Genomic DNA, 57,671 nt, shown 5'->3' with positions numbered 1-57,671 from the left:
TATTTCCCTTGATACCTCAATGAGCTTTTCGGTTGGTTTTCGCGCTAATTCAGCGGTAAGCGTACTTAGCGCTTTTGCTGATCATTTAATCGATAATGAAAAAGGCAATAAGTTATTAACGGATGCTAATAGACAGGTTGTTAGCCACAGCGGTGAAGTGACTAATGAGGATTACGCCAGTATTAAAAACCAAATTCAGCGCTTACTTGATGATGAGGCGAGCTTTAAAACCTTTACCGGTCAGTTTTTAACGGCGGCAAAACATGATCTTGATACTTTATTGCCTGATGAACCGTTTGAGCTAACTGAAGTCAGTAACTTGCTAAACAGTCATGCGATTAAACGTTTAGGTGGTTTACGAGCCTTCTATTTTGAAGATACCATTGAACAAGGTCTGTGTTATATCAATGGCACGGAGTTGGCTTTTTCAAACGATATCGCTAATGGGGTAAAATTACTTTGTGACAAAGTGATGTTAAAACCTGACGATCTTAGCGCGTGGAGCCATAATGCCGCCTTTGTTGAATTAGCAACTGAGCTATTAAATCAAGGTTATTGGTATTTAGCTGAAGCCGAGTAACTAATAGTAACTAATAGCAACTAAGCTAGCTTGCTTATTCGGCCTAGTTAACTATCACTGCGGTTATTGTTGCTAAAAGTGAGCATCGACATAGTCACTTTTAGCGCTTTATTGTATACGAATAATACTTTACAGTTATTGGTCATAGTAAAGTTAAAGGTGATTTTTCTTGTTTGATTAAAACAAAATGAGATTAGTTATTGCTTGTTGATTAACAATGCGGATAATGACGCTTTTCTTCTTTCTTAAAATAATCTCACTGGTATTATGCGCCTAGATAAATTCATTTGTAAAAGTACAGAGCTGACCCGAACCGAAGCCAAGAAGGTACTAAAAAGCGGGGAAGTGCGGGTTAATGGTGAAGTAGCTAAAAATGCTGCTATGCAAGTTCATGAAAATAATACTATAACCATTGATGGCCAAGTGCTTATCGCGCGTGGCTCACGCTATTATATTTTACATAAAGTCGTTGATAGCATTTGCTCAAATATTGATGAAGTGTATCCCTCGGTCCTTAACTTCATTGAAGTCGACAAAGCCTTTGACCTACATATTGCCGGACGGTTAGATGCTGATACCACAGGTTTAGTGCTTATTACTGATGATGGTCGTTGGTCGCATAATGTCATATCACCTAAAAAGCAGTGTCAGAAAACTTATCGGGTATGGCTACGTAATGAAATTAACGATGAAAAATTGGCAGACTTAGTTACTAAATTTGAACACGGTCTTCAGCTTCAAGGTGAAGATTCACTCACTAGGCCGGCAATATTAATGCGGGTAGAAAAAGAAGACCTGGTTGATGAAATGTCATACAGAAGCGAAGTATTATTAACGATTACCGAAGGTAAATATCATCAAGTAAAACGTATGTTTGCGGCGGTAGGAAATAGGGTAGTGGCATTACACAGAGAACAGATAGGGCGCATAACGCTTGGTGATTTAGCGCCAGGTGAGTGGCGAGCATTAACTGCTGTGGAAATCGCTCAATTTTTATAGTTGAATATAGCTACAGATATTGATCTTTATTCTTGTGAAAATGTAATGAGTAAAGTTTGTTACTTTACTCATTAGCAAAACAATAATTCATTACTATTTTTTATTTAACGCATTAAACTTAGCCATCTGCTCTTCGGTAGCAGGTAATTGATGTTTCTCTTTCCATTCACTGTAAGGCATACCATACACTTGTTCACGCGCGGTATCGATATCCACGTCAACAGCTAATTTTTCAGCTTCCTGCACTGTCCATTTGCTAAAACAATTACGGCAGAAGCCTGCTAGATTCATTAACTCAATATTTTGCACGTCTTTACGTGAGTCTAAGTGTGCAAGTAAACGGCGAAATACTGCCGCTTGAATTTCTATTTCTTTATCCATGTTATTAACCTTCTTACAGTAATGTATGTTTTGGCTTATACCTCGCTATTATCACGGCTATAGGTATCTATTTTTTCGATTGACTAACGGCCTCATCGGCGGGTTTAGTGGGATCAAAACGTCTGATTTGTACAACCATGCCTATATATGGATGATCAAAATAATGAATCTCACCAGTGATCACTCGTCGATTTTGTTTAAAGGATATCACCTGATTTTTATTTAACGACATCTCAGTGCTAGTTTTATCTTTAGTTAATCGCGATGATTTATTCGTTGGCTCGACCATGTTTAACTCAGTATTGATATAAAGATAATGATCTAAATGTACCTTGAAAAGCCCATCTATCGACCAAGGCTGTAGTGGCGCTTTGATGACAGCTTGTTTCTCGGCTGAGTTATTCATAGTTAATAGCGTTTCTTGAACGTTAATATCCGCGGATAGCTGGGCAACAATTTTTTTAATTTCTTCTTGGTTATATTTTAACTCATTAGTGTCATTAGCACTTGTATTAGTATCACTTACCTTAGTATCGTTACTTTCAGCTTTATCAAAGAGGGCGAACTGCTGGAAAATACTTTCAAGCTGTCGCTGTTTGGCTTGCAGGCGTAGCTGCTCAATTATTGGTAGTTCAGTTGTGGATAATTCACTGCTTACTTGTGTATTTTTAATAGCCAAACCAGAGGATGCATGCTGACTATTGGTTTCCATGGCATCATCTATAGCTGCATTTTCGGCGACTGGAGAGGCTTGATTAATCACTACCCCAGTTTGGCTGATAAGCGCTTCTGCTTGTTGCCTTTGTGCTAAAATAGCCTGTATTTCAAGAGCCTGCTGCTCAGCGTCTTGTTTGGTTAGTGCCTGTTTATACTTTAGTGCTAAGTTATCTCCGGCATATAATTGCATCGCTTTAGCTTTTCTTCTCGTTTCGCCAATTTGTCGCCAACCTAAATGTAATACTGGTGAATAATTACGTGAGCGTTTAATGCGATTAGCGATAGACTTTAAGCGTAATGAATTTTGGCTAATTAAATAAGGCTGTTCACTTGCCCACGTTATATCACCATTTTCATCGGCGCTCCATTGCTCAATGCCATTGACTCGATTTGCTAATTTATCGACAGCAAAGCCATCAATATTGAACTGTGCAAGTTGTTGAGCTGTTAAGTGTTGCTGGAAAAAATCAGCCGGAATGACACACAATGCGGCTTGTTTTTTACTGGGGTATTGGTCATACACAGGCAGTTCAATATCGGCATATTGCACCTGATAACTTGGTTGTGTGAGGCCTTGCTCAGATAAATCTGTATCTGTTGCTAATTCAGTGACAGATAAATTCGCTGACGAGCTAGCTATTTCGTGGCTGTCGTTATCTGTCTTAACTGCTTGAATATCATTAATTTCACTTTCTTCAATATTACCTTCATCAACACTAATATAAGTATTAATATCAGTTATTTCCTCTGGCCACAGGCTGTAGACAGCATAAGAAATATCATAAATTGGTTTCAACTCGGGTTGCTGACAGTTGGGCAGTAATTGTTTTAATGAGCTTATATCAGGTTGCAAGTAAGGCGTTAATAAATCAAAAGCACGGCGCTTTTTAGCACTCAGTTCTCTTGAGGCAAATTGCTCGGAATTCTCTGATTTTTTTGAAAGATGTTTGAAAAGGATAATTTCAATTTCAAACCAACGGGCTGGCTCTTCTGTTGGCGTACTAGTGCTATGCGCAGCAATAGAATGGTGACTTGTTAATAAGCATAATGAAGTTAATGCAGAGGTAATAAAAAAAGGGTATTTCATTAAAAGTCCATGTTTTAAGGCAATATGATATCTGTTATAAATTGTCTTTTAAGCCAATGTTTTGTATTTCAGCAGGTAATAATACTGACTTGAGCAAAGAACGTTTAGCTAAAACGCCACTTGCTCAAGTTTACCATCATAAGTATTTATTTGGCTAAGTCATTTAATATATTCGCAATTAAGGTAAAACGTTTTTGCGTATCGTCATTGGCTTTAACAAATTTCAACTTACTGGCGCCAGCCATACTGTATACCGCGGGATTTTTTTGAATTAAGCCAATAATTAACATAGGGTCAACACTGGTATTATTACTAAACTCGATTGAGCCACCCGTGGCACTTGCCTCAATGCGAGATATACCAATGGTTTGCGCTTTAAGGCGAAGTTTGGCTATCTGAACTAAATTTTTGCTCTGTTGTGGTAATAAACCGAATCTATCGATTAATTCTACTTGTATATCATCGAGTTCCCTTTTGTTTTTACAACTAGCAATGCGTTTATACAAACTTAATCGAAGGCTTACGTCAAAAATATAATCATCGGGAAGTAATGCTGGTATGCGTAGTTCTATTTCAGTTTGCGCTGACATTACTTGATCTAATGAAAGTTGCTTACCGTCTTTAAGTGCGGCAACGGCTTGATCAAGCATTTCCATATACAAACTAAAACCAACCTGGCTCATTGAGCCACTTTGATCTTCCCCGAGTAACTCACCCGCGCCACGAATTTCTAGATCATGGGTTGCTAAGGTAAAACCAGCGCCTAAATCTTCAAGAGAGGCAATCGCTTCTAAACGTTTTTTAGCATCTTTAGTAATACGCTTTTCATGAGGCGTTAACAAATACGCATACGCTTGATGATGTGAGCGACCAACACGGCCACGCAGTTGATGTAATTGCGCTAAACCAAGATGGTCAGCTCTGTCCATAATGATCGTATTGGCGCTGGGTACATCGATACCTGTTTCAATAATAGTGGTACAAACAATTACGTTAAATCGTTGATGATAAAAGTCGCTCATGATGCGTTCAAGCTCACGTTCACGCATTTGTCCATGAGCAGTAACCACTCTCGCTTCAGGCACTAAAGCTTGAATGTCAGCAGCGGTTTTATCAATGGTATCGACATGGTTATGTAAGAAGTACACCTGACCACCACGTAGGGTTTCACGCAAAACAGCTTCTCTTATTAAAGCTTCATCATACTCACGGACAAAAGTTTTTACCGCAAGGCGTTTGGCTGGTGGTGTAGCAATAATAGATAAATCACGCATACCGCCCATGGCCATATTTAGGGTACGAGGAATAGGGGTTGCCGTTAGTGTTAAAATATCAACGTTACTGCGTAGCTGCTTAATCTTTTCTTTTTGTTTAACACCAAATCGATGTTCTTCATCAACAACAAGTAGACCTAAATCTTTATACTTTATACTATTTTGCAGTAGTTTATGGGTGCCGATAAGGATATCTATTTGGCCTGATTCAACTCTGGCGATAACCTCTTTTTGCTCTTTAGCTGTTTTAAAGCGTGATAAAACCTCAGTTACCACCGGCCAGTTGGCAAATCTGTCTCTAAAGTTTTCATAATGTTGTTGGGCTAATAATGTTGTTGGAACAAGTATGGCGACTTGCTTACCATCGTTTACGGCGACAAAAGCGGCCCGCATAGCCACTTCGGTTTTACCAAAACCAACATCACCACAAACAAGCCTATCCATGGTCTTAGGTGACATCATATCGCTAACTACGGCATTAATCGTTTGTTTTTGGTCGAAGGTTTCTTCGAAGCCAAAGCTATCACTAAAAGCTTGGTAGTCTTGCTTATCTCTTTTGAAACTATAACCGTGATTACTGGCGCGTTTGGCGTAAATATCGAGTAATTCGGCAGCGACATCACGGACTTTTTCCGCCGCTTTTTGCTTAGCTTTACTCCAAGTATCATTGCCTAACTTATGTAACGGAGCATGATCACTATCCGCGCCTGAATAGCGACCAATTAAGTGTAAAGAACTTACCGGAACATAAAGTTTGGCATCATTAGCATAACTAAGCACGAGAAATTCGGTGACTATACCACTGTTTTCAATGGTTTGAAGACCTAAATATCGACCAATTCCATGCTCAATATGAACAACGGGTTGACCTATGGTTAGCTCTGCAAGGTTTTTAAATAAGGCATCGGCTTGTAAGTCTTGTGCTTTTGTACGTCGACGAGCTTGTGATACGTGATCGCCTAGTAATTCTGCTTCAGTAACCAAGGCAATAGCATTTTTGCTACTTACTCCTTTTGCTTGAAAGGCAAAACCTTGGGTTAAGCTATTTACCGTGATACCAATAGTGTCCGTTGCGTTGATAAAATCATCGATACTGTTAAATTGAGCCGGTTTGATATTGTCACGTTCAAGTAGCTCAAGCACACTTTCACGACGACCTTGGCTCTGGGCAATAAACAGTACTTTGCTTGGCGTGTCTTTACTGCCAATAAATTGATTTATTAATTCAAAAGGCTGTTTTAACTTATGATTAATCGTTAAATCGGGCAGGGGTTTAACATCAAAGTGTATTTCACTGCTTTTACTTTTAGTTTCAACGCTCTTTATCTCGTCATTAGCTTCGTTCTCACTTTCAGTCTTGCTTGTAGCTACTAAGGCTGGTTTGGCGATAGTGATACGATCAAAAGGTTTGAGCGCGCTGTAAAGTTGAGCTTCAGTTAAAAATAATTGCTCAGGAGGCAATAAAGGGCGAGTAGGGTCGTAACGCCTGTTTTCATAACGATAATCAATATCAAGCCAGTACTGAGTTAAAGAGTGCTCAATATCCCCACTAATAACAACGAGCGTATTTTCAGTTAAATAGTCACAAAGCGTATTGCTTAACGTGCTAATTTCTTTATTGAGGTTTTGTTTATTATCAAAGAAAAGGGGTAGGTAATATTCAATACCAGGCGGCAAAATACCATTACTGACTTGATGATAAACAGACTCTTTATGAATATTGCCGGTAAACTGTTCACGAAATTGACTACGAAATAAATTGATTCCTGCTTCATCAATGGGAAATTCGTGCGCAGGCAGTAAGTTTATTGCTTCAATCTTTTCTTTTGAACGTTGGCTTTCGGGATCAAAAAGTCTGATTTCGTCAATTTCATCATCAAAGAAATCTAAACGAAAGGGTTTGTTACTACCCATAGGAAAAAGATCTAAAATAGCACCACGTGCTGAAAATTCGCCATGCTCTAATACTTGGTCAACATTACGATAACCACTCGCTTCTAGCGCTTGTCGCATTTCATGTAAATCTTTTTTATCACCTTTTTTTATTATTAAACTGTTTGCTTCAATGTACTGTTTTGGCGCTAGTTTCTGTACTAGCGTGGTTACCGGCACAATGATAATACCAGACTCCATACGAGATAATTGGTACAAGGTAGATAGACGCTGAGAAATAATGTCTTGATGAGGAGAAAAATTATCATAAGGTAGCGTTTCCCAATCGGGAAATAAGCAAATGCTGACTTTATTCAGCTTATCATTTTTGGCTAAACTGAGTAACTCTTGTTCAATTTTTAGTGCCTGAGGTGTATTACTAGTTATCAGTAGTATAGGAGTTAGTGCCGTTTTTGCCGCTTGATATAAGGCAAAACTACTACTGCTACCATGTAAATTATGCCAGCTTTTTTTATCGGGGTTTTTACCACGGCGCTTTGCCAATACTGGGGTTAATAGGTTAGTTGCTTTGCTCATGATTTCCTTACACTAATAACTGGCGATATTCATTACCGCAAATTTAATACCGCTATTCTAATTAAGCGTTGGCTAAAGCGCTAGTAGATAAATGTTTTAGTTGTATTTATTGCCAACATTAATAGCGGTTTTTCATTTTTCTATGAATCATTACTAAATTGTTTAAGCTATAAAACTACTGTATGATAATGCGAATCATTATCAATAGGGTTTTATTGTGAGTTTTAACTACTTCACTATTCAAACAACTGCGATTAACAGTATTCGACATAAGGTACGTTATGCCGAAGATGAGGATAATCCACAATTACTTTCATTTTGGTTGATGGCAGAGCAAACATTGCTTACTGGTAGCGATATCAATATTGATGAGGATGCGAGATGGCAAATGTACCAAGGTCAATTTCGGTTACTGCTTGATGTTATTTGCGATAACTTAATACCAGAGCATTGGCGTCAACTCTGTTTAGATAACATTTATAGGCCATTAACGGATTTAAACCGTATTAGCCAATGTGAGATAAGCAAAAAACGTTTACGGCATTTATGGCTAGAATTGAATATTACTAGCCAATACTTTCACTGCTAACACGGGAATATATCATTTTTCTAAGGATTATTTTATGAATACACGTATTGAAAAAGACAGTATGGGTGAATTATCTGTACCTGCAGAGGCTTTTTACGCTGCACAAACACAAAGAGCAATTAATAACTTTCCCATCAGTGGTCAAACAATGCCAGAGGAGTTTATTCGGGCATTGTTAATGGTCAAAGCATCAGCGGCTGCGGCTAATATTAAGTTGGGTTTGATTTCAAAAGAACTTGGCCAAGCCATCATTGCCTCGGTGCATGACCTACTTAATTCAGTTAACTTATTGCAGCACTTTCCCGTGGATGTTTATCAAACGGGCTCTGGTACTAGTTCGAATATGAATGCTAATGAAGTTATTGCTCATTTAGCCAGTCTAAAGTTAGCAGAGCCAGTGAGTGCCAATGATCATGTTAACTGTGGGCAAAGCAGTAATGATGTTATTCCAACTACGATTCATACCAGCGCAGCCATTGCTGTAAAGCGTGACTTATTACCCGCTTTAGAAGGGTTAAAACAAACCATTGAGGTAAAAGCACAAGATCTTGATAGTTATGTTAAAACTGGCCGTACTCACCTAATGGATGCCATGCCAGTACGCTTTAGTCAGAGCTTAATGAGTTGGGCTAGTCAAATTGAGCAGAATATCGATTTATTGCGCACTATCCAACCGAAGTTACAATCACTGGCACAAGGTGGTACTGCCGTGGGTACTGGCATTAATGCCCATGTCGATTTTGCTGATGAATTTGCTCGCCAACTCAGCTCAACCACAGGCATAACCTTTAAGGCGGGTGATAACTTCTTTTCTTTGATTGGCACTCAAGATACCGCTGTCGCTTTATCTGGTCAGCTAAAAACGCTGGCTGTATCTATTATGAAAATTGCTAATGATTTACGCTGGATGAACTCTGGCCCGTTAGCCGGTTTGGGTGAAATCGAACTAGAGGCATTACAACCAGGCTCGTCCATTATGCCGGGTAAGGTTAACCCTGTCATTCCAGAGGCTGCCGCTATGGTTGCTGCGCAAGTGATAGGAAATGATGCAGCTATTACCATTGGTGGTCAATCGGGTAACTTTGAATTGAACGTTATGCTACCTATGGTGGCGTTTAATTTACTGAATAGCATTAAGTTACTCAGTAATGTCAGCGAGTTGTTGGCAGATAAAGCCATTGCCAGCTTTACTGTACGAGTCGACAATATAAATACCGCTTTAGCGCGTAACCCCATTTTAGTAACCGCGCTTAATCCGCGAATTGGTTATGCTAAGGCCGCTGAAATAGCAAAATTAGCATATAAAGAAAACCGTCCTATTATTGAGGTTGCCCAAGAAAACACCGAGCTTTCTCGCACCGAATTAGAACAGTTACTGGACCCGACTAAACTAACTTATGGTGGTTTATAAGTTAACCAGCAGTTGCGGATAAATGAAAGAGAGCGCTTCAGCGCTCTTTTTTATAGGAGCACTAAAACTGAGGACAATCAGTTAATATAGACCGTGATGTTGAGGGCTTATTCGGCTGAAAACATGTCAGTAAAATATTGTAATTTAAGTTATCACCGGGGTGGTTTTGTTGTATTATTTTGTCAGGAAAGCAACTGATTTAATAATAAGAATTGATAAAATAGGGATTTTAAATGTTAAAAAACACCATGATTAAGACAATAAGTAATAGTAAAAATAACACTATAAAACTAAGCCTACTAACGTGTTTATGGTTAGCCGTTTCGGCGTGTCAAACGCCAGGCGTTTTGGTGAGTGCTGAGCCAGCGCAATACCCTGAATATATTACTCGTGGTGATATATTACCTATTAATACCATTACCACCATTGATGGTGTGGAAATGAATCTACACCGTAGCGATAAGAAAAAATTAGTGGTGCTTTTTGCGACTTGGTGTTCGGACTCTAATCGTTTAATTACAGCATTAAATAACTCGCCATTACTTAAAGATGAAAACATTGATATCATCGCCATTGCCAGAGAAGAAGACACAGCCACTGTTAAAGCGTGGCGAGATAAACGTGGTATTAAAGTTGCGCTGGCTGTTGATGAAGACCGCAGCATTTATAAAAAATTTGCTGCCGGCGGAATCCCTCGAATTATTAGTGTTGATGAAGACAATGTTGTCATTAAAATGAATTTAGCTGAAGGGCAAGAGCAACTCAGCAATATCATTTGGCAGTAATCGCTCAGTTAATTACTCAGTTAAGTGATAATAACAGTTAAAATAAGCATGTTATGCATCAGCGGATACTGTTGAGCTGATGCTGGTATTGCTATACGGGTTTTCTCGCTTCTTCATCAGAATATTACTTTTTATCTGTTGGTAACTAAATACCAGGATAAAAAGTAATGACATCAACAGTATAATGGTCGGTGCTGGCGCACTATCAATAAAGAAACTCAGGTAAACACCAGTGATTGAGCACAGCACTGAAATAATCACCGCTAAACACAGCATATGGTTAAATTTATTGCTCAGTAAAAAGGCAATAGCCCCTGGCGCTATCAATAATGAAATCACCAATATCATGCCAACAACTTTTAAAGACGCTACAATAGTCAAAGATAAAGTAACCAGTAAACTATAGTGTAAAAATTTGACGGATAAACCGATGGCTTTTGCATGTTGGTGATCAAATATATAAACCACAAGGTCTTTACCTTTAAACGTAATAAAGCAGATAATCGCTATTGAGATGACCGCTGATTCGACAATGTTAGACCAGCTTAACCCCAGCATATCGCCAAATAAAATATGATCAAGATGAACGCCAGTTTCAATTTTACTCATCATCACTAAACCTAAGGCGAACAAACTAGAAAAAACCACGCCCATAACTGTATCTTCTTTGAGACGAGTGTGCTCTTTGATATATCCGGTAGCTAGGGCGCAAAATATTCCTGCAATAAAGGCTCCCACGGCATAAGGGATGGCCATAATATAAGCGATAACAACCCCAGGTAAGATTGAATGTGAAATGGCATCGCCCATTAATGACCAACCTTTAAGTACCAAAAAACATGATAGCAGCGCAGTTGGTATCGCTATCAGTATTACTAATGCGAAAGCTTGCTGCATAAAAGTAAATTGCAAAGGCTCTAATAATAACCCTAACCAAGCACTGGTGAAAAGCGAATCAAACCAAGACATTATTAACCTCTTTGTTATTATTATTGTTTATAATGTTCAGTTCATTCAGTTTAAGTGGATTTAATTTATTTTTGTTAAGGTTATCAATGGCTTTTTTCTTGCTGGCGAGCAAACCATGCTTAGGAGCAAAAAGGAATGCTAAAAAGAAAATAACGGCTTGTAATAACACAATAACGCCACCCGTTGCGCCATCAATAAAGTAACTCAAATATGCACCAAAAAATGCACTGCATGTACCAATAGCAACACTAATCTTAATAACCATTGAAAACCTATCACTAAGTAAATACGCAGTTGCGCCAGGGGTAACTACCATGGCTATTACTAGAAAAGCGCCAACGGTTTGCAAGGCGGCAACGGTCGAGGCACTCAGTAAAGTAAAAAATAGTATTTTAAGAGCTACTGGGTTTAAACCAATGCTACGGGCATGATGCTCGTCAAAAAAAACTACCATCAGGTCTTTCCATTTCAATAATAAAGTCGCCAAAGAAATTCCACCGATTAATACTAATTGCAAGGTATCTTGGGGGGTAATGGCTAAGATGTTACCGAGAACAATAGTTTGAATATTGACAGAGCTTGGTGATATAGACACCATAAATAGCCCTAGGCCAAAAAAGGAAGTAAAGATCAAACCAATAATAGCGTCAACTTTTAGCTTCGATTTTTGATGGAGAAATAACATGGTGGTTGCCGCCAAACCACCGGAAAAAAATGCACCAAGGGCAAAGGGCAGCCCTAACATATAAGCACCAGCAACACCGGGTACGATAGAGTGAGAAAGGGCATCGCCTATTAATGACCAGCCTTTTAACATTAAATACACGGATAAAAAGGCGCAAACCCCGCCAATAAGTGCGCTGACCAACATAGCATTAACCATGTAGTCATAACTAAAAGGGCTTAATAGTTCAGCAATCATTGCTTAACCTCTGCACTGACAGGGTCTACTTGGTTCGTATCTGGGTTAGTTAACTGGCTTCCTAGTTGACTACTTAATTCACTATTATCTTGTTCACCATAAAGCACTACTGGTCGTTCATCATCCGATAAAATAGTTACTTGCCTCGCATCATCATCTTTATGAAGGGTTTCACCAGCTAAGACGAAATGGCGTAAAACTCCGCCAAAAGCTTTTTGTAGATTTTCTTGGGTAAATACTTGCTTGGTTAGACCTTGTGCTAAAATGGTCTGTTTGATTAACACTGTTCGGTCACAAAATTCCGGCACACTACCTAAATTATGTGTCGATACTAAAATGATCTTTCCTTCAGCGCGTAGGCCCCTCAGTAGAGCCATTATTTGCTCTTCCGTTTGTACGTCGATGCCAGTAAAGGGCTCATCAAGTAAGATAACCTGACTTTCTTGTGCTAATGCTCTGGCAAGGAATACCCGCTTTTTTTGACCACCGGAGAGTTCGTTGATTTGACGGTGACGATACTTACTCATATTCACGCGGGCTAATGCTTGCTCTACTTGTTGGTAGTCATTTTCTTTTGCTTGTCTGAACATATTCATATGACCATAGCGACCCATCATAACGACGTCTTCAACTAAAATAGGGAAGTGCCAATCAATTTCTTCACTTTGCGGTACATAAGCCACTAAATTTTTTTTTAATGCCTGCTTAACTGATTGCCCCAATATTTCGACACTGCCCTGACTTAGGGAAACAAAGCCCATAATGGCTTTAAACATGGTTGATTTTCCGCTGCCATTAATACCTACTAACGCGGTAATTGAGCCGATGGGCAAGAAGAAGCTAGCATTTGATAATGCGCAATGACCATTGTTATAACTGACACTAATATTGTTAACCTCTAAACCGTTCATTATTGTTGTAATCCTTGACTGATAGTGGTTAAAGTCACTTTAAGTAAGGCTATGTAATTGGGAACAGGACCTTGTTGATTGCTTAATGAGTCGACATAAAGCACGCCGCCATAATGTATGTTAGTCGCCCTAGCAACTTGTTGAGCTGGTTTAGCAGAAACGGTACTTTCACTGAAAATAGTAGTTATGTTGTGCGCCTTTATCTTATCTATTACTTGTCTTATTTGTTGAGGTGTACCTTGAGCATCGGCATTAATGGGCCATAAATACAGCTCTTTTAATTGATAGTCTCTCGCGAGGTAACTAAAGGCGCCTTCGCTAGTTACTAACCAACGTTTATCGTGTGGAATTAAGCTGATTTGCTGTTTTAATGGCGCCAGTGCCGCTTGTAACTTTGCGGTATATCTTTTGGCGTTGTTATTATAAGTCTCAGTATTTTCTGGATCGTGTTTAACTAAGGCTGCGCGGATATTGTCAATATAAATGTTAGCATTATCAGCCGACATCCAAGCGTGGGGATTAGGTTTGCCTTTGTATGGACCAAGACCAATGCCTAAAGGGGTGATGTTATTGCTGACGACTTCTCTTGGAATGCCATTTAGGTTATTAAAAAACTTCTCAAACCAGCGTTCTAAATTTAAGCCATTGTATAAAATTAAATCAGCATCGTGAGCTCGACGGATATCACTGGGAGTTACTTGATAATTATGAATTTCAGCATTGGCCTTTGTCATCGACTCAACCTGAGCTGCCTCACCGGCAATATTTTTTGCTATATCGGCAATAATGGTAAAACTGGTGAGAACTTTAAATTTTTTTGCCGGCTGTGCCATTGTCATATTGCTACTTGTTAGTAACACAAATAACAGAAACGGATAAAAAATGCGCGCCATACATCTTCCTTTAAGATGAGTAGAGAAGGAAATTCATGTTAACAGCTAATTATAAAACCATCAATGCAAATAGTAATCATTTTCATTTATGGTTGTGTTTGATGATCTTTTAATTTCGATTTTTGAATTATAAATACATAAACTTAATCGTAGGAATATTTTGACACTAGAATATATTTTTTGACTTTACAAAGCCTGACAACTAAACCTAATAAGTAGTTAGTTGAGTAAGCTAACTAGGTAAGTAAAGTGTTAAATTTTAAATGGCATTTAGCTATATCAACCAAATCAAGGAAGAAAAATATGAAGAATCAGTTAAAGGTACTTTCTAAAGCGTTATTTACTGCATCGTTAGCAATACTTTTGTCTATAAGTACAGTTGTAACTCATGCTAAAGACATCTCAGCAACACAGGCTGTTCAAACGGCTGCTGTCGAGCAACAAGCAATTGTCAATATTAATAAGTCAACATTTGAGCAATTAGTTACTTTAAAGGGCATAGGAGAAACAAAAGCTCAGGCTATTATTGTATATCGTCAACAAATTGGTGCTTTTAAATCAATAAGTGATCTCACTAAGGTCAGCGGCATTGGTGAAAAAGTTATTGATCAAAATAAGACAAGATTAAGTATTTGAAAAAAATATTAAATTTATCTGTCACAAGCCAGCTTCTGCTGGTTTTTTTATGACCCCTTTACGGCGTGGAGAAGCCGGTACCATTGCGATATAAAGTATTTTAGTGACTATTGAGTTATAAAAGCCTGATGCCTTTATTACTTTTGGTTATATCGAATACGTTTCTTATATGGAAATTTAATCTCTTTATGGCATTATAAGCTTATTAATTTTTCATAAAGTTTGTATTAGCAATGAATTTAACCCATTTAAAAAAACTTGAAGCCGAGTCTATCCACATTTTTCGTGAGGTAGCGGCTGAATTTGATAACCCGGTAATGTTGTACTCTGTCGGTAAAGATTCGGCAGTATTATTACATTTGGCTCGTAAAGCCTTTGCCCCAGGTAAAATTCCTTTCCCGTTATTGCATGTTGATACCAACTGGAAGTTTAAAGAAATGATCGCCTTTCGCGATAAAATAGCGAAAGAGTATGGCTTTGAGTTGCTCGTACATCAAAACCCTGAAGGTATTGAGATGGGTATGGGTCCATTTACGCACGGTAGTGCGACTCACACCGATGTAATGAAAACTCAAGGTCTAAAACAAGCCCTTAATAAATACGGTTTTGATGCTGCCTTTGGTGGCGCTCGTCGTGATGAAGAAAAATCACGTGCAAAAGAGCGTGTTTATTCTTTTCGTGATGAAAATCACCGTTGGGATCCAAAAAATCAGCGCCCAGAATTGTGGAATATCTACAATGGTAAAGTACATAAAGGCGAAAGCATCCGTGTTTTCCCGTTATCAAACTGGACGGAGCTTGATATCTGGCAGTACATCTACTTAGAAAGTATTCCTATTGTGCCGCTTTATTTAGCCAAAAAACGTCCGGTAGTAGAGCGTGATGGCACTTTGATCATGGTTGATGATGATCGTATGCCTATTGGTGACGATGAAGAAATTCAAATGAAGAGTGTACGTTTTAGAACATTAGGTTGTTACCCGTTAACGGGCGCTGTTGAGTCAACAGCGGATACCTTACCTGAAATTATTCAAGAAATGTTATTAACCAAAACCTCTGAGCGGCAAGGACGAGTGATAGATCACGATAGCGCTGGCTCAATGGAGAAGAAGAAAATGGAAGGCTACTTTTAAGCCGAAAATTTACTTTATAACACTATTTTTTGACGTGAATTGATAAAAAATTTCCAAAGGACAACTTATGAGTCACCAATCAGACTTAATCGAAGAAGATATTCAAGCTTATTTAAAGCAACATGAAAATAAAGAGTTAGTACGTTTCTTAACGTGTGGCAGTGTCGATGATGGTAAAAGCACCTTAATCGGTCGTTTACTGCATGATTCAAAGATGATCTTTGAAGATCAGCTTGCTGCCATTGAAAAAGATTCAAAAAAATCCGGTACCACGGGTGAAGCTATCGATTTAGCGTTATTAGTGGACGGTTTACAGTCTGAGCGTGAGCAGGGCATTACCATTGATGTTGCTTATCGTTATTTCTCTACTGATAAACGTAAATTTATTATCGCCGACACGCCAGGTCATGAGCAATATACTCGTAATATGGCTACAGGTGCCTCAACCTGTGATATTGCCATTATCTTGATTGATGCCCGCTACGGCGTGCAGGTGCAAACCCGTCGTCACTCGTTTATTTGTTCATTGTTAGGCATTAAACATATTGTTGTTGCCGTTAATAAAATGGATTTAGTTGACTATTCTCAGGAACGCTACCAAGCCATTAAAAAAGAGTACCGTGAATTTACTGAGTCATTGGAGTTTTCTGACGTTCGCTTTATCCCTATGTCAGCATTAAATGGCGATAATGTGGTTGAAGAAAGTGAAAATATGCCTTGGTATCCAGGCGCTACTTTGATGAAATTGCTTAATACCATTGATGTTAAGGCAAAAGAAGAGTTCACTCAATTTCGTTTCCAAGTGCAACTTGTTAACCGTCCTAATCTCGACTTCCGTGGTTTTGCTGGTACTGTTGCTTCAGGTCATGTACTGGTTGGCGATACCATAGTGGCACTGCCATCAGGTAAAGAAAGTGTCGTTAAAGAAATTGTGACCTTTGATGGCAACTTAGATCGTGCGGATAAAGGTATGGCGGTAACGCTAACCCTTGAAGATGAAATTGATATCAGTCGCGGCGAAATCATTGTTAAAAAAGGCTGTTTACCTACTTCAGCAAAAGAGTTTAGTGCTACAGTCGTCTGGATGCATGAAAATGAACTCGAGCCGGGTCGAGAATACTATATCAAGCACGGCAGTAAAATGACTACTGGTCATGCGATAAGTATTGCGAGCAAATATGACGTTAATACCATGGATAAATTATCTAGCTCACAACTAGCGGTTAATGACATAGGTATCGTTGATTTTGTTGCCAGCGAAACTTTACATTTTGATGCTTATAAAGAGAATCGAGCTACCGGTGCTTTTATCATTATCGATAGATTAAGCAATGTTACTGTGGGTGCAGGCATGATTAATCATGCTATTGATGAGAAAACTCATGAATATTCAAGTTTTGAATTAGAGTTGAATGCACTAGTTCGCAAACAGTTCCCGCATTGGGGTGCACGCGATATCACTAAATAAGCTATTTAATAATAGTTACTAACCATTCTCCTTGTTGCTGTAGCGACCAATGTAAGCGTCAAAAGTACTTATTGACTCACGTCCATTCTGTGCTTTTTCTTTAACTTGAACACTGCAACTAAAGGGGAATGGTTAGTTTTTATAAGATATTTTATTTAAGTTTAATGGATAATATTTAGGATAAAAATGACAATAGAGCAGTGGTTGATGATTGGTGTGTTTATCATCACTTTTATCAGCTTAGTTAAATACAGCCAAGTACCTGAGAGAGTTTTTTCTGTGACGGTATTATTGTGTTTGGCATTTTCTTTTGTCAGCGTTGATGATGTGCTTACTAACGCGGTTAATCCAGGCTTAGTTACACTGGTTTTGTTAGTGTTGTGCTCCTTCGCCTTTGAACGTACTAGTATTCTAAGACGCTTATCTGCCGGCGTTTTTAACGGTTCAAGAGTAAAGTCTACCTTACGTTTATTACTCGGTACTGCCTTAGCGTCGGCTATCATGAGTAATACGGCTGTCGTGGCGACACTCATCAATACAGTGAAAAAAAACAAGCTGATCAATGCTGGCAAGTTATTATTACCACTTTCTTATGCTGCTATTTTAGGCGGCACACTCACCTTAGTAGGTACCTCTACCAATTTAATTGTAAATAGTTTATTGATTAAACAAGGCCATAATGGTTTTGGATTTTTTGATTTTACCTTAATTGGTTTATCGGCGTTTGTACTATGTCTGTTTGTTATTTTACTGCGCAGCCGCTCTTTACCTAATCTGATTGATGATGATTTAGCGACCAATGACTATTTACTCGAAGCCGAAGTAGCAAAGTCTTCAAGCTTAATTGGTAAAAGTATTGAAGAAAATGGCCTGAGAAATTTAGATTCTTTATTTTTAGTTGAAATAGTCCGTCAAGGACGCTTAATTTCCCCAGTCTGCCCGGAAGAATGTGTACAAGCGAGTGATAAACTTATTTTTAGTGGTGATATTTCAAAAGTACTGACCTTGCAACAGTTTGACGGTTTAAATCTGTATGCTGAGCAAGGTAATTTACTGCGAGATAATTTATTACGTGATAATTTAACTGAAGTTCTGGTTAAAGCAGATTCAACCATCGCCGGTAAAACCTTAAAAAAAGCCGGTTTTCGCGCTCGTTTTGATGCTGCCGTTGTTGCTGTTCGCCGAGAAGGGTGTGCATTATCAGGAAAGCTGGGTGATATAATACTGCAACCGGGAGATTTTCTGGTGTTAGCGGTAGGGCAAGACTTCGCCACCAGACCTAATTTATCAAAAAACTTTTATATATTATCAGGTCATCAAGCGGATAATATGCTTAGTGGTTGGCGTGATTACAGTACTGTTTGGGGGTTTATTGCTAGTATTTTAGTGTCCGTATTTACCCCATTACCATTGCTTAGTTGTTTATTTATTTATTTAGCTTTTTTAATTTTCAGTGGCTCACTATCAGTTAATGAAATAAAGCGTCGTTTTCCTTTAGAGATTTGGATGATAGTTTTAGGTGCTTTAACCTTGGCATCAGCGGTGGAAAATACCGGTATAGCTGCAATGTTTGCTCAAAATATTGAGAGTTTTCTCTTTGGTCAAAGTATCTATTTAGCTTTTATTATTATTTTTTTATTAACGCTAGTTATGACCGAGCTAATAACGAATAGCGCAGCAGCAGCGCTCGCTTTCCCTATTGCTTATAATATTGCTTTAGGACTTGGCGTTGACCCAACGCCGTTTGTCATGGCGGTTGCCTTTGCAGCCAGCGGTAGCTTTATTAGCCCTTATGGTTATCAAACCAACGTCATGGTCTATAATGCGGGTAACTACCAGTTAAGTGATTTTGTCCGCTTTGGATTACCTATTTCAATCATTTATAGTTTTACAGTGATCCTGGTGATCCCATTAGTATTTCCATTTTAAGTGATGTCAACGCCCATTGATATTGTGCTTAATGAATCAAGTTTCCTAACATGAGTATGATAATGAAAACAGCCAGTATGCAAACCCAGAACACCGTTTGGCATGATCAGCACGTCAGCAAATTACAACGAGCCAAGTTAAAAAAACAAAAACCAGCATTACTTTGGTATACCGGATTAAGTGGATCAGGTAAATCTACTGTAGCTAATGCGGTTGATGCTTTATTGTATAAACTTGGTTGTCATAGTTATTTACTTGATGGTGACAATGTTCGTCATGGTCTTAATGGCGACTTAGGTTTTAGTGATGAAGCACGTGTTGAGAATATTCGTAGAATCTCAGAAGTTGCTAAATTATTTCTCGATGCAGGGCTTATTGTTTCAACGGCTTTTATCTCTCCTTTTGCCAGTGATAGAGCGCTAGCTAAAGCTAAGCTTGAAGCCGGAGAATTTATTGAAGTTTATATTGATACACCAATAAGTATTTGTGAGCAACGTGACCCTAAAGGTTTATATAAAAAAGCACGAGCAGGTGAGATCAAAGACTTTACCGGCATCGACTCTACTTATGAGGTACCTGTTAGACCACAAATTCATGTTAAAACAGCTGAGCAATCTATTGAGCAATGTGCAGAGCAAATTGTAGGTTACTTAATTGAACATGCTTTTATTAACGCAAATAACTTTAGTTAATTTACGTTCAGTTCAGTTAACTAATTGAAGTTCCACTCGTAGTTTTTAATCAAATAAGCCCTATCAAAATTTATCCAAGGTTAGGTTCGAACCATGCATTATAATGTTTTCAATGGTGATGCCGATGGCATTATAGCTCTTTTGCAATTACGACTAGCGCAGAAAAGCGAAATACCGTGTCTGCTAATTACAGGGGTAAAGCGTGATATTAATTTACTGCAACAAGTGGATTGTTCAAAAGCTACCTCGGTAACTGTATTAGATATCTCTTTAGAGAAAAATAGCAAGGCTTTAGATGATCTGCTTTTGGCAAATATTCCGGTATTTTATGTAGACCATCATCGTACTGGTGATGTTCCGCAATCGCCATTATTTACCAGTTTACTTGATACTGATGCTAATACCTGTACCAGTTTATTAATTAATGAACATTTACAAGGTCAGTATGTACACTGGGCAATAGCAGCAGCTTATGGTGATAACATGCACTCTAGTGCCAGTATTTTAGCAAAAAAAATTGGGTTGTCGGAGTTTCAGCAAGGGCAATTAAATGAGTTAGGCACTTATATTAATTATAACGGCTATGGGCAGGAAATCAGTGATTTACATTTTCATCCGGCAGATTTGTATACAGTATTACTTGACTACCCAAACCCTTTTACTTTAATTGAGCAAGAGGGTTCTGTTTTTAGCAAATTAAAAATAGCCTATTTAGACGATATGGAAAAAGCTAAAGCGGCGAAAGTACTTAGCGATAATGCATTAGTTAAAACTATTCTACTTAATGATGAGCCTTGGGCTAGGCGGGTGAGTGGTGTTTTTGGTAATGAACTCGCCAATCAATCGCCTGATAAAGCTCATATTGTCGTTACGCTTAATCAGGTTAACTCCCACGCTGAAAGCAATACAGAATCAGAGCAAAGTTATACGGTAAGTTTACGGGCACCGTTAAACAATAAACAAGGCGCTGGTGATATATGTGCGTTATTCCCAACAGGTGGTGGCAGAGCTGCAGCTGCGGGCGTGAATCAATTACCAAGTGCAATGCTTAATAACTTTATTGATGCTGTGGCAAAGTATTATCAATAAGTAGGTAATAAACTTAAAATCTACAGTTAAAAGCTTCATTATTTAACCCTTAAGCTATTATTTTTAATAAATAAGTTGGCGCAAAGTCAACTTAGTGCATAAACTTATTTTATGCACTAATCAGCTTAACTGTTTAATTTCAATCCTATCTAAAATTGAAAAGGAGTTTCGATGATTTCCCTCTTGTTATACCGTTTTTATTTAAGGTTTTATAAACAATGAATGATCGGATCTTACTGGTTGATGACGAAATTAATATTCTGAATTCGTATCGACGAAACTTAAGGAATAAGTTCAATTTTGAGGTAGCACAAAGTGGGGCAGAGGCCATATCGTTAATCGCTAAGAATAAATATGCGGTAATAATAACTGATATGCAAATGCCATTAATGGATGGTATCGAGTTATTAAAACTAATCAAAGTTAAATCTCCCAATACTGTGCGCATGATGTTAACAGGTAACTCTGATCAGAAGACGGCAATTGATGCGCTAAATATTGGTGATATATTCCGATTCATCAATAAACCATGTGAACATCAAGATTTATGTACACTAATTGAAGCAGGAATAGGGCAATACAATTTAATCATTGCTGAGAAAATATTACTAAGTAAAACATTAAAAGGAACAATTAACGTTTTAGCCGAGGTACTTACTATCGTAAACCCTCAAATTTTTGCTCATACAATTCAAATTAAAAAATATATGCTGGCTTTAGCTAAAACATTAAAGATGCCGGTAACTTGGAGTTTTGAACCAATGATTCAATTATCTCAATTAGGCTGTGTTATGTTGCCTGATTCGGGGTTAGGTGAAAATAAAGATTCATTTTCATTAGAGCAACGCAAAATGAAAGAGCGTCACCCATGTTTAGCTGCTGACTTAATTAGAAAAATACCAAGAATGAATAAGATTGCTCATGCAATTTTGTATCAGGCAAAGTGCTTCAATGGTGAAGGAGTGCCTTATGATGATATCAAGGGAGAAGAAATCCCTTATGGCGCTAGAATGTTAAAAGTAGTCATTGATTTTCTACGCTTCAAAAGTGATGGCTCAACGGTTAACCAAGCTAGCATACAACTTAGCGAGCAAAGCCAGTTTTATGATCCTAATATATTGACGGCTTTTAAAGAAACGATCGGCGCTAACTTTGAACCATCCCAACAGTTGGTTAATGTGGCTGAGCTAACAAATGATATGACTGTGCAAGAAGATATATGTACTGAAAGTGGTTTGTTAGTTGCTTCTAAAGGCCAAGAAATATCAGAGCCTTTACGAAGAATAATTTCTCATTGTGTTGAAAATGGAGCCTTAAAAGACAACGTAACTATAACCGTGAGTAAATTGCCCTCTTAATAGTCGGTAGCTTTATCTTTCCATAGCTCTACCTTGTCGGCAATATCAAAATGCTCGATAAAGGTTTGATCTACTTTTTGTTTGCGTAATAACCTGCTTGCAATGTAAACCGCAGCGCCGGAACCAAAATCCCCCTGGGATAGTTTTAGTGGTTGATGATGCAAAACTATATTTTCAATCAGCTTATACGAGAAATTCCATAAATGTAATAAATAGCCAGCAAGCTGGGTATGATCTGCATCGAATAACTGTTGTTCTAACTCAATATTGTCAGCACCAACTATACGTTTCTCAATGTAAACTGACATAGCTTGAGGAGATACCTCATATAAAATAAATTTACCGATATTATGTAATAGCCCAACGAGAATAGTTTCTCGCCTCAATGATGGTTCAACCATTGAAGCAGCTAAGCGCGCCGTTGATAAACAGTGGTTTTGCTCTTCTTCAATAGAATAGCCCGGTATATCATCAATTTTTGCATAGGTTTCTGCTGCAATAACTATACAACAGACCAAATCAATACCTAAGCGAGTAATTGCTTCTGTGAGACTTTCAACCTGCTTGCCATTAGAGAAAAAAGAAGTATTTGTTAACTGTAAAATTTTAGCTACTAGCGCGGGTTGCTCAGCAATGATGCGGGCAATTTTTTGCATGTCGACAGTCTCGTCATTAAGCGAAGCATTTAAGCTCATATACACTTTTGGTGGAGATGGCAGTGTTTTTATTTTACCAACGACTTGTTGTACGTTGGGATTTGGTAATGAACGTCTAATTAAGTAAATATGGTTCAAAACCTGTTCTAATATTTCGGGTTGGCATGGTTTGTTAAACCATTGATGTGCGACAAAACTTGCTTTTTTTGCTGCCTCTTCATCTGAATGTCCTGATAGAATGATTCTGACAATGTGAGGGTGTAATATCGCAACTTCCTCTAAAAGCTCAGCACCATTCATGCCGGGCATTCGCATATCTGAAATAATAAAGTCTACAGGTTCTTGTGCTAAAATTTTTAATGCTTTATCTGCACTATCAGCAAATAACATTTGCCATTTATTTCTAAAAAATGCCCGTTTTAGCCCTTTAAGTATCATGATTTCGTCATCAACAAACATAACTTTCATATGAAATCCTTTTCTAATGTTAGTGATACATCTTCTAGATTTAAATCATTATCAATCGGTAAAGAAATAGTAAAAGTAGTTCCTTCACCTAAAATAGAGTGTGCTTCAATTTTACCTTTATGACGATCGACAATGACGGAATAGGCCAAGCTAAGTCCTTGCCCCGTACCTTTACCAACATCCTTTGTAGTATAAAAAGGGTCAAAAATTCGTTCCTGAGTTTCAGCAGTCATACCCGCGCCATTATCTACTACCTTAATAATAATATTCTCTCCTTGTCTGGTGGCTAAAATTTTTATTTTGCCATCAATTTGACCAGACTTAGTTGAGTTTTCCTCTATCGCATGTGTTGCATTTACAATGATATTAAGAAAGACTTGATTCAGTTCATCCCTGATACACATTATTTTCGGAAGATCATCATCAAACTGTGTTACTAATTCAGCGATATAACGCCATTCATTACGTGCCACAGTAATTGTTGTTTCAATTGCTTCACTAATACTGGTAAGTTGCATCTCGCCTTTGCTTGGATGAGAGAAAGATTTCATCGCTTTTACTATAGTTGAAATCCGATGTAAGCCTTCCAGTGATTGTGTGATGGCTGAGGGTACTTCCTCCAATATAAATTCGATATCTGAATCAGATAAAAGTCCCTTCATTTTATTTATATCTTCTTTGTTGATATCTTCAGTTGGTTTACTGCTGATGTTTTGACAAAATTTAATGACATCAATACAACTTGCAAAAGCACCTTTTAAAAATGATGTGTTATCAGTAACATATTGAGTTGGGGTGTTAATTTCATGGGCAATGCCAGCAGCTAATTGCCCGATAGATTCTAATTTATTTGCTTGGTTTAGCTGGGCTTCAAGATTGACACGTTCGGTGATGTCTCGCATTACGCAGCTAAACATAATTTGATAATCGATAACCAATGTCATTTTTGAAAAATGCGCTTCAATAGGAAAGGTATCACCATTTTTCTTTCTGCCCTCAATCAAGATGGTCTGGCCTGAAAAGACATGGTCGAATAGAACAACATCATCGACTAATTTTGAATAAGTAATGGAAGGAATAAGCTGCTCAATCATTAATTTTGTTATCGCATCACAGGGTAAGTTGAACATATTTTGGGCTGCTGTATTTGAGGAGACAATTTTTCCCTTTGAATCAATAACAAGTAGGCCATCAGGTAAGTGCTCGACAATATCTTTTTCTCTAATTGCGCTTTCTCTCACTAAAAGCTCCGCGGCTTGCAAGCGCTTATCGATTAATGCACATAATATTGTTGTGACTACCAACACTGAGATTATTCCTGCAATTGCAACAGGGATGACTAAAGTGCCATGTGACATGTGTTCCAGTGCAATTTTAGTATTATCTGGTACGTAAAAAGAAACGGATATCATTGCGGTATAATGCATAGCCGTTACGGTGCCACCCATGACAATAGAGCAAAGAATACGGACAATAAATTGATAACGGTCAATTCTTGTTTCTAACACTGTAAGGTATAGCGTGATGGTTGCTAATAAATGTGCGACAAGAATAGAAGCAAGAAATAATGGCAAATTGTATACCATGACAGCTTCAGATTTCATTGCCTCCATCCCAATAAAGTGCATAGTGCCAATACCTAGAGCGAGGGATAAAGCCGATAATTGTATATTCCAAAAGTCAAATTTACTCTGAGATATTTTGCGTAAAGTAAAGTATGAGGCAATAAAAATAGGTAGTATCGATAAGGCCGTTATCAATAGGCTGAATGACATGGTCATTGGCATTTTAAATGCTAACATCCCTGTATAGTGCATAGCCCAAACGCCACTTCCCAGCACAAAACAGCCAAAAAACAGCCAGAAATTAATTATTTTTTGATTATCTGAAGCTCTGATACGATCGAGAATAACTAACGTTGAGTATGATGCAAATATGGCAACAACAATTGATAGGGCAACGAGTAGCCAGTCAAATTCAGATGATAATAATTTATAACTTCCTTGGTTGATAGATTGAAAGCGCCAAAAATCAAACATGATCAAATCCTTATGGTCTATTTTATATATATTTTAGAACAAAAATATAAAACTACTTGGTTAAATGCACAAATGAATAGAATATATAATTTATTTGCTTTCACTTATTGAAAATCAATTATAAAATAGAGCTATTGAATGACATTTTTAAGGTGATTTACTTTGCTGTAATTACCTCTATTAAATAGTATTACTTAAAGGAATAGATATGAGTTTATTAATCACGGGTGGTACCGGCTATATTGGTAGTCATACTGTTGTTGAATTACTGAAAAGTGCTAAAGATGAAGAGATAGTCATTGTTGATAATTTAACAAACTCGTCAACTAAAGTACTTGAACGTATTGAAAAAATAACAAATAAAACGGTAACTTTTATTAAAGCCGATATCTGTGATACTTCTGCACTTGAGAAAATTTTTAATCAACACAAAATAGAAGCAGTTATCCACTTTGCTGGTTTAAAAGCGGTGGGTGAATCTAATGAAATTCCACTGGCTTATTATCAAAATAACGTTTCCGGCACGTTAACCCTACTGGAAGTTATGGCTAGACATCAGGTGAAGAATTTAGTTTTTAGTTCATCAGCAACGGTTTATGGCAATAACATTTCACCATTAAATGAAACTATGGCAACTTCGGCGACTAATCCTTATGGCCAAACAAAATTGATGGTAGAAAATATCCTCTTTGATTTAGCTAAAAGTGATGAGGCTTGGTCTATTGCTTGTTTACGTTACTTTAATCCGATTGGCGCACATCAATCAGGCTTGATTGGTGAAAACCCGAACGGTATACCTAATAATTTGTTGCCTTATGTTGCACAAGTTGCCGTTGGCCGTTTAGCGCAATTGCAAGTTTTTGGTGACGATTATGATACCTCGGATGGTACTGGTGTTCGTGATTATATTCATGTGGTAGATTTAGCGCAGGGTCATGTAAAAGCTTTAGAGAGTTTAGCTCATGCTAAAGGCACAGTGAAAGGTTGTCAGGCGATTAATCTTGGCACAGGTAATGGTACGTCAGTATTAGAAATTGTGAATACCTTTAAAGAAATTAGTAAACAAGCTATTCCTTTTCAAGTTGTACCACGTAGAGCTGGAGATTTAGCAACTGTATATGCTGATGCCTCACTAGCAAAGGAACTATTAGGTTGGCAAGCTAAGCTCGGCTTAACGGCGATGATCCAAGATACTTGGCGTTGGCAGTCTGAAAATCCAAACGGCTTTTAATCGTTAGGATTTAGCCGATTCATCATTGAAATAAAAAGACCAAATGTTAATGCATTTGGTCTTTTTATTTGTCAGGTGTTATTTATCAGGTATCAGTTGTTTGCTTTCTCGGTGTGGTGTTTACTTTTTACGGTTAAATAAATAAATTAAGTAACAACAGCTAAATATTAGACCACCTATTGCTCCCCATAAATGTGCATCTATCGCGACGCTAGCATTAATTAGCGTCGACACTTGCTTACTTGCTCCATAAAACTGTTCATGGGCTATTTTTAGCCATACGCCGATAAATAACAAATAGCCGGTCTTATCTTGATGGCGAATATCCATGATAGCGCCAAAAACGAAAATCCCGTGTAAAACTCCAGAAAGGCCAACATATTGGCGAATGTCTGGCGACAAATAATACAGGCCGGCACTGCATATTAAGGCTGAAGTTATGAACAACAGGCTATAATTTTTTAAACTATAAAAATGACCATGTAATGCCCACAGCAGTATTAATGCCGCGAGGTTAAAGAGCAGATGAAAACCATTAGTATGAAAAAAATGTCCGGTGAAAGTTCGCCACAGCTCTCCTTGGCTAATTAATTGGTGTTGATAAACGAAAAGGTCGGCAATACTGCTATCAAATACAAAGGTTAGAATAGCGATAAAGGCTACGCTAGCTACAATCATGCAATGCTGTTTTTTCAAAGGAAGGTTTTTAAGTGTTAATGTCATGTTTTTAGCGTAATGGTTAATAGTAATAGGTAAAGATGGGTAGTTAAAGTTATCAGATTTTTACCGACTGCTTATCAGTAATTGATTGATAAAACATTTATATGATATCAATAAAGTATACAATGACTATTTTATTAATTGCGCTTTATTTTACTATTCTATGTCTCGAATTTTTTGCCCCAATTGTAACCGTCCCGAAAATGCTTGTATCTGTGCTTTTACTGCTGATATAGCAAATGATATCCATGTCGTTGTTTTACAGCACCCGAGTGAAGTGTCGCACACTAAAGGCACTGTTGCTTTATTAGCTAAATCATTGCGTAAGTGCCAAGTTATTGTTGGTGAGTCTTTCGATAGTGATAATTGCTTTTCAAAGGTTTTGACTAAATATCAGCCAGTCCTACTCTACCCAGGACAGCAAGCGAATATACTTAACAATAATTCATTAGCGACATTGATTAACCTTGAGTTTACTATTGACGAAGTTAATGAGAAATCTAAGCCACTTTGTCTTGTTATTCTTGATGGTACCTGGAAAAAAGCATACCGTATGTTTATGTTATCAACAAAATTACAGCAGTTATCACAAGTTTGTTTACCAGAGTATTTGGCGAATGCAGGACAATACCAAATTCGAAAAGTAGCTAAAAAAAATGCTTTATCTAGTTTGGAAGCAAGCTGTTATGCTTTAGCTTTGTTAGAACATAATGATTTATTAGCGCCGGATGGCTCAGCAGATTTTCATATTAACACGAACAAGGTTAGTCCTGAAAATGCGGGAAAGTATCAGCCGTTACTTGAAAAATTTAAACAATTTAACCAGTTCCAATTATCTTTTAGACCTGAGCATAAGACTCTTTGAGGAAACTTGATGTACCATAGTTCACTTTTATTACGACTTTCAACGCTAACATTAATTATTACTCAACTGCTATTAAGTCCTGTGGTAGAGGCTAAACGTGAAATACGTGAACCTGAAGCTGCAACGGGTTTTAATCAAAAGAAAGCCGTACATGCAAAACAGTATATGGTTGTTGCTGCTAACCCATACGCAAGTCAAGCCGGACTGGATATGCTGGATAAAGGCGGCAGTGCTGTTGATGCCGCTATTGCCGCACAGCTTGTACTGAGTTTAGTAGAGCCACAATCATCGGGTCTTGGTGGTGGTACTTTTATGCTGCATTGGCATAATAAAAAACAGCAATTAACTACATTTGACGGTAGAGAAACGGCGCCGCAATTGGCGACAAGTGAATTGTTTTTAAATGAACAGGGCAAACCGTTGCACTGGGCTGATGCCGTTATTGGCGGGAAGTCTGTTGGTGTTCCAGGTCTGCTTGCTGCGCTGAGTAAGTCTCACCAGCAATTTGGTATTTTACCTTGGCAGACATTATTTCAGCCAGCAATAAAACTGGCTGAGAACGGTTTTGTTGTTTCCCCGCGACTAGAGAAATTATTAGGCATGAACTTTAATCCAGGTATTCATATTTTACCTGAAATTAAAGAATATTTTTCACCCAATGGTATTGGTGTAAAAGCCGGTGATACCTTAAAGAATCCTAAACTTGCTATAGCCCTACGTAGTATCGCTAAAGAGGGGGTTGAAGTGTTTTATCAAGGCTGGATAGCGAAAAAAATTGTTGAAAAAGTGCAAAAATCACCTATTTCACCCGGTCTATTAAGCCTTGAAGACATGAAATCATATCAAGCAATAGAGCGACCATCAGTTTGTGGCCCGTATCATCAGTATAAAGTGTGTGGCATGGCGCCGCCAAGCTCTGGTGGTATCAGCGTTATCCAAATATTAGCGCAATTACAATCATTTGAACTAGCGCAATACGCACCTAACTCTTTACCTGCAGTACATCTATTTACTCAGAGCTCAAGGTTAGCTTTCGCCGATAGAAATAAATATATTGCCGATAGTGATTTTGTTAGCGTACCTATTGAAGGGTTATTGGCAGCTGATTATATAGCGAAACGCGCCGCGATTATTGATGATAAATTTGATATGGGGCAGGCCGTTGCCGGTAGTCCAAAAAATAGTTTAGTACTTGCTAATGATAACGCGATTGAAAGGCCATCTACTACGCATTTAGTCGTTGTTGATAAAAATGGTAATGCTATATCAATGACCAGCAGTATTGAAAATGGCTTTGGTTCAGCATTAATGGTGCAGGGCTTTATTTTGAATAATCAGTTAACTGATTTTTCTCTTACACCAAAGCGTAATGGAAAACTGGTTGCGAATCGGGTTCAACCGCTAAAAAGACCACGTAGCTCTATGGCGCCAATGATGGTGTTTAACGAAGATAATACCTTACGATTACTTGTGGGGGCACCTGGTGGTAGCCGCATAATTAATTATGTCGCGCAAACTATTGTTGGTATTTTAGATTGGCAGCTTAATGTACAACAAGCGATAAACTTACCTAAAGTGACCAACCGAAATCACGTTACCACGCTTGAAATAGGTACGGACATTGCCAAATTAAAACCAGCACTTGAAAAAAGAGGCCATCAAGTTAATGTGAGGGCATTAAACAGTGGTTTGCATGCCATTGAAATAAATAAAAATGGACTTGTTGGTGGCGCAGACCCTCGTCGGGAAGGTGTTGTCTTAGGGCGTTAAAGTGTTATTGTAATTGAGGTATTGATTTATAGTCATTGTGATTGATATTGTCATAGTCAATGAAATGACGGTGGTACTGGTGTGAAAATTGCTTAGTTGTATTTATTAGTAGTCCCACTAATACCGACTAAATACCAACAAATTGTTGGCAGGAGTATAAATAGTCATGGCGAAAAACCTTCAATATATTGCCCAAATGTTGGCTCTGGTAATGATAATGGTGTTTGGCAATGCTCACGCACTTGAAAGTTCAGTACAGCTACATAAAGTAGACCAAGACAAAAGCTTTGGATATAGCCTTTCAATAGGCGATGAATTTTTTAATCAAAAAGCATTTAATTGGCAAGTTAGTTACAACCGACTAGAGAATGTTGCCATTAGCGACTTGGATGAAACAAGTGATGCATGGGATAAAGCTGGTTTTGATTTTGCCATACAAACAATCGACTTATCTTTAGGATATCGCTATTACCCCAAGTCATACGATAAATTCATCAGTAGTCTTATGGTTGAATTTCAACTCGGTGCTGCTGTTAACATAAGTGAGCATAAATTAGTTTTTAGACCGGATTTTGACCGTGATGACATTTACTTTGCTGAGCAAGGAGATATTAATCCGGTAATATCTATTTCTCTGCAAAAAAGCTTTACTAAAAATTCTGCCATGCATATCGGTGTTAAACACTACCCTAGCTATTCAGACTTTGGCAGTATCAGCACCTTATTTATAGGCTTTAATTATCGATTTGGTCGCCAAGTGGGTTATTGAAAATCAACACAATAACCTGTTTAAAGATTTAAGTTTTAAATGAACTGGCCGTTATAACGATTATCTGTAAATGGAAAATTGCAGTTAAGTTACTTAAATATCCGCTGTGCCTTAAAGATTTACTAAAGCCTAGTTGACTAAACCTCTGGCAATAACTCCAGTTAACATCTTCTTTGGAGAACGTGTGTTGAAGTATAAAATACGTTGTTTTAAATTTTTAGCCATACTGACCCTAATCATCAGCAGCTCTGTTTTTGCTATTGATACCGATGGTGATGGTTATGATGATAGTGTCGATCTTTTTCCCGCTGATCCACTCGAATGGATTGATACCGATCTTGATGGTATCGGTAATAATAGCGATCCTGATGTTGATGGTGATGGTCTTCTTAACGGTGTTGACGGTGGTCCAGACAATAACGATGATGGCGATCTTGCTATTAACCTTTATGATCCCCTGCCTAAAGATCCCAGCGAGTGGCTTGACACTGATAACGATGGTCTAGGTAACAATACCGATACCGATGATGATAACGATGGTGTACCTGATCTGCTTGATGTTTTTCCGCTAAATCCGTTAGAAAGTTTAGATACTGATCTGGATGGTTTAGGTAATAATGCCGATAGTGATGATGATGGCGATGGTGTGCTCGATGTTTACGACCAATTTCCTCTCGATCCATTAGAAACCATAGATACCGATCTTGATGGTATTGGTAATAACGCTGACATTGATGATGATGGTGATGGCGTAAATGATGTCAATGATGCCTTTCCATTAGATTTTAATGTTAATGCCGATCTTGATGGTGATGGTGTAGGTAATGCGCAAGATGCTGATCTTGATGGTGATGGTATTGTAAATACCCTTGATGTTTTCCCTTATGATAATACTGAGTGGTATGACACCGACCTTGATGGCACCGGTAATAATACCGATACTGATGATGATGGCGATGGTACCTTGGATGTCAATGATGCTTTACCTCTCGATGCCTCTGAAACCGTCGATACTGATAATGATGGCATAGGCAACAATGCCGATAGCGATGATGATGGTGATGGTGTATCTGATGCTCTAGATAAATGCCCATTAGACTCCTTAGAGCGACTAGATACTGATAATGACGGTATTTGTGATGGTCCAGATCTTGATGCCGATGGTGATGGTGAGCCCGATGCAACGGATATTTTCCCCCTTGATCTAACTGAACAATTTGATTTAGATGGTGATGGTTTAGGTGATAACAGCGATGCCGATATTGATGGTGATGGTTTTGCAAATGCTGGTGATGCTTTCCCTTTAGATTTGAACGAATATATAGACACCGACGGTGATGGCACTGGTAATAATGCCGATCTCGATGATGATGGTGATACTGTGCTTGATAATCTAGATGCTTTCCCTCTAGATATTAACGAAAGCGTAGATACAGATGGTGATGGTATCGGTAATAATACTGATGCCGATGATGATGATGATGGTATTGCTGATGGCTCTGATGCGTTTCCACTAAATTTATTGGAAGACCGTGATACTGATGGTGATGGTACTGGCAATGTAGCAGATCCTGATGATGATAATGATGGCATCCTTGACGGCTCGGATGCCTTTCCTTTTGACCCGTTGGAATCAGTTGATACTGATGGCGATGGTATAGGAAATAATGCTGACTCCGATGATGATACTCATCAAGTGACATTAGCAGGGGATGGTTATCCTGATAGCGTTGATGATTTTCCTTTAAACCCTGCTGAATGGCTTGATACTGACTCTAATGGTATTGGTAATAATGCCGACACCGATGATGATGGTGACGGTGAACCAGATGCAACTGATCGCTACCCATTAAATGCTAATGAGCAAAAAGATAGCGATGGTGATGGTGTTGGTGACAATGCGGACAGTGATGATGATAACGATGGTTTCACCGATGTAATCGATGCTTTTGATAATGATCCACTAGAATGGTTTGATACCGATAATGACGGCATAGGTAATAATGCTGATATCGATGATGATGGCGATGGCCGTGCAGATAGCATCGATTTGTTCCCCCTTGATGCAAGCGAATGGCTTGATGCTGATAATGATGGTCTCGGCGATAATAGCGATAGTGATGATGATAATGACGGTATTAGAGATGTCGATGATGCTTTTCCTAATAACCCCATTGAAGGCTCTGATACCGATGGAGATGGCCTAGGTAATATATTTGATAACGATGATGATAATGATGGTTTCTTAGATTTTGAAGATCAGCTGCCTCTAGATGCTAGTGAACATATTGATACCGACGGTGATTTAGTGGGGAATAATGCCGATCTTGATGATGATGGCGATAATATGTCAGATGAATTTGAGTTATTGTATAACTTTGATCCGTTAAATGCTGATGATGCACTATTAGATACTGATTTTGATGGTATTACTAACGCCGGTGAAGCATTAGCAGGTAGCCATCCATTATTGGATGACTATGCGCCAATCATTAGCCCACCTCAGGCAGTACATATTAATGCAGAGCATACTTTTACTGCGTTGAATATAAACCGTTTAATTGATTTAACTAACGTTACTGTGCGCGATGGCCTTGATGGGGGAAACTGTTGTGGTTTAACTGCATTGGGTTTTGAAACAGGGGATAAAAATGTTAGCTCTGGTTTGGTCACGGTTCTTTGGCGTGCAGTAGATAATGCCGGTAATATCGCTACCGTACCGCAAGTATTAAATATTCACCCCTTAGTTAATTTTTCAGCTGCGCAAGTTGTTGCTGAAGGTGGCATTGCTCGAGTCGGAGTTGTTTTATCAGGGCCTGCACCTGCTTATCCGGTAACACTCCCGTTAACTATTTCCGGAAGTGTTGATGTAGCAGATTATAATCTTGCTGATACTAAAATAGTAATAGCGCAGGGTATAGCCGGCTTTATTGATATTAACCTTAATAATGATTTTCAAATTGAAGGTGATGAAGAGTTAATCGTCAGCTTTGAGCAAGGCGTAAATGCTGGCGTGCATGCCAAGCAAATTATTACGGTTACCGAAGGTAATGTTGCACCTAATATTAATTTAGCGGTTTGGCAAAAAGGTATACAAGTCGCGAGCATCGCTAAAAATGATGGTGAGGTTTCCGTTACTTTGGCCATTGAAGATTCAAATACTCAGGACAGCCACCAAATAGACTGGCAAATACCTGATTATTTAAATGCTACCTTATCTAGCGATAAATTACAGTTTGTCTTTCCTGCTGAAAGTGTGATCTTGCCAGACGAAAATAAAGGGTTAATAACCCTTAGTGTTACTGTGACTGATAGTGGTAATAGTACGAATAGTGGTAGTGAAGAGTTATCGCAAACTAAGCAGGTTTTTCTGCCCTTGCTTGCCACACAAAAAACCTTGCGTAACCTCGATAGTGACAGAGATGGTATAAGTGATATTGATGAAGGTTTTAGTGATGAAGACTTAGATGGCTTACCTGCTTATATGGATAATTCAACCATACCTTATTTACAACCATTACACGTTAATGCTGCTGTCGTTAAGTTGGCAGAAACCGAGCCAGGTTTACAATTAAAGCTGGGCAAGTTTGCTTTGCTGCAAAACTCCGACGGCCTATTACTTTCACAACAAGAGATACTAGCTACCGGATTAGTAGCACAAGATAGCCTGGTAAATACGTTAGGGTATTTTGATTTCGAAATTCATAATATCATGCCGTTTGGCCGTTCAGTGGCAATAGTTTTACCACTTGGCGATACCCTTGTTGAGTATTCTGTTTATCGAAAAATCAATGCTGAACAACAGTGGACAGATTTTGTTGAGGATAGTAACAATTTATTGGCTAGCAGTCAGGCCGTAAATGGTGTCTGTCCGCCTCCTCACAGTGAGCTTTATCAAGTAGGGCTAAATGTTGGTGATACCTGTTTAAAACTAGTTATTGAAGACGGTGGTGCAAATGATGCTGACGGACTAGCTAATGGTGTGATTGATGATCCAGGAGGTATTGCGGTAGTTGATAATAAAACTATTTCACTTGACGTAACACCGGAGAAATCAAGCAGCGGCAGTTTCTCTTGCTTGGCATTGTTATCACTTATGTTATTACTTGCCAAGCGTAGAGTTCGCTTTAGATAATTAGTTTAAAGTTTAAGTTAAACTAAAAATAAATATTATGTTTAAAGGCTCTCATGATGAGAGTCTTTTTTATTAACTTTATATTACTAACTAAATTATTCGGTAATCTAGTTAATGACCTTGCTATATAAGGCTGAAAATAAGCTAATCAGATAAATAGCTTAAACATAATTTTACTTAATTTAAGCCAGATTATCGATATATCATATTTTTGGTTGAATCCTTGGCATATTCTTGCTCAAATGGCGCCCCATAGTCATAAATAATTAACATAGGTAATGATCTCGACTGTTTTGTACAATTTACTGGCTAGATTGTCAGCAGCAGTGTAATTATTAACCAAGAAAATAAGCAACAGCCATCTAAATGAAATATTCCCGCGTATTTATCAATAGCTTAACCTATGAACTAGCCCCAGAAGTGGTGACTAGTGCAGAGCTTGAATCTCGTTTAACTCCTTTATATCAAAAGTTTCGTATTCCAATGGGGCAGCTTAATGCTTTAACCGGTATTGAAGAACGCCGTTGGTGGCCAAAAGGTCACGTACTTTCTGATGGCGCTATTGTCGCGGCCCAAAAAGTAATGGCTGAAACGGGCATTGCTGTAGCTGATATTGGCGCGGTTGTTTATACCGGTGTATGTCGTGATCAGCATGAGCCAGCGACAGCTTGTCGCATAGCAGCAAAACTTGGTGTATTAAAAGATACTGCCATTTACGATATTAGTAATGCTTGTTTAGGCGTGTTATCAGGTATTTTAGATATTGCTAACCGTATCGAACTGGGACAAATTAAAGCAGGTCTGGTGGTCTCATGTGAGTCTGCGCGCCATATCGTTGATGTTACTATCGAGGATATGCTGGCCGAGCCAACGATGCAAAATTATGCACGATCTTTAGCTACTTTAACCGGTGGCTCAGGCGCAGTTGCAGTATTATTAACTGATGGCAGTTTAAAGCTCGATACCGACCGTAATCATCAATTATTAGGGGCAAGCCATTTATCAGCACCCGAGCATAATAATTTATGTCAATGGGGTTTAAAAGAAGTGGGCCCACAACTATTTCGTGAATTTATGCGTACTGATGCAGTAAGTTTACTTAAAGAAGGCGTGTCTTTAGCGAAAGACACTTGGGAGCATTTTTTAGAGCAGCGTCAATGGCATGAAGAAAATGTTGATAAAGTTATTTGTCACCAAGTTGGCGCGGCTAATCAAAAGAAAGTCTTGGCCGCCTTAAATATTTCCCCAGTAAAAGAATTCCCGACCTTTAAATTGCTAGGTAATATGGGCACAGTTTCATTACCCGTTACAGCGGCTATGGCGCATGACCAAGGTTTCTTACAAAAAGGTGACAATGTCAGCTTTTTAGGCATAGGTAGTGGCTTAAATTGTATGATGTTAGGACTTAAGTGGTAACTATGTCAGACAGTAATTTAGAAAATATATTAACTAAACACCTTCCGTTCAAACGCAATTTCATCAATCGTAACGGCCAGCAATATCATTATGTTAATGAAGGGCAGGGTTCTCCTGTTGTTATGGTACATGGCAATCCAAGCTGGTCTTTTTATTATCGTAATCTAGTAAGCCAATTAAGTAAAAATCATCAATGCATAGTGCCAGATCATATTGGCTGTGGTTTATCGGATAAGCCAGGTGATGAGGCTTATGATTATACCTTAGCTAATCGCATAGATGATCTTGCCGCGTTATTAGAGCATTTAGACATAAAAGAAAATATCACTCTCGTTGTACACGACTGGGGCGGTATGATTGGAATGGGTTATGCTGCGCGCTACCCAGAGCGCATCAAACGTTTGGTAATTTTAAATACCGGCGCTTTTCATTTACCGAAAGAAAAAAAACTCCCTCCTGCATTATGGTTAGGCCGTAACTCTTTTGTAGGTACGCTGCTGGTACGCGGTTTTAATGCTTTTTCAAGTGTAGCTTCATATATTGGTGTAAAGCGAAAACCGATGGCAAAAGACATTCGCCAAGCTTATGTAGCGCCGTTTAATTCTTGGAATAATCGTATTTCAACCCTACGTTTTATTCAAGACATTCCATTGAAACCTAGCGATCGAAACTATTCGTTAGTCACTGAAATAAGTGACGCTTTAGTGCAGTTTAATAAACTACCGATGCTAATTTGTTGGGGTTTGAAAGACTTTGTTTTTGATAAGCACTTTTTAGCACAATGGCAACAGCGTTTTCCTGATGCACAAGTACACGCTTTTGATGATTGTGGTCACTATATTTTAGAAGATGCTAGTGATGAAGTTGTGCCGTTAATAAATGATTTCTTAAAAAATAGTGAAGCAGAGCTTACTTAATACGTTAATTGAAAAGGATTAATTCAATAGGGTTAATTCAGTATGATTAGTTCAAAAGGAAACAAAACATGACAGAGGTTATGGACAAGTTAAAGGCAACGCCCAACCAGGCTAACTTATGTCGTCACCTCGCACATGCGGCCATAACAACACCAACAGCATTAGCTGTTGCGGTACAAAAATATCGAGGTGGCAAACTTAATTATCAAGAAATTGATTTTGTTAGTCTACATCAACGTAGTGATGAAATTGCTCATGCTTTGAATGCCTACGGCCTAACATCGGGCATGAAAACAGTGTTGATGGTAACGCCTAGTATTGACTTTTTCGCCTTAACTTTTGCTTTATTTAAAGCTGGAATTGTTCCTATTCTCGTTGACCCAGGCATGGGTATTAAAAACCTTAAGCAGTGTTTTAATGAATCCCAACCTGATGCCTTTATTGGTATTCCTAAAGCCCATATTGCCAGAGTATTATTTGGTTGGGGAAAAGGCAGCGTTAAAAAGCTGTTAACGGTAACGGAGGGTGGCTCTGCCTCTAATGCAGGGGTAGCCGCAAACATATTTGCTTCTTTTATTGGCGGTATGAGTCTCAATAAGTTGCTAATTCGCTATCCTATGCAAAATAATGGCTTATCAAAGCCAGATACATCGTACAACATGGTGAAACTTAACGATGATGCAATGTCGGCAATTTTATTTACCAGTGGCAGTACCGGTACACCCAAAGGTGTAGTTTATAGTCATAAAATGTTTGAAGCACAAATCAGGGCATTAAAAGAAGATTATGCCATTAAACCTGGTGAACGTGATTTAGCAACCTTTCCATTATTTTCATTATTCGGCCCAGCATTGGGCATGGCGTCTATTGTTCCAGATATGGACGCAAGTAAACCGATTAAAGCTAACCCTGATTTTATTTTTGCCGCGATCGAAAAATATCAATGCAGCAATTTATTTGCCAATCCAGCACTTATTGAAGTATTAGGGCTGGCAGGGACTAGTCTTACGCCTGCGATAAAGCTTAATAGCTTAAAGCGGGTTATCTCGGCAGGTGCACCGGCAACGCTGCCATCAATTGAACGCTTTACTCATTTACTTAGCGCAGAGACACCGATATTAACGTCTTATGGCGCGACAGAATCGCTACCTTTGACTAAAATAGCCAGCGTAGACCTACTTTCCACTAGCCAGAAAACAGATAATGGCGGCGGTATTTGTGTCGGTGCTGCTATTAATGGCGTCGAGATCAGTATTATCGCCATCACTGAAGATGTAATTGACACATGGCATGAGGGTTTAAGCTTACCTATCAATACTATTGGTGAAATTGTTGTTAAAGGTGACATGGTGAGTCATCAATATTATCAGCGAGATGCGGCTACGGCCCAAGCTAAAATTGCGCAAGGTAATCAGGTACGCCATCGAATGGGCGACCTAGGTTATCTTGATGAATACGGTTTGCTGTGGATGTGTGGCCGCAAAGCACACCGCGTTGAAACCGAGAAAAGTGTTTTGTTTTCTATACCTTGTGAGCGAATATTTAATACCCATCGGTTAGTGAAACGTACTGCTTTAGTTGGTGTTAAGATTAATCATAAAAACGTACCACTACTTTGTATTGAACTTACTGATACAGCTAAAATAGATAAAAATTTCGATGAATCAAGACTATTTTCAGCATTAAAAGTAATAGCGCTTGCCCATAAACAAACAACCACCATTTCACATTTTTTAATTCATGAGCAATTTCCTGTCGATATACGCCATAACGCCAAGATATTTCGTGAAAAACTTGCCGTGTGGGCACAACAAGAACTTGATTAGTTTTGTTAGTCAGTTTTAACTATCATTTCACTAGAGAGCATTGATGATTGAACAAGCCAAAAATAGTGCCACAGCAACTACAGTCGACTTCAATGAGGCCATTCACCTACCTCTTAGCGAACTAGCAGCGCAAAGCAAACATGTATTTGTTACCGGAGCTGGTGGTTTTTTAGGTAAAGCCATTTGTCGGTTACTACGTTTAGCCAATATTAAAGTCACAGGTTTTGCACGAGGAAATTATCCTGAGCTAAGCCAAATGGGCGTTACTATGGAACAAGGCGATATTACTGATTTATCTCGTGTTAAAGAAGCGATGCAATCATGTGATTTAGTCTTTCATGTCGCTGCTAAGGCAGGGGTATGGGGCAGTAAGGATGATTATTTTAAGCCAAATGTGCAGGGTACTGAGAATGTTATTAAGGCTTGTAAAGAGCTTACTATTTCACGCTTAGTCTATACAAGTACACCAAGTGTTACTTTTTCTGGTGTGGATGAAGCTGGTATTGATGAATCTACGCCCTATGCTAATAATTTTTTAAACTTTTATGGTGAGTCCAAAGCAGTTGCAGAGCAAGTGGTATTAGCAGCATCACGCGATTCCTTTGATAAAACAAAGTTAAAAACAGTCGCCTTGCGTCCACATTTAATATGGGGTCCAAACGATCCTCACCTTGTACCTCGGGTACTTGAGCGAGCACGAGCAGGCAAACTAAAGCTTGTTGGTAAGCAGGATAAATTGGTTGATACTATCTTTGTTGATAACGCAGCATATGCCCACATCTTAGCGGCTATTGAATTATCAAAATCCAATTCACAATGTATTGGCAAAGCGTATTTTATTAGTAACGATCAACCCATTACTATGGCCGCTATGCTCAATAACATTCTTAGCTGTGTTGAATTACCTCCAGTAACGAAAAGAGTACCAAGTGCTGTCGCTTATGCTGTTGGCACAGCGTTAGAGTGGTTATATAAGTTAATGAATAAAAAGCAAGAGCCAATCATGACCCGTTTTGTTGCTAAGCAACTGTCTACTTGTCATTATTTTGATATTAGTGCAGCGAAAAGAGATTTTGGTTATACGCCACTCATCTCTATAGAAGACGGTATGAAACAGCTCAAAGCATCGTTAAATCGTTAAGTCGCTTAGGCATTAAGCTATTAAACGAAAAACGTTCCAGTAAGTTAGATTAAGTTAAGTCGAGTGAATACCATGAGTAAAATTTATCATCACCCCGTGCAAATATATTATGAAGACACCGACCATTCGGGAGTGGTCTATCACCCCAATTTTCTCAAGTATTTTGAACGTGCACGTGAGCATGTTATCGATAGTGATAAGCTAGCAACTTTGTGGCTAGAAAAGGGTCTAGGTTTTGCCGTTTATAAAGCTAATTTAACCTTTCAAGATGGTGTTGAGTTTGCTGAAGTTTGTGACGTGCGCACTAGTTATCAATTTGATGGTAAATATAAAACCTTATGGCGACAAGAACTATGGCGCCCTGATGCCAATAAAGCGGCGGTTATTGCTGACATTGAAATGGTCTGTTTAGATAAACAAAAACGTTTGCAACCAATCCCTGAAGAAATACTTGCACCACTCTCTGTGGGCTAAGCGACAGAGTTGAGCTACATAGTTGAGCTACATAGTTGAGCTGCAGGGTAATCAACTATGTAGCAAACTGCCATGTACTTCTAGCAATTTTCTCTAGTTAAAGCAGTTTATAAACCACCAGCTAAATCTAAGTAATTACCCGTAGAAAATGATGACTTATCGCTTGCTAGCCAATATATGGCCTCGGCTACTTCTTCAGGTTGACCGCCTCTTTGTAATGGAATAATGCTCTTTAGTCTTTCAATACGCTCAGGCTCTCCACCATCGGCATGCATATCAGTGTAAATTAAACCTGGGCGTACACAGTTAACTCGAATACCCTCAGCAGCAACTTCCAGTGACAAACCTTTGGTTAAGGTATCTATAGCGCCTTTTGATGCAGCATAATCAATGTATTCATTAGGTGAGCCAGAGCGGGCAGCGCCAGAAGATACATTAACAATAACGCCACCTAAACCGCCTCGCTCAGTAGACATTCGTTTTACTGCCTCACGACAACACAAAAAGTAACTAGTAACATTATTGCTAAGCATTGAATTAATGCGCTCAGCAGTCATATCTACTAACTTAGATTGCTTTTTTAAAATACCGGCATTATTGACTAAAACCGTAACAGCGCCGAATGTCTTATCAACGGTTGAGAATAGACGCTCTACGTCATTTTCACAGGATACATCAGCTTGCACAGTTATACATCTGCCACCTTCGCAAGTAATTAACTTCGCTAATTCACTGGCAGATTTTTCATCCGATTTGTAGTTAATACAAACGGCATAGTTGTTATTGGCAAAAAGTTTTGCCGTCGCAGCGCCTATGCCTCGACCTGCGCCAGTGATGATTACTACTTTTTCTTTACTCATGATGTGTCCTTTGAAAAACGTATTTTTAGATTGTACTAAAAGCTGCTCTTTATTTATCGGGATTACCTCAATTTACTTAAAGTAGCCAAGCATGAATCCAATTCGTCGAAATATTGATGGGGTATAGCTGTTTTATTTAAGTTCAAAAATATATTACTAAACCGTTTAATTGTCGACAATTTAGTATCTTCTCACCTAATTAACTTGATGTTTATTTGTAAGTAAGTATTATTGTCGACAATTTAATTGTCGGGTATTTTTATGTGGTATGATTTTTTTGGTGTAATAAATACAGTATTTATATTTATTAGCTTATATGGTGTTTATTTACAGCTCAATAAGTTGTGGTTAAGAAAATCCAGTGGCGAGAGGAAGGTCACTGATATTTTATCGCAAAATCAATTCACTATGAGCTTTTTAGCTTACTTTTCTTTCTTTGTCTATGGCTATAGCCTTGATATATTTAACCATTATATTGTTTGGCCAAGATTGATAGCGTCTGTATTGATGATGCTGATATTATTTGAAATGTGGCAAGACAGAAAATCAAAAGCCTCGGTTGTCAGTTTATTTTTAGTGGGTGTTTGTTTTACTTTAGGCATCATTGGTCTGGCTTTTAATGAGAGTATTGCTGATCAAAGTAAACAAGTGTCGACAATACTCATTATTATTATCACCTTATTACTTACTCAAGGTTATGCGCACCAAATTAAGCTCATTATTTGCTCGGGAAGTACAGGAGCAATTGATATTCGTATGAGTCAGTTCATCTTAATGATGGATATTTCCACCATAGCTTTTGCAATGTCAATAGGCGTTGAAAAAGCTTGGCCACTAATACTCTTAGCGATAGTGAGTGGAATCACTAAAGTTATTATTATGTATTTATTTTATTGGGCGCGTGTCAGCCCTAACGCGAAAGTTCGCAGGGAAATTGAATAACTAACAATATAGCGAACTAAGTGATTGGAGGCCGTAATCTTATGAGGCACTTTTGAAAGCTAGTTACGGTTTAGTTGTTCAGTCCACTCATGCCAGGTTATCTCTCTCCCAGGAAAAGCAATGTTAGTGAAAGGCCAATCTTGCTTAAGCCAATCTAACACAACTGTATAAAGCTGTTGGTCTAACATGGCACTATCACTTCTAACCCAAAGGTAAACTTCACAATCATAATGAGACGATTGACTTGGGTCTATGTAAACACAACCAAGGCACCTATCATTTGTCTGATTAAATACAGAATAAGCAAATGCCTCTCGCGATTTAAACTCTTGTTTATGAACTTTTAGACTAGCGATATTATCGTTTAGCGTCATGTTTTTATTAGGCCATGTAGTATCGGGGCCAAATATCGATGTTAATTTCTCTAGGCTCGTCATAACAGCCTCATAATCGAAAGCCGCTAGGCTGTCTTCAAGTACTCTAAAATAAAAGCTGTCAGTTTTTAAGGCGTGGGGAACAGTAAATGATTGAGGAATGAACTGCGTTTTCATGAACAGGTTATCCGTAGCTTATATAAGCAGTAGGTAAGAAGGCTTCTAGCGATAAACATAGTCGTGCCAATCTTGCTGTAAAAAATCACAGTCACAATTTTTTAAAGCTTGTTCGATAGACAGTGGTTTATTACTGCTAGCAATAGCTCTAAGATAATTTTGTCGATGTTCAATAGCAGCTAATATCTGTTTTTCACCCGTTATTGCATTCCCATGTGACAGCAACAAGGTATATGAAGAGTATTGTTTCAATAGCTCTAAAGAATCTATATGGTCTTGGGCGTTACTAAATTGCACCGAAGGCAATAATGGCTCACCTGTATTGGATGTCATTATATCGTCTGCGACATGAACAAAAGTCTCATTTATAATGGTAAACATACCGCAAGGTACATGCCCTAGCACTAAATTAAAACGTAAATTAAATTGACCAAATGTTAATACAGACCGCTCATCTATTATATTCATATCAGCGAAAAAGTGATGTTTTTCAATGGGCGTATATTTGTTTAAAGTCTGCTGGTATAAACCATTTCCGAAAAGTTTTGGGGTGTTAAGCGCCGAGAGACCTGAGATGTGATCAGGATGAAAGTGGGAAAATACAACTTGTCTAATCTCAATACCTGATTTTTCAAGATCGGCTAATACTGCTTGAGCGTGATCCTCAAAAGCAGTATCAATTAATAAGGCATCATTGCCATCAATCAATACGTAAATATTAAAGCCAAAATGTTGACCTTCAAATGGCGAAAATTGATATTGATGAAGGTTTTCAGATAATTTTATTTTTTTCATACTGTTATAGTCTTCTTTGCTTAAATTTCTGTTGTTAGGCTAGGGCTTTGGGACAGTTTGTAAGGGGTGGGAAAGTGTTTACTGTCTGAAGTGAATAGGCTGGTAAAATATTGATCTGGCTTATGTTAAGTTAATCTACTTCAAGTATACTGAGTAGAGTAACAGATAAGATGTTAAAAATATCATCAATGATACAATAAGCTCGAGGCCACTTTACTAGTTAGCGAATTATGAAAGATTGTAATCAATGCGGAAAATGTTGTATTAAATACGGAGGAGGAGACCTTTCGGCAACAAAAGAAGAGATTGATCTCTGGGAAATATTTAATCCAGAAATTTTCGAATTTGTTAAAAATGATGAGATATGGTTCGACCCAAAATCAGGTGTACGGTTAAAAAAATGTCCATTTCTTGATATTAGCCCTAAAAAATCGCCTTCATCTCCTGATTTATATACTTGCAGCATCTATTTTGACAGACCTGAAGACTGCCGACATTATCCGAGTTTAATCGCTGAAATGATTAGAGATGAATGTGAAATGATCGAAGTTATCGACTTAGATAATCATAAAAAAGCTCAAATAAAGCTCGATTGGTTGATGCAAGGCAGTCGACCACCGAGCTCTTCATAAAGCATTTAACCACTTGTTGTGTGTCCGAATCAGTGAAAATGTTATTTTCTCTTAAGAAAACTAAACCAAGATTTTGGCAGTGTTGATTCTAACTTTGACCATATATCGTATTTATCTCCAGTACGGATGGTTACTGAAATATTATATGCTCCAATAAAGCTGCATATACTACCGAACATTGCGATACGATAAATAGCAATATCCATTAATGAGGTCACCAGCCATATCACAGCAAATATAGCAGCAAAGATAAGGTAGAATACTTCTGTTTTTTTAAATTCATCACGAGTAGCTGTAAACCAACCACTACCTAAATAAAGCCTTAACCAAAATGGATAATCTGTATATTCTTTAATTATGTTCTTCATTGAATATAACTCTTGCTCAAGTTCATCTACATTAATATCAAACGCAGCAGCAAGAGAGCGTAAAGAGGCATAACTTACTCTATGGCCACTTTCTACGCGTTGAATTGTACGAAGACTTAAACCGCTTAATGCTGCAAGATCTTCCTGTGATAAATATTTAACTTGCCTAAGATTTTTTATAAACATACAAATCCCTTAATTCTTTAGAACTAAAACCTTAGAACTAATACCTAGAACCAATAATATTCAAAAATAATTATGTCGGTGACGCAATTTTACCGCCTTTTTGCCGTCAAAATGAATTTATTAAAGAAAACGATCGAAAATACTAAGTTAGTTAGAGTGAAAGCCGCTCCACAAAATTTATTTGCTAAATAGTTGATGATTTCAACTAGTTCAGTGATGGTTTTGTGATTTTCAAATATAAACAAAAGCTAATTACTTTTTGCTCCTATTTATGCGTTTTCCAATGATGGGCAAGCTTTATCGCTTGTTTTAAAGTAGACCAATTCAGCAGGCTTTCTTGGTACATTCCAGCTTTACCTTGAAGGTTTATACCATAGGCTTTTAACCTAAAAGCAAGAATAGCATAAAACGCATCTACCGCTCCGGCAGAATCAAACATGAAGGGTAAATGTGCAGAGCCAAAAATTTTTGTAATACGCCTTAACTCATTTTCAATATCCTTATTAAACTCTAATAAGGCGGGAACTTGCTCCAAAGAAAATGGGCATTGAATTCTAAGGCTAATAAAACCAGCGTGTAACTCTGAACACAAACTGCGAGCCAACGCTCTTTCCGCGCTTGAACTAGGAAAAATAGCACCTGCAGAACATTCATTGAAATACTCCATAATTGCTAAGGAATCGTGTATCACAAAAGTACCTTCATTTAAGCAAGGTACTAAACCTGTTTCAGAATGCTTGAGTATCTCTGATTTATAATCTGAATCGGTTAAATCAATAACGTTCACATCAACAGCTATTTGTGCTAATTGACTACATATCCAAACCCTTAGTGACCATGTTGAATCAGTACCCACAGTTAATTTCATTTATTAAACTCCGAACTATAAATTTATTAGTCGCATAACGCCCACTCAACAGCTTTTTGAGCATGTATATAAGTTGTGTCTAAAAGCGTTACTTCAGTATCAGTTTGATCAACCAACATACCTATTTCGGTACAGCCAAGAATTACTGCCTCAGCTCCTTGATTGGCTAATGACTTAATTATTCGTAAGTATTCAACTTTAGAGGCAGGGAGTGAATTGCCTAAGCAAAGCTCCTTATAAATAACATTGTGCACAATTTTTCTATCTTCTTCATTAGGAACTAAAACAGTTAAACCATAATTTTCAGTTAACCTTGCCTTATAAAAATCTTGTTCCATTGTGAAAGCGGTACCTAATAAACCAACAGTTTTCATTCCTTTCTTAACAATAACCTCTGCTGTTGCATCAGCAATGTGCAACAGAGGAATATCAATAGCTTTTTCTATTTGTGGAGCCACTTTATGCATGGTATTTGTGCAGATAAGTAAAAAGTCAGCACCTGCACTTTGTACTCTCTTAGCTGCCTCTGTGAGAATCTTTGCAGTACCTTCCCAGTCACTATTATGCTGTAGCTTTTCAATGGGATCAAAATCAACACTGTACATAACTATTTTTGCAGAATGCAGGCCGCCTAAAGAATCTTTAACCGCTTCATTAATAACTCGATAATATCCAACAGAACTTTCCCAGCTCATACCACCTAGAAGACCAATTGTTTTCATGTAACCTCTCGACGTAAAGTTGTAGCTAACGACTTAATAAATGGTTAAGTCATAGTTGTCACAAATGTAAGACTAAGCGGACCAGGCCAACGGTTACGTGTCCGCTATTTATTGGCTTGGTTAGTTTAACTTTCACTTATCCTGTTACCTTTGCCATCTCGCCAACCGTCTATTTCGGGTGTAGATAGCAGGTAAGCATGAAATGTAACAATACCTAAAGTTTTTCTAATTCTCTCCGCCCAAAATAGGCCTAGAACTAACCCGATAAAGATACAGCCGGTAATGATGATTAATGAGGAACTATATTCAAGGTAATTAAGGGATACTGTACCAAGTAAACCGACAAATATTATCGGTGTTACAACAATTTGCAGGTAAAACAAACAAATGACAAATCCACCTAACAAGTACAAATGTAACTCAAGGAGTTTTATAATCATGCTTTTTATCAAAATTCGAACTCCATTGGTAAACAAACGCCCACATTAATGGGCATAATTTTGTTGGCTAAAGTCAACGACAAAGCAGTAATAATCAGCTGTACTTTATCAACCCTAAGCAGCTTATTAGGCATTTCACCAAAGCTCTTTAATTAATAATATTTTTCCATCTTTAAAGCCGAATAAAGCTAAACGAGCATCGTTTTTTTTCCATGTACCATCAGAATTAATGACCCCATGCGCATACTCAACAGCAACGTGATTTTTACCAAAAATTGTATTTATAACACGTGCTTCATTGTTTTTAGTTTTTTGATAAGATCCCCTATTAAGGTTACGAATAAAAGCTTCACGCCACGATTCTTTTGTAAAGTTAGCTTGATACTCTACGTGAATATATTTGACATCTTTATGAACCATTGCCAGCAGTGAATCGATATCTTTGATAGTAGAACCTTTACGGCCAACTTCATCTAACGCTGAAAAGTATGATTTAATCTGAATTAACTGACAGGCTGAATCACAATTAGCAGCCAATGCTATATTTGAAAGAAATAGGCTAGTTATTACAAGCCCAACTTTATAAAAAAACTTCATTACAACTCCACTGTTTGATAAATGCATAACGGCCTAATAATAGCCGACTGTTTTGTCCTGGTTTAAAGCTTATAGTTAGACCATTTCATTTATATGATTGTTTACTCTTACCTATTTAAGGAACGGCAAGAACCGCACAATTACAAAGGTCATCACTCTCAAAAGAAGTTAAATCGCCAGCATTGAGTCCAGGAACGGGAAATAGACGAACAGTTAGTGGCTTATTCAAACGATATGCCATTGTTCCTGTATCTCTCATTAACGCCGAAATTTTCTCTGATGATGTATTACCCGGTATTGGGACTGTATCTAAGCCTATGCCACAGACTGAGCTGTATGTTAATAATGAACGTATATCAAAATGTGAATTGATGCTGCCTTTAGCAAGTCCTGTATCTTCAGTTAAGGCAAGCATTAAGCCAGAAAAACCGACAAGATCAACGTCTTTAATCGATTTAAAAACCTTAGTCAGTAATGATGAAGCTTCAACAGTACCCGATGCGCCAAAATATTCAACACCCATTAATTCATAAAGCTCCACCATGCTCGCGCAATCTTTAGAAGGAGCAGCAGAACTATCAAAGCCTGAAAATACATAGGATTTATCACAGTTTGAATTTTGAATTATATTATTAATATTGGTTATGTGATGTTGTAGAGCGCTACTCATAACTTTGTAGTAGCCTTTAAATTGCTCATTGTGATTTTGTTTACCAACTGATTGGTTGTAATTTGTCAGTACATTAACCAGTAAATCAGGCGTTTCTAGACCAATAACAAACCTATTTCCTAATTCTTTACGATGGTAACTTGCTGGAAAGTAGGGAATAAGAGGGTCACAATTAAAATTAACTGTAAAATTGAAATTACCTTCACCTCGAGGTGTTATTGAGCTAATCCGTTGAACAGCTTTTACAGAGTGTTGAATCAATTGATTATCTAAAACCCCAAACTCATCAATACTAACATTTACACATACATTACATAAATCACCAAACTCCATGATCAGCTCTGGTAGGAGTTCTATTTCCTCTTTTGATTTCGCCTCGCCAATAGCAAATCGAATTCTCATACCAGAGTCATTGGAAGTGGTTAATAACGCATTTAAATAACTTAGGTCAGCTCTAGCATTATCTAAATTATCAGTATTCAAATACTCCCCAAAAGGGTTGGTAACAATTCTAATTGATTGGACTGTATAATTTTCAGCCTTGAATTCTTCTGTCAACTTTAAACAAAAAGCAGTGGCACTTTTTATTTTATCATTCCAACTTTCTTTATTGTTATCCAAAGATATGAAGGTTGTTATCGTTCTTATCTTACAAAGTTCTTTATTTTTATATGTCAATTTCAACTTCCTAGTGAAAAATTGTTGGCTAAAATAAGTAGCCAAGCTAAATGCAGCCAACTGTAAATTCCGTTTGATTTCCCTACAATGTTGCACTTTATTACAGTCCAATTAAATACCATATGTACTAAAGGTCATTAGTTATAAGGCATTCGTTCAGACAATATAGTCATTAATTTTTAGTTTATTCGGGAATAACAATATTACCATAGAGTATATTTTGGATAGGTCGTTTAACTAAATAAATAGTCCCATTATTCTTCATTTCTTTAATTTTGCTAAAGGAAATATAATCGGGAATTAGTGTAAAATAGTCATTATTACTTAAATCCCCACGCTCAATACTCTTTATTACTGCCGATTGCCATTGGTAGAAAAACGTCCCATAAACTATTGCTACGTTATCGCTATTAACACGTACAACCTTAGCTAGTTTGTATTTGTTTTTAAGATCTGACTTATCATCTAAGAGTCCTAAGTCAAAAAAATAAATATCATTACGTTGAGGGCTTAAAACAAAGAGCGAAGCTGCAGCTTGCTCAGTTTTATGTTCTTCATATCTTGCGTATGCAAAATATATAATCACAAGGAAGCATGTCAATAATAAGAGTTTATTTAAAGATATTGATAACTTTGGTATCAATGGTAGAGTCTTGAAGGCATGTGGCACTTAATTATTCCTATTAAAGTTAAATGTGTTTAATTGGACTGCTAAAGTTGATTAAAACTCCAATGCTCAGGTGCCAACCAATGACTGATTAAGAGACTAAAAATAGTTGGTTGAAATAGCGACGAACGAGAAAAATAACTGTCAAAGCCTGCTTGATTGTATTGCTGGTGAATTTAGTCCGGATAGCTTTTAAAAGTATCTGCTGATTTCCCTTCCTCAAACCAACAAGGTCGCTCTTCCCAGAAAATATTTGCTGATGGTCTTATTTTAGGGTCACCTGAAACATAACCGGCAGGAACAATTAAAAAAGCCCCGTCCCTACTAATATAAGGAACTTGGGAGCCACAGTTAGTACAAAAGCAATTACTGAACCGATTGGCTTCGGGTAAATCAAATCTCTTGATTAAGTCTTTTCCGGAGTGCCATTCAATTTTATCGGGTGTAGTAAACATTAATGAGGCAAAAGCGGAACCCGTTTTTTTCTGGCATCTATCACAGTAGCATTGATAAAACTTCTCGAAGGAGCCTTTAACCGTGCTTGAGACTTTACCGCATAAACAACTTCCACTTATTTTATTATCCATAATCTAATTAATACTCCAGTGTTAGAATTCTTACATAACAGTTTATTATGAGACCTAATTCCTTATTTTTTATAGGGGGGAATTAATCGTCCATAATTTTATAATGTTTAGAGGTTACTTGAATATTTTCTACAGATCAATGAGTTAAAATACAGATTAGAAGGGTTGGTGTGTGAAAGAAGGAATTACACCTTGCAGTGTTTGTATACAGCTTTGGTGGTTGGCTGATTCAGATTGTTTTTTTATTAAAAAGGTATTCATAGCCTTATTTTTATTAACACAAAAAGGATATGAATCGTACAAAGTAATTAAGCCACAATACTTAATAAGTAACTCAAATAGTCACGCATGTTATCGGACAACACTCTTCGGGCCGTACTCATTGGGTACTATCAGTGGGTAGAAGAGAAATTAATGCTTACATTTCTTGATAACCAAGCAAGGGCAGGCTATTAAAAAAACGTAACTGGTAATCAGTTTTTTGATTATCATTCTTGCTTCCTGATTTTTTAGACCTCAAAGAGATGGCAATACGGTGTTCTTGTTTTTCATCTATTGCAGTGGTTGGGTAAACTAACCAGCTGCGCCAAATTTGAGGTTCATCAACTCTATGCTTGGCAAAGCTCAAGCTAATATTCTGTTTGATGGTAAATACCTCTTTATGATTGCATTCAGTGTCAGAAATATTGAAACTGAAATCTTTAAGCGGTATAGCTAAACCTAAGCCCCAAGCTTTAATATAAGACTCTTTTAAGGTCCAGTAATCAAAAAATCGATTTCGTTGCTGATCTGACGGCAGTGCAAATAGTTCATCGCTTTCTTTCGGTGAAAAATAACGTTCGGCAATAGCCAATACATCGTTGCTGCGACCAATATTTTCGACATCACAGCCAATGTCATCTTCAAGTGTTACTGCACAAATAATGAGGTTTTTGGTATGGCTAATGTTAAAACGCAGTGGTAACGGACAATTAACGATTTCAGGTTTATCTTTTTCACCTTTCTCAAACTGCCAATCTTGTGGCGCTATATCAGCATAATAAGACAATAAGTCACGTATAAAAGCGCGAGTAATTAAGGCATCGTGCCTGTCTTCAGCAAACTTATATCGTTGTTGCTTGGCAGTCTCTTTACTGGTGAGTAATGTTACGTAAGTTGATAACAGCTCATCATTGCCCAGTAATTCCTCTGGCTTAGTCATCCATAAATGAATTTCATTATTCGCTAGAGTGAGCTTTTGTTTTGATCGAGTTGCATGGTCAGTTTTAGAAAAAGAGGTCATAAAAGTATCGCTAGCTTGTATTGTTTATTTGACGGGTGATTAATGTCTAATGAGGCGTGATTTTATCATAAAGAATAACGGGGGGGGATTTGTTTTTATCCGTTTTTTTAAACTTATTTGAACCATAGAAAAATAGCAAGTTGTTAACAGTGGTAACCACTTAACGGAATTAGCTATTAATAGTACAGATATCTTGCCAACTGGTTGAACAGGTGAGGTCAGACCTCAGTTTATTTAAATGGAAAGTGGGTATCGGGTGATTGTGTTGGGTTTGAAACCTGTGTATATTAGCCGCGATAAGTTATTGATTATGTCTATTTACTCATGAAAATTACCGATAAGAGTCTGCGGATAAAAATGAGCAAACAATCTAAAAGTATTACCCTGCAATGCGCTAATACAGCTAGCACGCCTGTTGAATATGGGCTGGTCGCTTTTAATTATGCGGATTTCTCCTTAAGTTGCATAAGGATGATAAATGTCTAAACAACATGCTAATGCAACCACCACACCCGAAATGCGCGCCTTTATCCATGAGTCGGACTTACCGACAGCCGTACTCGCCCGTTTATTAAAAATTTCAGAATCAACCGTACGAAAATGGCGTAAAAGAGAATCCCTTGCCGACGCGTCTCATGTGCCGAAGCAGTTAAATACCACTTTAAGTGAAGCACAAGAGTATGTTGTCGTTGAGCTCAGAACACGTTTGTTACTGTCTCTTGATGAACTGCTCGCGGTGAGCAAACAGTTTATTAATGTCAATGTATCCCGTGCCGGTCTGCAACGCTGTTTAAAACGCCATGGTGTTTCTCGCCTTACGGATATGCAAGACAGTGGTGAAATGCATGATGCAGATAGTGTTAGTGCTGAAACCGTAGCAGTGGCGATTGAAGACACCAAAGAAAATAAACTCCTTGTCTCACAATTATCCCCCTCGGCGATGCGTGAAGTATTAAATAAAAGTAATAACTTATCGCCCGATGAAGTAGTGCAGATAAAAGTTACCCAATTACCGCACTTTGCAGATAAAGGCAGAGTCAAAGCAGCAACGGCCGATGAAGGTAAAAATTCAGAGCAGCGCCGTTTATTAATTGCCAATGATCCCAGTTCCAATTGGGTTTATGTGGATATTTACGATGGTAATGAGCGAGAAGCCGCCAGTCGTTACATGAGTTATGTACTCAATAAAGCCCCATTTCATATTCGCCGCATTTTAGCGGGGAATTATGCCGAATTTTTAAGTCGTTTTCGTTTATTAAATGAAAATCCAGATGAGGCCAGTGCGCTGTCTTCATCTGCTGATGATCATGATATCGATAGCGAAAATGCAAACAAATATTAACAGTAGAGTAATAAAAATGGCTAAAAAGCAGCAAAAATCATCACAAACTGTAGCAAAAACAACAAATATTGATAACGAAGAGCAAGCGTTTAACTCTCGTTTGCAAGAATGTCCAATCGCGGTTGTCGGTATGGCGTCAATATTTGCCGATGCAAAAAACCTAGAAGATTACTGGGACAATATTTTTGAATCTGTTGATGCGATCAAAGATGTACCGAGTGATCGCTGGGCGATAGATGACTATTATAATAGCGATCCAAAAGCTGCGGATAAAACTTACTGTAAACGTGGTGGCTTTTTACCTGAAATAGATTTTGACCCTATGGAGTTTGGTTTACCGCCAAACATTTTAGAATTAACGGATATTGCTCAACTCTTATCATTAGTGGTAGCGCGTGATGTCTTAAACGATGCTGGCATTGGTGATGGCTCAGGTTATGACCGAGATAAAGTTGGTATTACCTTAGGTGTCGGTGGTGGTCAGAAACAGATCTCGCCGTTAACGTCTCGTTTGCAAGGTCCTGTTTTAGAAAAAGTATTAAAAGCTTCAGGTGTGGACGCTGAAGATCGCGCGATGATTATCGAAAAATTCAAGAAAGCTTATATTGGTTGGGAAGAGAACTCATTTCCAGGCATGTTAGGTAATGTTATTTCTGGTCGTATTGCTAACCGTTTTGATCTTGGTGGCACTAACTGTGTAGTTGATGCGGCTTGTGCCGGTTCATTAGCGGCAATTAAATTAGCGATTTCTGACTTGTTAGAACATCGCTCTGAAGTGATGATTTCAGGTGGTGTTTGTTGTGATAACTCACCATTTATGTACATGTCGTTCTCAAAAACACCAGCCTTTACTACTAACGAAGATATTCGCCCATTTGATAATGATTCAAAAGGGATGATGATTGGTGAAGGTATCGGCATGATGGCTTTTAAACGCTTAGAAGATGCTGAGCGTGATGGCGATAAAATTTATGCGGTACTTAAAGGTATTGGTACATCAAGCGATGGTCGTTTTAAATCTATTTACGCGCCACGTCCAGACGGACAAGCAAAAGCATTAAAGCGTGCTTATGATGATGCAGGTTTTGACCCAAGGAGCTGTGGTTTAATCGAAGCTCACGGCACTGGCACTAAAGCCGGTGATGCAGCAGAGTTCAGTGGCTTAGTTAAACATTTTTCAGCAAATAATGAACAAAAACAACATATTGCCCTTGGCTCAGTAAAATCACAAATTGGCCATACTAAAGCTGCTGCTGGCTCTGCGGGTATGATTAAAGCGGTATTAGCACTACATCATAAAGTATTGCCAGCGACCATTCATATTGACCAACCAAATACTTCGCTAGCAATAGAAAATAGCCCAATGTATTTGAATAATGAAACCCGTCCGTGGATGGCACGCGAAGATGGTTTACCACGCCGCGCTGGTGTTAGTTCATTCGGTTTTGGTGGTACTAACTACCACATGGTATTAGAAGAATATACGCCAGCCGCACAAGGGCAATACCGTTTAAACGCCGTGCCACAAACAATTTTAGTGACGGCGAAAGATGAACATGCACTTATTACGCAATTACAGCAATGGCAAGACAAACTGAGTTCAGTTGCAGATGCTCAGCCTTATATCTTTAACGCCTTAGTTACAGACTGCGCTTTGCAAACACCTGCTGAAAATCTAGCGCGTTGTGGTTTTGTTGCTAAAAATGCCGATGAAGCGATTAAGATGATTGCTGGTGCATTAAAACAATTTGCCAGCAATGTGGGCAGCGACAGCTGGTCGGTACCTACCGGAATATATTACCGTAAGTCAGCTATTAAAACCAAAGGCAAAGTGGTGGCACTTTTCTCTGGTCAAGGCTCACAGTACGTCAATATGGGGCGCGAGTTAGCCTGTAATTTCCCAAGTGTGATGCAAGCAGCGCAAGATATGGATACTGAATTTTCCAATGCAGGTTTAGGTCAATTAACGCCAACAACTTACCCAATTCCAGTATTTAGTGATGACGCGCGTAAAGCACAAGATGAAGTTTTGCGTTTAACACAACATGCTCAACCTGCAATTGGCACCTTAAGTGTTGGTCTCTATAAAACTTTCACCAATGCAGGTTTTAAAGCTGACTTTACTGCCGGACATAGTTTTGGCGAATTAACCGCGCTTTGGGCCGCTGGTGTATTAAACGATAGCGATTATATGATGTTAGCACGTAGTCGTGGTCAAGCCATGGCAGCACCTAAAGATGCAACCGTTGATACTGGTACCATGATTGCAGTGGTTGGCGCTCCTGACAAAGTAGCCGCTGATATTAAAGACATCAAAGATATCTCAATTGCCAATTACAACTCTAATAACCAAGTAGTGGTTGCTGGCGTTACCAGCCAAATAGCCATTGCCATTGAAGAGCTTAAAGGTAAAGGTTACAAGGTTGTACCTTTACCTGTATCAGCTGCGTTTCATACGCCATTGGTCGGTCATGCACAGAAACCATTTTCTGATGCTATAGATAACGCTAAGTTTAATAAACCTGTGGTACCTGTCTATTCGAATGGCACAGCAAAAGCGCATTCTAATAAAGCCGCTGATATTAAGAAGAGTCTGAAAAAGCATATTTTAGAATCGGTGCATTTTAATGAAGAAATCGACAACATCTACGCAGATGGCGGTAGAGTATTTGTTGAGTTTGGTCCGAAAAATGTTTTAACTAAATTAGTTGAAAACATCTTAAAAGATAAAGACGATGTGATAGCGATTGCCGTTAACGCTAACCCAAAGAAATCTGCGGATATGCAAATGCGCCAAGCTGCTGTGCAAATGTCAGTACTTGGTTTAGAACTTAATGATATTGACCCATACTCAGCGGTTAAACGTCCGTTATCTGCGCCTAAAATGTCACCACTTGCTATGAAGCTTACCGGTGCCTCTTATGTTAGCCCTAAAACTAAAAAAGCATTTGATGATGCACTAAACGATGGTTGGACAATTAAACAAGCTCATACTACGCCTGTTGCTGTGCCAGCGCCGCAAGTTGTTGAGAAAATAGTAGAAAAAATTGTAGAGGTAGAGCGTATTGTTGAAGTTGAGAAGATAGTTTACCTTAACTCTGATGGCACTGTTGCCGATGGAATTACAATAACTAGTCAAGTTACACCTAATACTAGCGATGTTGTTAGCAGTATTGAACGCAGTGTTAGTCAGTTTGTTGATCATCAACAACAGTTATTAAATGTGCATGAGCAATATATGCAAGGGCCAAAAGACTACGCTAAAACTTTTGATGCGGTGCTTACTTCTCAAGAAGCAGGCGAATTACCTGAAAGCCTTGATCGCACCTTAGGTATGTATCATGACTTCCAATCAGAAACGTTACGTGTGCATGAGCAATACCTAAATGATCAAACAGATAACATGGCGGCAATGTTGTCTACTGCTGAAACAAACGCCCCAGCAGTGCCTGTTGCAATTAAATCAGCCGAAGTTAAAGCGCCAGTAGTTGCACAACCAGCACCAATAAAGCCAAATGTAGCGCAAGTTACGCAGCCAGTGCCAGTAACTCCCGTTGCTGCTCCTGTAGTGCAAACGCAATCGCCAGCACCGGTACAAACAGTAGCAACCGCTGCTGCGCTTGCACCAGTGGCTGAAATCTCAGTAGCGGTTTCCGCTCCAGCGGTATCAATTGATCTTGAAGCTCTTGATTTACAGAAAATCCAAACTGTGATGATGGAAGTAGTTGCTGAGAAAACCGGCTACCCAACTGAAATGCTTGAACTTGAAATGGACATGGAAGCAGACTTGGGTATCGATTCCATTAAGCGTGTTGAAATCTTAGGCTCAGTACAAGAAATCATTAGTGATTTACCTGAACTGAATCCTGAAGATCTAGCTGAGTTACGTACTTTAGGCGAGATTGTTGACCACATGCAAGAAAAGGTGACGTCAAAAGCACAAGCCGTTTCGCCAAGCGTGTCAGCTAATGAGAGCATGCCAACACTACATTTAGTCGATACGACAGTGACTGCAAGTGCTCCAACCATTGATTTAAAACATATCCAAAGTGTGATGATGGAAGTGGTCGCTGAAAAAACCGGCTACCCGACTGAAATGCTTGAACTTGAAATGGATATGGAAGCTGATTTAGGTATCGACTCAATTAAACGTGTTGAAATTTTAGGTTCGGTACAAGAAATTATTACCGATTTACCTGAGCTTAACCCAGAAGATTTAGCTGAGTTAAGAACCCTAGGCGAAATCGTTAGTTATATGCAGTCTAAAGTCTCAGCTGCTCCTGAAGCGGTTGTTGCAAACGCGCCAGCGACTGAAAGTGCACCAGGTAATGTAGCTGGTCCAGCAATTGATTTAGCTCACATCCAATCTGTAATGATGGAAGTGGTGGCAGAAAAAACTGGTTACCCAACGGAAATGCTTGAACTAGAAATGGATATGGAAGCAGACTTAGGTATCGACTCTATTAAACGTGTTGAAATCTTAGGTGCAGTGCAAGAAACCATCCCAGATTTACCTGAGCTTAACCCAGAAGATTTAGCTGAATTAAGAACGCTAGGCGAAATTGTTAATTATATGCAGTCTAAAGTCTCAGCTGCTCCTGTAGCGGTTGTTGAAAACGGGCCAGCGAATGAAAGTGCACCAGGTAATGCAGCTGGTCCAGCAATTGATTTAGCTCACATCCAATCAGTAATGATGACAGTAGTAGCCGAGAAAACTGGTTACCCAACTGAAATGTTAGAGCTTGAAATGGATATGGAAGCAGAC

48 protein-coding genes (1 of these 48 running past the window's edge) are annotated in these 57,671 nt (G+C 38.3%); 26 read left to right on the top strand and 22 right to left on the bottom strand.

Going from position 1 to position 57,671, the window contains the following annotated elements:
• Together GAB14E_RS05210 and GAB14E_RS05215 are read left to right on the top strand one after the other, a co-directional pair.
• Nucleotides 1-580: the 3' portion of a cupin domain-containing protein gene (locus GAB14E_RS05210; protein WP_033083656.1), read on the top strand. Its footprint begins 572 nt before the window's first position; 580 of the gene's 1,152 nt are visible here — the last part of the coding sequence; the start codon falls outside the window, past its left edge; the stop codon is at nt 578-580.
• A 267-nt stretch (nt 581-847) separates the two neighbouring features.
• The gene (locus tag GAB14E_RS05215) at nt 848-1,579 is read left to right on the top strand and encodes a pseudouridine synthase (RefSeq protein ID WP_033083655.1); all 732 of its coding nucleotides are present in this window, start codon (nt 848-850) and stop codon (nt 1,577-1,579) included.
• Between the two features lie 93 nt (nt 1,580-1,672).
• Here GAB14E_RS05215 and GAB14E_RS05220 read toward each other — a convergent pair whose 3' ends face one another.
• The 3 genes from GAB14E_RS05220 to mfd form a co-directional block, all read right to left on the bottom strand.
• Nucleotides 1,673-1,960, bottom strand: coding sequence for a DUF1244 domain-containing protein (locus GAB14E_RS05220; RefSeq protein ID WP_033083654.1), 288 nt, complete (start codon nt 1,958-1,960; stop codon nt 1,673-1,675).
• Between the two features lie 67 nt (nt 1,961-2,027).
• Nucleotides 2,028-3,764 carry a CsiV family protein gene (locus GAB14E_RS05225; protein WP_033083653.1) on the bottom strand — a complete coding sequence of 579 codons (1,737 nt, stop codon included), beginning with the start codon at nt 3,762-3,764 and terminating at the stop codon, nt 2,028-2,030.
• Between the two features lie 146 nt (nt 3,765-3,910).
• Nucleotides 3,911-7,507 (bottom strand): transcription-repair coupling factor, encoded by a 3,597-nt coding sequence (gene mfd, locus GAB14E_RS05230; RefSeq protein ID WP_033083652.1) that lies wholly within the window; start codon nt 7,505-7,507, stop codon nt 3,911-3,913.
• Nucleotides 7,508-7,724: 217 nt separating this feature from the next.
• Here mfd and GAB14E_RS05235 point away from each other — a divergent pair, with 217 nt between their 5' ends.
• The 3 genes from GAB14E_RS05235 (at nt 7,725) to GAB14E_RS05245 (ending at nt 10,292) form a co-directional block, all read left to right on the top strand.
• Nucleotides 7,725-8,096 carry a hypothetical protein gene (locus tag GAB14E_RS05235; protein ID WP_033083651.1) on the top strand — a complete coding sequence of 124 codons (372 nt, stop codon included), beginning with the start codon at nt 7,725-7,727 and terminating at the stop codon, nt 8,094-8,096.
• Between the two features lie 34 nt (nt 8,097-8,130).
• Nucleotides 8,131-9,507, top strand: a complete 1,377-nt coding sequence (locus tag GAB14E_RS05240; RefSeq protein ID WP_033083650.1) for a class II fumarate hydratase — start codon at nt 8,131-8,133, stop codon at nt 9,505-9,507.
• Between the two features lie 233 nt (nt 9,508-9,740).
• A complete protein-coding gene (locus GAB14E_RS05245) occupies nt 9,741-10,292 on the top strand; it encodes a TlpA family protein disulfide reductase (protein WP_231562085.1) in 552 nt (183 codons plus the stop codon).
• Between the two features lie 51 nt (nt 10,293-10,343).
• Here the strand turns inward: GAB14E_RS05245 and GAB14E_RS05250 are convergent, their stop codons facing one another.
• From GAB14E_RS05250 to GAB14E_RS05265, 4 genes are read right to left on the bottom strand one after another with little or no spacing between them, the layout of a single operon-like run.
• The gene (locus tag GAB14E_RS05250) at nt 10,344-11,261 is read right to left on the bottom strand and encodes a metal ABC transporter permease (protein WP_033083649.1); all 918 of its coding nucleotides are present in this window, start codon (nt 11,259-11,261) and stop codon (nt 10,344-10,346) included.
• The gene (locus GAB14E_RS05255; protein WP_033083648.1) at nt 11,248-12,183 is read right to left on the bottom strand and encodes a metal ABC transporter permease; all 936 of its coding nucleotides are present in this window, start codon (nt 12,181-12,183) and stop codon (nt 11,248-11,250) included. The genes GAB14E_RS05250 and GAB14E_RS05255 overlap by 14 nt, the downstream gene beginning before the upstream one ends.
• Entirely contained in the window at nt 12,180-13,094 is a 915-nt protein-coding gene (locus tag GAB14E_RS05260) for a manganese/iron ABC transporter ATP-binding protein (RefSeq protein ID WP_052093936.1), read from the bottom strand. The genes GAB14E_RS05255 and GAB14E_RS05260 overlap by 4 nt, the downstream gene beginning before the upstream one ends.
• A complete protein-coding gene (locus tag GAB14E_RS05265) occupies nt 13,094-13,987 on the bottom strand; it encodes a metal ABC transporter substrate-binding protein (RefSeq protein WP_033083647.1) in 894 nt (297 codons plus the stop codon). The genes GAB14E_RS05260 and GAB14E_RS05265 overlap by 1 nt, the downstream gene beginning before the upstream one ends.
• A 249-nt stretch (nt 13,988-14,236) precedes the next feature.
• Here GAB14E_RS05265 and GAB14E_RS05270 point away from each other — a divergent pair, with 249 nt between their 5' ends.
• The 7 genes from GAB14E_RS05270 to GAB14E_RS05300 all read left to right on the top strand — a co-directional run bounded on the left by GAB14E_RS05270 (nt 14,237) and on the right by GAB14E_RS05300 (nt 22,292).
• Nucleotides 14,237-14,623, top strand: a complete 387-nt coding sequence (locus GAB14E_RS05270) for a ComEA family DNA-binding protein (protein ID WP_231562084.1) — start codon at nt 14,237-14,239, stop codon at nt 14,621-14,623.
• 233 nt (nt 14,624-14,856) lie between these two features.
• Nucleotides 14,857-15,756, top strand: coding sequence for a sulfate adenylyltransferase subunit CysD (gene cysD, locus GAB14E_RS05275; RefSeq protein WP_033083645.1), 900 nt, complete (start codon nt 14,857-14,859; stop codon nt 15,754-15,756).
• 67 nt (nt 15,757-15,823) lie between these two features.
• The gene (cysN, locus tag GAB14E_RS05280; RefSeq protein WP_033083644.1) at nt 15,824-17,224 is read left to right on the top strand and encodes a sulfate adenylyltransferase subunit CysN; all 1,401 of its coding nucleotides are present in this window, start codon (nt 15,824-15,826) and stop codon (nt 17,222-17,224) included.
• Between the two features lie 186 nt (nt 17,225-17,410).
• Nucleotides 17,411-19,153: an SLC13 family permease gene (locus GAB14E_RS05285; RefSeq protein WP_033083643.1), complete on the top strand. Its 1,743-nt coding sequence runs from the start codon at nt 17,411-17,413 to the stop codon at nt 19,151-19,153.
• A gap of 62 nt (nt 19,154-19,215) precedes the next feature.
• Nucleotides 19,216-19,845 (top strand): adenylyl-sulfate kinase, encoded by a 630-nt coding sequence (gene cysC, locus GAB14E_RS05290; RefSeq protein ID WP_033083642.1) that lies wholly within the window; start codon nt 19,216-19,218, stop codon nt 19,843-19,845.
• A gap of 93 nt (nt 19,846-19,938) precedes the next feature.
• Nucleotides 19,939-20,934, top strand: a complete 996-nt coding sequence (locus GAB14E_RS05295) for a hypothetical protein (RefSeq protein ID WP_033083641.1) — start codon at nt 19,939-19,941, stop codon at nt 20,932-20,934.
• 218 nt (nt 20,935-21,152) lie between these two features.
• Nucleotides 21,153-22,292 (top strand): HD domain-containing phosphohydrolase, encoded by a 1,140-nt coding sequence (locus GAB14E_RS05300; RefSeq protein WP_033083640.1) that lies wholly within the window; start codon nt 21,153-21,155, stop codon nt 22,290-22,292.
• Here the strand turns inward: GAB14E_RS05300 and GAB14E_RS05305 are convergent.
• Together GAB14E_RS05305 and GAB14E_RS05310 are read right to left on the bottom strand one after the other, a co-directional pair.
• Nucleotides 22,289-23,416 carry an HDOD domain-containing protein gene (locus tag GAB14E_RS05305; RefSeq protein WP_052093933.1) on the bottom strand — a complete coding sequence of 376 codons (1,128 nt, stop codon included), beginning with the start codon at nt 23,414-23,416 and terminating at the stop codon, nt 22,289-22,291. The genes GAB14E_RS05300 and GAB14E_RS05305 overlap by 4 nt on opposite strands.
• Nucleotides 23,413-25,455, bottom strand: coding sequence for an MHYT domain-containing protein (locus tag GAB14E_RS05310; protein ID WP_052093931.1), 2,043 nt, complete (start codon nt 25,453-25,455; stop codon nt 23,413-23,415). Before GAB14E_RS05310 ends, GAB14E_RS05305 begins: the two co-directional genes overlap by 4 nt.
• Before the next feature lie 208 nt (nt 25,456-25,663).
• On the opposite strand from GAB14E_RS05310, the gene galE reads away from it, so the two are divergent.
• Nucleotides 25,664-26,686 carry a UDP-glucose 4-epimerase GalE gene (gene galE, locus GAB14E_RS05315; RefSeq protein ID WP_033083639.1) on the top strand — a complete coding sequence of 341 codons (1,023 nt, stop codon included), beginning with the start codon at nt 25,664-25,666 and terminating at the stop codon, nt 26,684-26,686.
• Between the two features lie 120 nt (nt 26,687-26,806).
• On the opposite strand, the gene rrtA is transcribed toward galE, so the two are convergent.
• A complete protein-coding gene (gene rrtA, locus GAB14E_RS05320) occupies nt 26,807-27,409 on the bottom strand; it encodes a rhombosortase (RefSeq protein ID WP_052093930.1) in 603 nt (200 codons plus the stop codon).
• Between the two features lie 160 nt (nt 27,410-27,569).
• Here rrtA and GAB14E_RS05325 point away from each other — a divergent pair, with 160 nt between their 5' ends.
• The 9 genes from GAB14E_RS05325 (at nt 27,570) to GAB14E_RS05365 (ending at nt 40,719) form a co-directional block, all read left to right on the top strand.
• Complete coding sequence (locus GAB14E_RS05325; RefSeq protein ID WP_033083733.1) at nt 27,570-28,271, top strand: tRNA-uridine aminocarboxypropyltransferase; 702 nt, start codon at nt 27,570-27,572, stop codon at nt 28,269-28,271.
• A gap of 9 nt (nt 28,272-28,280) precedes the next feature.
• Nucleotides 28,281-30,041, top strand: a complete 1,761-nt coding sequence (gene ggt / locus GAB14E_RS05330) for a gamma-glutamyltransferase (RefSeq protein WP_033083637.1) — start codon at nt 28,281-28,283, stop codon at nt 30,039-30,041.
• A 166-nt stretch (nt 30,042-30,207) separates the two neighbouring features.
• Nucleotides 30,208-30,810 carry a hypothetical protein gene (locus tag GAB14E_RS05335; protein WP_033083636.1) on the top strand — a complete coding sequence of 201 codons (603 nt, stop codon included), beginning with the start codon at nt 30,208-30,210 and terminating at the stop codon, nt 30,808-30,810.
• A 184-nt stretch (nt 30,811-30,994) separates the two neighbouring features.
• Nucleotides 30,995-34,945: a thrombospondin type 3 repeat-containing protein gene (locus tag GAB14E_RS05340; RefSeq protein ID WP_033083635.1), complete on the top strand. Its 3,951-nt coding sequence runs from the start codon at nt 30,995-30,997 to the stop codon at nt 34,943-34,945.
• A 366-nt stretch (nt 34,946-35,311) separates the two neighbouring features.
• Nucleotides 35,312-36,361: a 3-oxoacyl-ACP synthase III gene (locus GAB14E_RS05345; RefSeq protein WP_033083634.1), complete on the top strand. Its 1,050-nt coding sequence runs from the start codon at nt 35,312-35,314 to the stop codon at nt 36,359-36,361.
• A gap of 2 nt (nt 36,362-36,363) precedes the next feature.
• The gene (locus GAB14E_RS05350) at nt 36,364-37,278 is read left to right on the top strand and encodes an alpha/beta fold hydrolase (protein WP_052093928.1); all 915 of its coding nucleotides are present in this window, start codon (nt 36,364-36,366) and stop codon (nt 37,276-37,278) included.
• Between the two features lie 68 nt (nt 37,279-37,346).
• Nucleotides 37,347-39,104, top strand: a complete 1,758-nt coding sequence (oleC, locus tag GAB14E_RS05355) for an olefin beta-lactone synthetase (RefSeq protein ID WP_033083633.1) — start codon at nt 37,347-37,349, stop codon at nt 39,102-39,104.
• Between the two features lie 43 nt (nt 39,105-39,147).
• A complete protein-coding gene (gene oleD, locus GAB14E_RS05360; protein WP_033083632.1) occupies nt 39,148-40,245 on the top strand; it encodes a 2-alkyl-3-oxoalkanoate reductase in 1,098 nt (365 codons plus the stop codon).
• Between the two features lie 72 nt (nt 40,246-40,317).
• Nucleotides 40,318-40,719, top strand: coding sequence for an acyl-CoA thioesterase (locus GAB14E_RS05365; RefSeq protein ID WP_033083631.1), 402 nt, complete (start codon nt 40,318-40,320; stop codon nt 40,717-40,719).
• Nucleotides 40,720-40,826: 107 nt separating this feature from the next.
• Here the strand turns inward: GAB14E_RS05365 and GAB14E_RS05370 are convergent, their stop codons facing one another.
• A complete protein-coding gene (locus tag GAB14E_RS05370; RefSeq protein WP_033083630.1) occupies nt 40,827-41,579 on the bottom strand; it encodes an SDR family oxidoreductase in 753 nt (250 codons plus the stop codon).
• Nucleotides 41,580-41,840: 261 nt separating this feature from the next.
• Here GAB14E_RS05370 and GAB14E_RS05375 point away from each other — a divergent pair, with 261 nt between their 5' ends.
• Nucleotides 41,841-42,521, top strand: a complete 681-nt coding sequence (locus GAB14E_RS05375) for a hypothetical protein (protein WP_033083629.1) — start codon at nt 41,841-41,843, stop codon at nt 42,519-42,521.
• Between the two features lie 59 nt (nt 42,522-42,580).
• Here the strand turns inward: GAB14E_RS05375 and GAB14E_RS05380 are convergent, their stop codons facing one another.
• Complete coding sequence (locus GAB14E_RS05380) at nt 42,581-43,072, bottom strand: hypothetical protein (protein ID WP_033083628.1); 492 nt, start codon at nt 43,070-43,072, stop codon at nt 42,581-42,583.
• 45 nt (nt 43,073-43,117) lie between these two features.
• Nucleotides 43,118-43,867 (bottom strand): MBL fold metallo-hydrolase, encoded by a 750-nt coding sequence (locus tag GAB14E_RS05385; RefSeq protein WP_033083627.1) that lies wholly within the window; start codon nt 43,865-43,867, stop codon nt 43,118-43,120.
• A gap of 230 nt (nt 43,868-44,097) precedes the next feature.
• On the opposite strand from GAB14E_RS05385, the gene GAB14E_RS05390 reads away from it, so the two are divergent.
• Entirely contained in the window at nt 44,098-44,499 is a 402-nt protein-coding gene (locus GAB14E_RS05390) for a YkgJ family cysteine cluster protein (RefSeq protein WP_033083626.1), read from the top strand.
• A 41-nt stretch (nt 44,500-44,540) separates the two neighbouring features.
• Here the strand turns inward: GAB14E_RS05390 and GAB14E_RS24270 are convergent, their stop codons facing one another.
• From GAB14E_RS24270 to GAB14E_RS05430, 9 genes are all read right to left on the bottom strand, one after another.
• The gene (locus tag GAB14E_RS24270) at nt 44,541-45,053 is read right to left on the bottom strand and encodes a helix-turn-helix domain-containing protein (RefSeq protein ID WP_052093926.1); all 513 of its coding nucleotides are present in this window, start codon (nt 45,051-45,053) and stop codon (nt 44,541-44,543) included.
• 265 nt (nt 45,054-45,318) lie between these two features.
• A complete protein-coding gene (locus GAB14E_RS05395) occupies nt 45,319-45,921 on the bottom strand; it encodes a glutathione S-transferase N-terminal domain-containing protein (RefSeq protein WP_033083625.1) in 603 nt (200 codons plus the stop codon).
• 26 nt (nt 45,922-45,947) lie between these two features.
• Nucleotides 45,948-46,643, bottom strand: a complete 696-nt coding sequence (locus GAB14E_RS05400) for an aspartate/glutamate racemase family protein (protein WP_033083624.1) — start codon at nt 46,641-46,643, stop codon at nt 45,948-45,950.
• Between the two features lie 125 nt (nt 46,644-46,768).
• Complete coding sequence (locus GAB14E_RS05405) at nt 46,769-47,083, bottom strand: hypothetical protein (protein WP_156115772.1); 315 nt, start codon at nt 47,081-47,083, stop codon at nt 46,769-46,771.
• Between the two features lie 135 nt (nt 47,084-47,218).
• Nucleotides 47,219-47,680: a nuclear transport factor 2-like protein gene (locus GAB14E_RS05410; protein WP_033083622.1), complete on the bottom strand. Its 462-nt coding sequence runs from the start codon at nt 47,678-47,680 to the stop codon at nt 47,219-47,221.
• A gap of 115 nt (nt 47,681-47,795) precedes the next feature.
• Nucleotides 47,796-49,028, bottom strand: coding sequence for a DUF711 family protein (locus GAB14E_RS05415; protein WP_033083621.1), 1,233 nt, complete (start codon nt 49,026-49,028; stop codon nt 47,796-47,798).
• A gap of 184 nt (nt 49,029-49,212) precedes the next feature.
• Entirely contained in the window at nt 49,213-49,698 is a 486-nt protein-coding gene (locus tag GAB14E_RS05420) for a hypothetical protein (protein WP_033083620.1), read from the bottom strand.
• Between the two features lie 173 nt (nt 49,699-49,871).
• A complete protein-coding gene (locus tag GAB14E_RS05425) occupies nt 49,872-50,282 on the bottom strand; it encodes a GFA family protein (protein WP_033083619.1) in 411 nt (136 codons plus the stop codon).
• 418 nt (nt 50,283-50,700) lie between these two features.
• On the bottom strand, nt 50,701-51,564 hold the full coding sequence (locus GAB14E_RS05430) for a 4'-phosphopantetheinyl transferase family protein (RefSeq protein WP_033083618.1): 864 nt from the start codon (nt 51,562-51,564) through the stop codon (nt 50,701-50,703).
• 478 nt (nt 51,565-52,042) lie between these two features.
• Here GAB14E_RS05430 and GAB14E_RS05435 point away from each other — a divergent pair, with 478 nt between their 5' ends.
• Nucleotides 52,043-52,906, top strand: a complete 864-nt coding sequence (locus GAB14E_RS05435) for a transcriptional regulator (RefSeq protein WP_033083617.1) — start codon at nt 52,043-52,045, stop codon at nt 52,904-52,906.
• Nucleotides 52,907-52,922: 16 nt separating this feature from the next.
• Nucleotides 52,923-57,671, top strand: a 4,749-nt coding sequence (locus GAB14E_RS05440) for a type I polyketide synthase (RefSeq protein WP_033083730.1), incomplete at its 3' end; no start/stop codon positions are given.

It is taken from the genome of Colwellia psychrerythraea (assembly GCF_000764185.1).
Classification (GTDB): domain Bacteria; phylum Pseudomonadota; class Gammaproteobacteria; order Enterobacterales; family Alteromonadaceae; genus Colwellia; species Colwellia psychrerythraea_B.
Note: the sequence above shows the minus strand (reverse complement) of the source record. Positions and strands in the feature narration are given on the sequence as shown.

Coding starts and splice junctions, on each gene's coding strand:
- GAB14E_RS05215 (WP_033083655.1), top strand. CDS start 848: ATGCGCCTAGATAAATTCATTTGTAAAAGTACAGAGCTGACCCGAACC.
- GAB14E_RS05220 (WP_033083654.1), bottom strand. CDS start 1,960: ATGGATAAAGAAATAGAAATTCAAGCGGCAGTATTTCGCCGTTTACTT.
- GAB14E_RS05225 (WP_033083653.1), bottom strand. CDS start 3,764: ATGAAATACCCTTTTTTTATTACCTCTGCATTAACTTCATTATGCTTA.
- mfd (WP_033083652.1), bottom strand. CDS start 7,507: ATGAGCAAAGCAACTAACCTATTAACCCCAGTATTGGCAAAGCGCCGT.
- GAB14E_RS05240 (WP_033083650.1), top strand. CDS start 8,131: ATGAATACACGTATTGAAAAAGACAGTATGGGTGAATTATCTGTACCT.
- GAB14E_RS05245 (WP_231562085.1), top strand. CDS start 9,741: ATGTTAAAAAACACCATGATTAAGACAATAAGTAATAGTAAAAATAAC.
- GAB14E_RS05250 (WP_033083649.1), bottom strand. CDS start 11,261: ATGTCTTGGTTTGATTCGCTTTTCACCAGTGCTTGGTTAGGGTTATTA.
- GAB14E_RS05255 (WP_033083648.1), bottom strand. CDS start 12,183: ATGATTGCTGAACTATTAAGCCCTTTTAGTTATGACTACATGGTTAAT.
- GAB14E_RS05260 (WP_052093936.1), bottom strand. CDS start 13,094: ATGAACGGTTTAGAGGTTAACAATATTAGTGTCAGTTATAACAATGGT.
- GAB14E_RS05265 (WP_033083647.1), bottom strand. CDS start 13,987: ATGGCGCGCATTTTTTATCCGTTTCTGTTATTTGTGTTACTAACAAGT.
- cysD (WP_033083645.1), top strand. CDS start 14,857: ATGAATTTAACCCATTTAAAAAAACTTGAAGCCGAGTCTATCCACATT.
- cysN (WP_033083644.1), top strand. CDS start 15,824: ATGAGTCACCAATCAGACTTAATCGAAGAAGATATTCAAGCTTATTTA.
- GAB14E_RS05285 (WP_033083643.1), top strand. CDS start 17,411: ATGACAATAGAGCAGTGGTTGATGATTGGTGTGTTTATCATCACTTTT.
- cysC (WP_033083642.1), top strand. CDS start 19,216: ATGAAAACAGCCAGTATGCAAACCCAGAACACCGTTTGGCATGATCAG.
- GAB14E_RS05295 (WP_033083641.1), top strand. CDS start 19,939: ATGCATTATAATGTTTTCAATGGTGATGCCGATGGCATTATAGCTCTT.
- GAB14E_RS05300 (WP_033083640.1), top strand. CDS start 21,153: ATGAATGATCGGATCTTACTGGTTGATGACGAAATTAATATTCTGAAT.
- GAB14E_RS05305 (WP_052093933.1), bottom strand. CDS start 23,416: ATGAAAGTTATGTTTGTTGATGACGAAATCATGATACTTAAAGGGCTA.
- GAB14E_RS05310 (WP_052093931.1), bottom strand. CDS start 25,455: ATGTTTGATTTTTGGCGCTTTCAATCTATCAACCAAGGAAGTTATAAA.
- galE (WP_033083639.1), top strand. CDS start 25,664: ATGAGTTTATTAATCACGGGTGGTACCGGCTATATTGGTAGTCATACT.
- rrtA (WP_052093930.1), bottom strand. CDS start 27,409: ATGACATTAACACTTAAAAACCTTCCTTTGAAAAAACAGCATTGCATG.
- GAB14E_RS05325 (WP_033083733.1), top strand. CDS start 27,570: ATGTCTCGAATTTTTTGCCCCAATTGTAACCGTCCCGAAAATGCTTGT.
- ggt (WP_033083637.1), top strand. CDS start 28,281: ATGTACCATAGTTCACTTTTATTACGACTTTCAACGCTAACATTAATT.
- GAB14E_RS05335 (WP_033083636.1), top strand. CDS start 30,208: ATGGCGAAAAACCTTCAATATATTGCCCAAATGTTGGCTCTGGTAATG.
- GAB14E_RS05345 (WP_033083634.1), top strand. CDS start 35,312: ATGAAATATTCCCGCGTATTTATCAATAGCTTAACCTATGAACTAGCC.
- GAB14E_RS05350 (WP_052093928.1), top strand. CDS start 36,364: ATGTCAGACAGTAATTTAGAAAATATATTAACTAAACACCTTCCGTTC.
- oleC (WP_033083633.1), top strand. CDS start 37,347: ATGACAGAGGTTATGGACAAGTTAAAGGCAACGCCCAACCAGGCTAAC.
- oleD (WP_033083632.1), top strand. CDS start 39,148: ATGATTGAACAAGCCAAAAATAGTGCCACAGCAACTACAGTCGACTTC.
- GAB14E_RS05365 (WP_033083631.1), top strand. CDS start 40,318: ATGAGTAAAATTTATCATCACCCCGTGCAAATATATTATGAAGACACC.
- GAB14E_RS05370 (WP_033083630.1), bottom strand. CDS start 41,579: ATGAGTAAAGAAAAAGTAGTAATCATCACTGGCGCAGGTCGAGGCATA.
- GAB14E_RS05375 (WP_033083629.1), top strand. CDS start 41,841: ATGTGGTATGATTTTTTTGGTGTAATAAATACAGTATTTATATTTATT.
- GAB14E_RS05380 (WP_033083628.1), bottom strand. CDS start 43,072: ATGAAAACGCAGTTCATTCCTCAATCATTTACTGTTCCCCACGCCTTA.
- GAB14E_RS05385 (WP_033083627.1), bottom strand. CDS start 43,867: ATGAAAAAAATAAAATTATCTGAAAACCTTCATCAATATCAATTTTCG.
- GAB14E_RS05390 (WP_033083626.1), top strand. CDS start 44,098: ATGAAAGATTGTAATCAATGCGGAAAATGTTGTATTAAATACGGAGGA.
- GAB14E_RS24270 (WP_052093926.1), bottom strand. CDS start 45,053: ATGTTTATAAAAAATCTTAGGCAAGTTAAATATTTATCACAGGAAGAT.
- GAB14E_RS05395 (WP_033083625.1), bottom strand. CDS start 45,921: ATGAAATTAACTGTGGGTACTGATTCAACATGGTCACTAAGGGTTTGG.
- GAB14E_RS05400 (WP_033083624.1), bottom strand. CDS start 46,643: ATGAAAACAATTGGTCTTCTAGGTGGTATGAGCTGGGAAAGTTCTGTT.
- GAB14E_RS05405 (WP_156115772.1), bottom strand. CDS start 47,083: ATGATTATAAAACTCCTTGAGTTACATTTGTACTTGTTAGGTGGATTT.
- GAB14E_RS05410 (WP_033083622.1), bottom strand. CDS start 47,680: ATGAAGTTTTTTTATAAAGTTGGGCTTGTAATAACTAGCCTATTTCTT.
- GAB14E_RS05425 (WP_033083619.1), bottom strand. CDS start 50,282: ATGGATAATAAAATAAGTGGAAGTTGTTTATGCGGTAAAGTCTCAAGC.
- GAB14E_RS05430 (WP_033083618.1), bottom strand. CDS start 51,564: ATGACCTCTTTTTCTAAAACTGACCATGCAACTCGATCAAAACAAAAG.
- GAB14E_RS05435 (WP_033083617.1), top strand. CDS start 52,043: ATGTCTAAACAACATGCTAATGCAACCACCACACCCGAAATGCGCGCC.